General features: G+C 36.9%; 52 protein-coding genes and 3 pseudogenes (1 of these 55 running past the window's edge). 12 read left to right on the forward strand and 43 right to left on the reverse strand.

The features are described from left to right. Positions 1 to 227: 227 nt before the first annotated feature. On the reverse strand, positions 228 to 461 hold the full coding sequence (locus I593_RS17945; RefSeq protein WP_016165290.1) for a helix-turn-helix domain-containing protein: 234 nt from the start codon (positions 459 to 461) through the stop codon (positions 228 to 230). A gap of 80 nt (positions 462 to 541) precedes the next feature. Here I593_RS17945 and I593_RS17950 point away from each other — a divergent pair, with 80 nt between their 5' ends. Next, a complete protein-coding gene (locus I593_RS17950) occupies positions 542 to 1024 on the forward strand; it encodes a hypothetical protein (RefSeq protein WP_016165291.1) in 483 nt (160 codons plus the stop codon). 22 nt (positions 1025 to 1046) lie between these two features. Here the strand turns inward: I593_RS17950 and I593_RS17955 are convergent, their stop codons facing one another. The 20 genes and pseudogenes from I593_RS17955 to I593_RS18050 form a co-directional block, all read right to left on the reverse strand. Then, positions 1047 to 2636, reverse strand: coding sequence for an SIR2 family protein (locus tag I593_RS17955; protein ID WP_016165292.1), 1590 nt, complete (start codon positions 2634 to 2636; stop codon positions 1047 to 1049). Positions 2637 to 2661: 25 nt separating this feature from the next. After that, positions 2662 to 5811 (reverse strand): type I restriction endonuclease subunit R, encoded by a 3150-nt coding sequence (locus tag I593_RS17960; protein ID WP_016165293.1) that lies wholly within the window; start codon positions 5809 to 5811, stop codon positions 2662 to 2664. 8 nt (positions 5812 to 5819) lie between these two features. Next, positions 5820 to 6980 carry a restriction endonuclease subunit S gene (locus I593_RS17965; protein ID WP_016165294.1) on the reverse strand — a complete coding sequence of 387 codons (1161 nt, stop codon included), beginning with the start codon at positions 6978 to 6980 and terminating at the stop codon, positions 5820 to 5822. Further along, entirely contained in the window at positions 6964 to 8547 is a 1584-nt protein-coding gene (locus I593_RS17970; RefSeq protein ID WP_016165295.1) for a type I restriction-modification system subunit M, read from the reverse strand. The genes I593_RS17965 and I593_RS17970 overlap by 17 nt, the downstream gene beginning before the upstream one ends. A 284-nt stretch (positions 8548 to 8831) precedes the next feature. Further along, on the reverse strand, positions 8832 to 9224 hold the full coding sequence (locus tag I593_RS17975) for a hypothetical protein (RefSeq protein WP_016165296.1): 393 nt from the start codon (positions 9222 to 9224) through the stop codon (positions 8832 to 8834). Next, on the reverse strand, positions 9202 to 11160 hold the full coding sequence (locus I593_RS17980; RefSeq protein ID WP_154661473.1) for a site-specific integrase: 1959 nt from the start codon (positions 11158 to 11160) through the stop codon (positions 9202 to 9204). The genes I593_RS17975 and I593_RS17980 overlap by 23 nt, the downstream gene beginning before the upstream one ends. Further along, a complete protein-coding gene (locus I593_RS17985; protein ID WP_016165298.1) occupies positions 11121 to 12800 on the reverse strand; it encodes a hypothetical protein in 1680 nt (559 codons plus the stop codon). The genes I593_RS17980 and I593_RS17985 overlap by 40 nt, the downstream gene beginning before the upstream one ends. A 2-nt stretch (positions 12801 to 12802) precedes the next feature. Continuing rightward, positions 12803 to 14044, reverse strand: coding sequence for a tyrosine-type recombinase/integrase (locus I593_RS17990; protein ID WP_016165299.1), 1242 nt, complete (start codon positions 14042 to 14044; stop codon positions 12803 to 12805). 72 nt (positions 14045 to 14116) lie between these two features. Continuing rightward, positions 14117 to 15331, reverse strand: a pseudogene (locus I593_RS17995) (DUF4145 domain-containing protein); the annotation flags it as partial. A 100-nt stretch (positions 15332 to 15431) separates the two neighbouring features. Further along, positions 15432 to 15977, reverse strand: a complete 546-nt coding sequence (locus I593_RS18000) for a DUF4411 family protein (RefSeq protein ID WP_016165301.1) — start codon at positions 15975 to 15977, stop codon at positions 15432 to 15434. Beyond that, on the reverse strand, positions 15978 to 17123 hold the full coding sequence (locus I593_RS18005) for an ImmA/IrrE family metallo-endopeptidase (RefSeq protein WP_016165302.1): 1146 nt from the start codon (positions 17121 to 17123) through the stop codon (positions 15978 to 15980). An 84-nt stretch (positions 17124 to 17207) separates the two neighbouring features. Next, positions 17208 to 18359, reverse strand: coding sequence for a restriction endonuclease subunit S (locus tag I593_RS18010; RefSeq protein ID WP_016165303.1), 1152 nt, complete (start codon positions 18357 to 18359; stop codon positions 17208 to 17210). Beyond that, positions 18356 to 19837, reverse strand: a complete 1482-nt coding sequence (locus tag I593_RS18015; RefSeq protein WP_016165304.1) for a type I restriction-modification system subunit M — start codon at positions 19835 to 19837, stop codon at positions 18356 to 18358. The genes I593_RS18010 and I593_RS18015 overlap by 4 nt, the downstream gene beginning before the upstream one ends. A gap of 115 nt (positions 19838 to 19952) precedes the next feature. Further along, positions 19953 to 20843, reverse strand: a complete 891-nt coding sequence (locus I593_RS18020) for a hypothetical protein (protein WP_016165305.1) — start codon at positions 20841 to 20843, stop codon at positions 19953 to 19955. A 472-nt stretch (positions 20844 to 21315) separates the two neighbouring features. After that, positions 21316 to 23253, reverse strand: coding sequence for a BRCT domain-containing protein (locus tag I593_RS18025; RefSeq protein ID WP_016165306.1), 1938 nt, complete (start codon positions 23251 to 23253; stop codon positions 21316 to 21318). 74 nt (positions 23254 to 23327) lie between these two features. Further along, a pseudogene (ligA, locus tag I593_RS18030) lies at positions 23328 to 24350 on the reverse strand (NAD-dependent DNA ligase LigA); the annotation flags it as partial. 89 nt (positions 24351 to 24439) lie between these two features. Further along, a complete protein-coding gene (locus I593_RS18035) occupies positions 24440 to 25396 on the reverse strand; it encodes a cell division protein ZipA C-terminal FtsZ-binding domain-containing protein (protein ID WP_016165308.1) in 957 nt (318 codons plus the stop codon). A gap of 1 nt (position 25397) precedes the next feature. Beyond that, positions 25398 to 28850: a chromosome segregation protein SMC gene (smc, locus tag I593_RS18040; RefSeq protein WP_016165309.1), complete on the reverse strand. Its 3453-nt coding sequence runs from the start codon at positions 28848 to 28850 to the stop codon at positions 25398 to 25400. Between the two features lie 9 nt (positions 28851 to 28859). Next, the gene (locus I593_RS18045; protein ID WP_016165310.1) at positions 28860 to 29555 is read right to left on the reverse strand and encodes a GntR family transcriptional regulator; all 696 of its coding nucleotides are present in this window, start codon (positions 29553 to 29555) and stop codon (positions 28860 to 28862) included. Positions 29556 to 29710: 155 nt separating this feature from the next. Next, positions 29711 to 30520 carry a sulfite exporter TauE/SafE family protein gene (locus I593_RS18050; protein WP_016165311.1) on the reverse strand — a complete coding sequence of 270 codons (810 nt, stop codon included), beginning with the start codon at positions 30518 to 30520 and terminating at the stop codon, positions 29711 to 29713. A gap of 28 nt (positions 30521 to 30548) precedes the next feature. Here I593_RS18050 and I593_RS18055 point away from each other — a divergent pair, with 28 nt between their 5' ends. Both I593_RS18055 and I593_RS18060 read left to right on the forward strand, forming a co-directional pair. Further along, positions 30549 to 31307, forward strand: a complete 759-nt coding sequence (locus tag I593_RS18055; protein ID WP_016165312.1) for a biotin--[acetyl-CoA-carboxylase] ligase — start codon at positions 30549 to 30551, stop codon at positions 31305 to 31307. Positions 31308 to 31316: 9 nt separating this feature from the next. Further along, on the forward strand, positions 31317 to 32063 hold the full coding sequence (locus tag I593_RS18060) for a pantothenate kinase (RefSeq protein WP_016165313.1): 747 nt from the start codon (positions 31317 to 31319) through the stop codon (positions 32061 to 32063). Here the strand turns inward: I593_RS18060 and I593_RS18065 are convergent. Then, positions 32039 to 32617, reverse strand: coding sequence for an RBBP9/YdeN family alpha/beta hydrolase (locus tag I593_RS18065; RefSeq protein WP_016165314.1), 579 nt, complete (start codon positions 32615 to 32617; stop codon positions 32039 to 32041). The genes I593_RS18060 and I593_RS18065 overlap by 25 nt on opposite strands. A gap of 143 nt (positions 32618 to 32760) precedes the next feature. Next, positions 32761 to 34170 carry a signal recognition particle protein gene (gene ffh, locus I593_RS18070; RefSeq protein WP_016165315.1) on the reverse strand — a complete coding sequence of 470 codons (1410 nt, stop codon included), beginning with the start codon at positions 34168 to 34170 and terminating at the stop codon, positions 32761 to 32763. Positions 34171 to 34308: 138 nt separating this feature from the next. Between ffh and I593_RS18075 the strand changes: the two genes are divergently transcribed. Together I593_RS18075 and I593_RS18080 are read left to right on the forward strand one after the other, a co-directional pair. Further along, positions 34309 to 35118 (forward strand): cytochrome C assembly family protein, encoded by an 810-nt coding sequence (locus tag I593_RS18075; protein ID WP_016165316.1) that lies wholly within the window; start codon positions 34309 to 34311, stop codon positions 35116 to 35118. 204 nt (positions 35119 to 35322) lie between these two features. Further along, positions 35323 to 35763, forward strand: a pseudogene (locus tag I593_RS18080) (GNAT family N-acetyltransferase). A 491-nt stretch (positions 35764 to 36254) separates the two neighbouring features. Here I593_RS18080 and I593_RS18085 read toward each other — a convergent pair. Continuing rightward, entirely contained in the window at positions 36255 to 36485 is a 231-nt protein-coding gene (locus I593_RS18085; RefSeq protein ID WP_016165318.1) for a tautomerase family protein, read from the reverse strand. A 62-nt stretch (positions 36486 to 36547) separates the two neighbouring features. On the opposite strand from I593_RS18085, the gene I593_RS18090 reads away from it, so the two are divergent. Further along, positions 36548 to 37018: a winged helix-turn-helix transcriptional regulator gene (locus I593_RS18090; protein ID WP_016165319.1), complete on the forward strand. Its 471-nt coding sequence runs from the start codon at positions 36548 to 36550 to the stop codon at positions 37016 to 37018. 659 nt (positions 37019 to 37677) lie between these two features. On the opposite strand, the gene I593_RS18095 is transcribed toward I593_RS18090, so the two are convergent. Next, complete coding sequence (locus I593_RS18095) at positions 37678 to 38100, reverse strand: MerR family transcriptional regulator (protein WP_016165320.1); 423 nt, start codon at positions 38098 to 38100, stop codon at positions 37678 to 37680. Between the two features lie 22 nt (positions 38101 to 38122). After that, on the reverse strand, positions 38123 to 38644 hold the full coding sequence (locus I593_RS20935) for an SRPBCC domain-containing protein (RefSeq protein WP_016165321.1): 522 nt from the start codon (positions 38642 to 38644) through the stop codon (positions 38123 to 38125). A gap of 235 nt (positions 38645 to 38879) precedes the next feature. Between I593_RS20935 and I593_RS18105 the strand changes: the two genes are divergently transcribed. After that, a complete protein-coding gene (locus I593_RS18105; protein ID WP_026441070.1) occupies positions 38880 to 39815 on the forward strand; it encodes a tRNA dihydrouridine synthase in 936 nt (311 codons plus the stop codon). Between the two features lie 60 nt (positions 39816 to 39875). On the opposite strand, the gene I593_RS18110 is transcribed toward I593_RS18105, so the two are convergent. The 14 genes from I593_RS18110 to I593_RS18175 form a co-directional block, all read right to left on the reverse strand. After that, positions 39876 to 40322 carry a YybH family protein gene (locus I593_RS18110; RefSeq protein WP_016165323.1) on the reverse strand — a complete coding sequence of 149 codons (447 nt, stop codon included), beginning with the start codon at positions 40320 to 40322 and terminating at the stop codon, positions 39876 to 39878. Between the two features lie 331 nt (positions 40323 to 40653). Beyond that, positions 40654 to 40989: a YegP family protein gene (locus tag I593_RS18115; RefSeq protein WP_016165324.1), complete on the reverse strand. Its 336-nt coding sequence runs from the start codon at positions 40987 to 40989 to the stop codon at positions 40654 to 40656. Between the two features lie 220 nt (positions 40990 to 41209). Continuing rightward, a complete protein-coding gene (locus I593_RS18120; protein WP_016165325.1) occupies positions 41210 to 41587 on the reverse strand; it encodes a 5-carboxymethyl-2-hydroxymuconate Delta-isomerase in 378 nt (125 codons plus the stop codon). Between the two features lie 115 nt (positions 41588 to 41702). Then, on the reverse strand, positions 41703 to 42047 hold the full coding sequence (locus I593_RS18125; protein ID WP_016165326.1) for a zinc ribbon domain-containing protein YjdM: 345 nt from the start codon (positions 42045 to 42047) through the stop codon (positions 41703 to 41705). 84 nt (positions 42048 to 42131) lie between these two features. Then, on the reverse strand, positions 42132 to 42749 hold the full coding sequence (locus I593_RS18130) for a class I SAM-dependent methyltransferase (RefSeq protein WP_016165327.1): 618 nt from the start codon (positions 42747 to 42749) through the stop codon (positions 42132 to 42134). A 61-nt stretch (positions 42750 to 42810) separates the two neighbouring features. Beyond that, positions 42811 to 43173: a DUF488 domain-containing protein gene (locus I593_RS18135; RefSeq protein WP_016165328.1), complete on the reverse strand. Its 363-nt coding sequence runs from the start codon at positions 43171 to 43173 to the stop codon at positions 42811 to 42813. A 35-nt stretch (positions 43174 to 43208) separates the two neighbouring features. After that, positions 43209 to 43553, reverse strand: a complete 345-nt coding sequence (locus I593_RS18140; RefSeq protein ID WP_016165329.1) for a DUF2004 domain-containing protein — start codon at positions 43551 to 43553, stop codon at positions 43209 to 43211. 14 nt (positions 43554 to 43567) lie between these two features. Next, positions 43568 to 44014, reverse strand: a complete 447-nt coding sequence (locus tag I593_RS18145; RefSeq protein WP_016165330.1) for an SRPBCC family protein — start codon at positions 44012 to 44014, stop codon at positions 43568 to 43570. A gap of 110 nt (positions 44015 to 44124) precedes the next feature. Continuing rightward, positions 44125 to 44493 (reverse strand): ribonuclease E inhibitor RraB, encoded by a 369-nt coding sequence (locus tag I593_RS18150; protein WP_016165331.1) that lies wholly within the window; start codon positions 44491 to 44493, stop codon positions 44125 to 44127. An 83-nt stretch (positions 44494 to 44576) separates the two neighbouring features. Beyond that, on the reverse strand, positions 44577 to 45242 hold the full coding sequence (locus I593_RS18155) for an RluA family pseudouridine synthase (RefSeq protein ID WP_016165332.1): 666 nt from the start codon (positions 45240 to 45242) through the stop codon (positions 44577 to 44579). Between the two features lie 126 nt (positions 45243 to 45368). Beyond that, positions 45369 to 46067, reverse strand: a complete 699-nt coding sequence (locus I593_RS18160; protein WP_016165333.1) for a DUF1003 domain-containing protein — start codon at positions 46065 to 46067, stop codon at positions 45369 to 45371. A 92-nt stretch (positions 46068 to 46159) separates the two neighbouring features. Beyond that, a complete protein-coding gene (locus tag I593_RS18165) occupies positions 46160 to 46402 on the reverse strand; it encodes a DUF6868 family protein (RefSeq protein ID WP_016165334.1) in 243 nt (80 codons plus the stop codon). Between the two features lie 42 nt (positions 46403 to 46444). Continuing rightward, entirely contained in the window at positions 46445 to 47008 is a 564-nt protein-coding gene (locus I593_RS18170) for a DUF4256 domain-containing protein (RefSeq protein WP_016165335.1), read from the reverse strand. Between the two features lie 557 nt (positions 47009 to 47565). Further along, positions 47566 to 48453 (reverse strand): DMT family transporter, encoded by an 888-nt coding sequence (locus I593_RS18175; RefSeq protein WP_016165336.1) that lies wholly within the window; start codon positions 48451 to 48453, stop codon positions 47566 to 47568. Between the two features lie 581 nt (positions 48454 to 49034). Here I593_RS18175 and ygfZ point away from each other — a divergent pair. The 3 genes from ygfZ to I593_RS18190 all read left to right on the forward strand — a co-directional run bounded on the left by ygfZ (position 49035) and on the right by I593_RS18190 (position 53050). Beyond that, positions 49035 to 49760: a CAF17-like 4Fe-4S cluster assembly/insertion protein YgfZ gene (ygfZ, locus tag I593_RS18180; RefSeq protein WP_016165337.1), complete on the forward strand. Its 726-nt coding sequence runs from the start codon at positions 49035 to 49037 to the stop codon at positions 49758 to 49760. 450 nt (positions 49761 to 50210) lie between these two features. Further along, positions 50211 to 51494, forward strand: a complete 1284-nt coding sequence (locus I593_RS18185) for an OmpP1/FadL family transporter (RefSeq protein ID WP_016165338.1) — start codon at positions 50211 to 50213, stop codon at positions 51492 to 51494. Positions 51495 to 51829: 335 nt separating this feature from the next. Next, positions 51830 to 53050: an OmpP1/FadL family transporter gene (locus tag I593_RS18190; protein ID WP_016165339.1), complete on the forward strand. Its 1221-nt coding sequence runs from the start codon at positions 51830 to 51832 to the stop codon at positions 53048 to 53050. Positions 53051 to 53107: 57 nt separating this feature from the next. On the opposite strand, the gene thrH is transcribed toward I593_RS18190, so the two are convergent. Further along, complete coding sequence (thrH, locus tag I593_RS18195; protein WP_016165340.1) at positions 53108 to 53725, reverse strand: bifunctional phosphoserine phosphatase/homoserine phosphotransferase ThrH; 618 nt, start codon at positions 53723 to 53725, stop codon at positions 53108 to 53110. A gap of 201 nt (positions 53726 to 53926) precedes the next feature. On the opposite strand from thrH, the gene I593_RS18200 reads away from it, so the two are divergent. Next, positions 53927 to 54661 carry a phosphoadenylyl-sulfate reductase gene (locus tag I593_RS18200; protein WP_016165341.1) on the forward strand — a complete coding sequence of 245 codons (735 nt, stop codon included), beginning with the start codon at positions 53927 to 53929 and terminating at the stop codon, positions 54659 to 54661. Positions 54662 to 54834: 173 nt separating this feature from the next. Beyond that, positions 54835 to 56214, forward strand: coding sequence for a WS/DGAT/MGAT family O-acyltransferase (locus tag I593_RS18205; protein ID WP_016165342.1), 1380 nt, complete (start codon positions 54835 to 54837; stop codon positions 56212 to 56214). Between the two features lie 59 nt (positions 56215 to 56273). On the opposite strand, the gene I593_RS20690 is transcribed toward I593_RS18205, so the two are convergent. After that, the gene (locus tag I593_RS20690) at positions 56274 to 56447 is read right to left on the reverse strand and encodes a PA1571 family protein (RefSeq protein WP_016165343.1); all 174 of its coding nucleotides are present in this window, start codon (positions 56445 to 56447) and stop codon (positions 56274 to 56276) included. Positions 56448 to 56587: 140 nt separating this feature from the next. Continuing rightward, on the reverse strand, positions 56588 to 57671 hold the 3' portion of the coding sequence (gene rng / locus I593_RS18210; RefSeq protein ID WP_016165344.1) for a ribonuclease G. It continues 371 nt past the right edge of the window; the window shows 1084 of its 1455 coding nt (coding positions 372-1455); its start codon lies beyond the right edge, outside the window — the gene reads right to left on this strand; the stop codon is at positions 56588 to 56590.

Raw genomic sequence — 57671 nt, forward strand, 5'->3', positions numbered from 1 at the left:
TAAGGATTACATAGAATGTATGGACATTTTTTAATAGTTTGTTTTTTCAAAAAATTTATTAAATAAGCAATGTCCATATCACGTTAAATAATTCATGGACATCTTTGCCGATAATGTCCATGAATTATTCTGAAATTTTCTTCAGAATAGATTAGGTTGATATATACCAGTTACCTTTATCAGCTACCTAATAATTATGGGTAGTCCACTAATTACACTTAAAAATTTCAAATCTCAAAATAAGATGCTAAAAATTCACTAATCGGTTTATCTAACGCCGATAACCAATCATGTAGTTCTAATACATCAATTCGTCTGTCCAAGTTTTCAACTTTAGCTATGTATGACTGTGGCTTTTTTAAAGATGTAGCAAGTTCTACCTGAGTTATATTTTTCAACTCACGTATTTTGATTAATTCTTTGATCAAATTTTTGTATCGAGGGTCATGTATTGAGCTCATAGCTCAAGATGTTGTACTATTAATGAAAATATCCCAAAATAGGATATTTCCTTGTTCAATTGTTTAATCGGTATATCTATATGTCTACAAATCATCAGCTAAAAAACTGTTTGTTTGATTTTTTGTCAGATAGAACATTTTCAGGTTATGAGTTCAAAGACTTAAGAGGACTCTTTATCTTTTTTTACCCTGAATTTAGCTCAAAAAGATATTATGCAAAAATTTATCAATTTATTAGGGAGCTTGTTTCCGTAGATTTAATATTAGCTGATACATCTACTTGTACATATAAATATTCCTCTAACTACACCCGCTCCGAATTACTAAATTTTAGAGAATCAAATGACTCAGATCACGTTAAAAGCAAGTTGCTAGTCGAATATGATAAAGTTTTGAAAAGTATTGATCACCTTCGTAACGAATTACATATTTACGAGTTGTATCTTGATAAGTTCCCAATACTCTCAGAGATTATTATGAAATTTATCATTAAAAAACAAAAACAAATGTCACTTTTGGAATGTGAAATTAAAGCAATTAAAACTCTATTAGAAGCCTGTTAAAGGTTCTAATAGAGTATCAAAATCATAAAATTTTGTTCTCAATTTGATCTAAAATACATATCAATCGTCTAAAAGTAGAAGCATCTCCTTTAGACTTTAAATTATCGAATTCAGTAGAAAGGTAGCTTTGTTTTAATAAATAACAATTCTGTTGAGTTGGATTATTGATTAGCCATAGTGCCAAAAAGTCGATTCTCTTATTTAAGGAGCATTCAGATTCACCGACTTTTTCCAAGGCTATTATTTCTTCAAATGTCCATGCTTTATCAAACTGTCTTGTTACAGATGTTGGTATTTTCTTTTTATAGTGCTCAATGTCAAAGCCTAAAAGTTCTTTCAGCGTTGATTGAATATTCGTCTGTGTTTTGTATATTGGATTTGCCTTGCTGTATTTTTGGACAGGCAAATAAGTTCTATTCTGCTTAGAAAGTTCTGGAAGCACTTGAGTTAAAATATCAGAATCGCTAAAAGGTAAATGATCTAAGATAATATCTTTTAGGATATCCCAACTATTCACACCATTTAATCCAATGCGTTCACCTGATTCATTTTGAGCAACCCCAACACCGACTACGAATTCTAGTTCTGAATTTTCAGCAGTTGCTTCATCGAAATCTTTTACGGCAATACGTCTGTCCGCATCTTCAGTAGTCTTTACAATATTGTAAATTTGCTCTTTTAAAGCACGTAATAAGTGAACTGGAATTTTCCTTTCTGAATGTTGTAGAGCTTTATAAATTTTAGAATAGTCATGAGTCCGAATATGGGTGAAATATAATTTTTTTGAACCAACCGTCATTAGTACAGATTCTAATTGGTCTTTTTCATCATCAGGTCTAGTAACAAAAATCAGATTCTTTGCCAATCTTTCTAATTGCTCCTGAGATTCCATCATGTCTGCAATTAAACCTAACAAGTCAGTAATATTGGTATCAGTAATAGAATAACCTATAAATATGACAGGATTTTCTAAGAATATAGATAGTAGCTTTGCTGCTAAATATGCATTTTTACTATTAAAATTTTCATAATCATTTTTTGTCAGTACTAAGCTTGAAAAATTACTACAACACCCATGTATTTTAAAAATTTCACCAATAGATTGAGGATTTCTGAAAAATAAGTCTGATTGACCCACATATACATTTAATTTTGGAAAAATAGTTTCAAGCAACCTATCCCAATTTGTTGTGATAATTCCATCAATGACTACTTCTGAGCTTAACAATTCTTTTAACTCAGGATTATCGCTAATTTTTGATTCAATTTCGACATTGTTCAAATATTGACTAATTTCATATTTGAGAGGTGTTTCGATAGCATGAATCCAATTTTTAGATTGGTAGATTTCAGGTTTATCTTTATTTGATTTCCACCATTCAGCAGCAAAATCTCCTGCTAATGCTAAAGCTGCACTTGGATAGTCATTACCTGATGTCCCCAAATAGCTATCAAATGGCATTGAAGTGGAAAATTTAGTTAATAAGCCCTTCCAATCTGGAAGATCTAGATATCGCCTAGAAAAGCCTGAACCAATAAACAAAAATGGGGCAGAAATTGATTCACTCAGTATTTCAGCCAGTTCTTTTTCTATATCTAATTCTTGTGTCATATCCTTACCCTATATTGTTTATTAATTAAAGACTGGCATACTTTTTAAAATTTTCCGCTTGTTCGAAGATTTCTTTATACACTTCATCATGATCAATCGGTGGATAGCCATATTCAGCAAGCAATACAATCAGATCGACTTTTAGTTCAGCTCGAATATCTTCTCGATCACTCCAGTCAGGGTAGCTAGATTTATCATCTACTACTGCTTTAACCGCTTTAGCTAAATCTAATAGCTGATTTTCAGGGTAAGTGAAGTCATATTTCACCGCCAAAGATTGAAGAATGTCATAGAATGCTTTCTCTTCAATGCCAATCCCAAGATCGGCAAATGAACCCATTTCTTGCTTTAAATCTTGAAGTAGATTCATGATTTCATTTGAAAAGTCTTCAAGAACGCCACTGACCAAAATACTGTCTTCTTTACGTTCGTTATAGCTATCAACCAAAGCTTTGAAGCGTTTAGAGAAATCAATAGATTTAGTTCTGTTTACCTGTTTGAATTTACCAATAGCTTTAGCTAATAATTTTTGCAGCAGTTTAATCTTGGTGTTTGGGAGCTTAATTTTTTCTAGCTTAGCTAAGTAATCATCTCCAAAAATATCGACCTCAGTAGATTCATCTTCACCAATCTTGAGAATATCGTCCACTCCGTTAGCCTCTAATGCATCAGCAATCATTTTCTGTACTTGAAGATTCATTTGAGCAGTATCAGGAGCATCACCCCTCGTTAACTTAAAGACGATAGAACGTACAGCTAAATAGAAGTGAATGAGATCTCGTTCATCCTGACTAATCTTTTCTGAGCCATTGCAAACGTCATACGCTGCCTTTAAACGCTTCACAAGCTGCATAAAACGATGTTCTAGCTCTTTGGTAAGCTGAACATGCTCTGATGCCTTATTTAAGCACTGAAGCTGTTTTAAAGGCTCTCCTGAGAAATAAGGGGAGGTATCAAATTTATTAAATAGATCCTTCAATAATTCTAGATGATCTTTGACAACAATGATGGATTGCTCAACATCTTCAAAGTTTTTTGCATCAGATTTATTGTAATGAGCTAAAGCCAATTTCATTTGGTTTTTAATACCAATGTAATCGACTACCAAGCCTTTCTCTTTACTTTCAAATTTTCGATTCACACGAGAAATCGTTTGAATTAAGTTATGTTGTTGAATCGGTTTATCAATATAAATGGTGTCTAGGAAAGGAACGTCAAAGCCTGTCAGCCACATATCGACAACAATCGCAATTTTGAAGTTTGACTTCGGATTTTTAAATTGTCGGTCATGTTCTTTGCGATCATCTTTAGTACCACACAGATCATAAAGTGCTTTCTCATCATCTTTATGTCTTGTAGCAATTAGCTTGATTTTCGCATTTGGCTTGATTTCTTTTCTTTCTTGTTCAGTTAAAGCGATACCATCGGCAGCTTCTTTGACTTCAGCCCATTCAGGTCGAAGCGCAATGATTTCTTGATACAGATTAAAAGCAATTTGTCGTGATGCACAAACAAACATTGCTTTACCCATGATTGTAGAGCCTTCACTCACGCGGGTTTCATAATGGTTTACAAAGTCTTCAGCAATAGCTTTAATTCGATCTGGATTACCCAAAATTAACCGCATATTTGCCATAGCTTTCTTACTTTCTTCAACGGCATAAGTTGAAGCACCATCATTTTCTTGACACTTTTTATAATAGCCTTCAATTTCTTGAAGTTTTTTATTGTCTAGCAATACTTTCGCAGCCCGACCTTCATATACAAGTCTTACTGTAATCTCATCTTGTACTGATTCACTCATCGTATAAGAATCAATTACATCACCAAATACGTCTAAAGTCGCATCAATAGGCGTACCTGTAAAACCAACATAGGTTGCGTTAGGCAAAGAATCATGCAAGTACTTGGCAAATCCGTATGTCTTCTTAACACCATCTTCAGTTACACGGATTTTTTGATCTAGATTGACTTGACTGCGGTGAGCTTCATCTGAGATACAGATGACATTTGTGCGTTCAGTCAATAGCTCAATATCTTCGGTAAATTTATGAATAGTTGTTAAGAACACACCACCACTTTTGCGACCTTGAAGTAACTCTCTGAGATGCTGTCTGCTTTCAACGCTTAGAATTGTTTCATCACCAATAAAGCCTTTTGCATTGGTGAATTGAGCTGAAAGCTGATCATCTAAATCTGTACGATCTGTAATAACCACAATAGTTGGGCTTTCAAACTCTACACTTTTCATAATCAAGCGTGATAGAAAAAGCATTGTGAAGCTTTTACCGCATCCAGTTGCGCCAAAATAAGTACCACCTTTACCATCACCTAACGGCTTTCGATGTGTCTTAATATTTTCAAATAACTTATTCGCAGCATAATACTGAGGATAACGACAAACGATCTTATCGTCTCGCTTAGTTGTATCAGGGAAATAAATAAAGTTACGAATGACATCTATTAATCGTTTAGGTTCAAATAAGCCTTCGATCATGGTATGCAAGGAGTCAATACCATTCTTTTCAAGGGTTTCATCACCTATAACTTTGCGCCATGTATAGAAAAACTCATAAGACGCAAATAAAGATCCCATCTTTGTATTTACCCCATCACTGATTACACATAAGGCGTTGTATTTCATGAGCTCTGGGATATCACGTGCATAACGTACAGTTAACTGTTGATAAGCATCATAAATTGTTGCATCTTCACGAATAGCACTTTTAAACTCAAAGACAATTAAAGGTATACCATTGATATAAAGAATACCGTCAGGAATTCTTAGTTCGTTACCTTGAACTTCCATTTGAGTAATAAACTTAAAACTATTATTTTCGATGTTTTCATAGTCTATCAATCGAATATATAAATCTTTTTTAGAACGATCTTCTCTTTTTAATAAAAAACCATTACTTACTAAATCTAATATTATTTTATTTGTTTCATAAATATCAGAAGCAGGCAGTTTAGTTAATCTTATAGTTATATTTTTTACTTCTTGAGGGGTTAAAGAATCATTTTTATAAACATTTCTAATAAACTGTTCGAAATCATCATAAAAAAACACATCTTCACGAGATTTAGAAGAGTTAACAAAATTTAAATGATCTATATTTCTTAACTTTAAAAGATTCGTAATAACTAGCTCTAGTTTATTTTCTGTAAAACTCATGTCCCCCCCTATATTTTACTAAGATTTAGTAAAATTAAATCTTTAATCTTATTCAAAGAATTAATTTGATTATTTAAAATATTTATGTGCCTATAGATACGGTCAAAATAAAAAGATGCCTTGCTTTCAATATTTTTAGGAGGTAAAACTGTTTTTATCTCATAAAGCATGTCATAGCTTAAAAAAGGCTGAGTACTACCTCGAGTCTGCGATTTAAGATCTTTACTCTTCAGTGTCAGATATCCAAAAATTTTTCCATAATTTTCATTTATATTACACATGACACCATTATACGTCACATAATGTTTTCCAAAAGCATATACAAGAGAACCACAAGAGCCAATGTGACCGATCACTGGGGCATCCTGATTATTAAATTGATCATAGTAGCCAATAATTCCATTACTACCATAAACTGGATAAATTCCTCCATTACTTGGATTATTATTACCTTTACCATATTGAAAACTATAAATATCTTCTAAAGTACCACTACTCCAATCAAAAGGAATTTCACTTTCTAAATCATCATCCCAAATAAATTGTCCTTTTGAATGCTTATAACCTTTAGAATCTAGATTAGAGTCAATGAAATTCATTGGAAAATTAAAATTAACAAACCATTCTCTGTATAAATGATAAGAAGTTTGTTCAACTGTGCTTAAAATTCTTTCTAATAATGAAATCCTATTGCTCACAACAAAATATTCATGATAAATTTCTTTTTGTTTTTCAAGAGGAATATATGGGAAATTTAAATCACAAAAACTATCCCAACTGAATCCACCTCGAACACTACTATCTGTAGTGAACCAACAGTTTCTATCAAATTCCTCTCTGCTACACCACATCATCAAATAGTTAAGATCTAAATGATTATGATCTATTATTTCAAAAACTATGTAAGCAGGAGAAACTATAATAGGTTCTTCTTCTTTCCATAATCCAATTGGAAGCATTTTATCACGCCCCACATGCATTGGATTAAATGCAAATTGTCCTTTTTTGACAACTTTATATTTCGATAAATCAGTGCCGTTAATATTAGCTACCGAAGGCATAAATTCTTTCTCAATATTAATGCCTTTTAGATTCATAACTTTTAAGTCTGTATTGCGATTACTAACCTGACGAACATAATCACCAATTTTTTTATAATTTGATTTCATAGCCCAGCTCTTTAAATACGTTCAACAAATCTTGTTTTGACTTTTCTTCAGCTTTTAAAAGCTCAGCAAAATCTGATCTAAGAGCTAACATTTTTTCATCAAAATCAATATTTTCATCACGGTTAACGAATTCGATATATTTACTTGGTACAAGTGAATAATCTTTAGATGCAATCTCTTGAAGTGATGCTGAATAGCAATATTCGGGAATATCTTGGTATTCAACCTCAAATAATTTTTGTTGCCACGTATGGAAAGTTTCTGAAATTTGTTCAATATGCTCATCTGAGAATTGAATAAATTTCTTCTCGAACGATTCACCAATTTTTCGTAAATCCATAAAGAGTACTTCATCTTCACGATCACGGTATTCACGAGTTAGGTCACCATGAGGCACAGAGCGTTCTTTTTTATTACGATTCAATATCCATAAAGAAACACTAATATCTGTTGTGTAGAACATTCGCATTGGTAATACAGCAATCGCTTCTACCAATTTATTTTCAATCAGCTTTTTACGAATCTCTTTCTCTGTGCCATCACCAGATAATGCACCATTGGCAAGAATGAAGCCTGCAACACCATTTTGAGAAAGTTTAGATACCATGTGGAGAATCCAACCATAGTTGGCATTCCCTGTAGGAGGAACTTCATAGCCATCCCAACGAGGGTCTTTAGTTAACTCATCTGCTCCACGCCAATCCTTTTGGTTAAAAGGAGGGTTTGCCATAATGAAGTCAAATTTTTGATCAGGATGTTGATCCTTTGCAAATGTATCGCGAGCCGCTGCACCAAGATCAGCACTAATGCCACGAATCGCCAAGTTCATCTTAGCAAGCTTATAAGTAGCAGTAGTTTGTTCTTGACCAAAGATAGAAATATCTTTTCTATTACCTTTATGGTTTTCTACGAATTTAAGAGATTGAACAAACATACCACCTGAACCACAAGCAGGGTCATAAACACGACCTTTGTATGGTTCAATCATAGATGCAATCAGCTTAACGATACTTTTAGGTGTATAGAACTCTCCTTTACCTTTACCTTCTGCTAAAGCAAAGTTTCCTAAGAAATATTCATATACACGACCAACGACATCTTCATGTTGGTTGGAGATTGTTTGAATGTTATTGATCTCATCAAGTAATGCAGCAAGCTTACTCACCTCTAGATCAATACGAGAGAAGTAGTTATCAGGCAGTGCGCCTTGAAGTGCTTTATTTTTCTTCTCAATGTTATGCAGGGCTGTATCAATCTTCAGAGCAATATCTTCTTGCTTAGCATTTGCAATGAGATAGCTCCAACGAGACTCTTCCGTTAGATAAAAGACATTATCTTGATGATAAAAAGCTTCAATCTCTAGGAATTTCTCAGCATTTGCACCATGCTTTTCGGCAATCTTTGTACGTTGAGCTTCAAAAGTATCACTCACAAATTTCAAGAAAATTAGAGATAAAACAATATGCTTATACTCAGAGGGCTCAACACTACCACGTAGTTTATTGGCACTATCCCATAACGATTCTTCAAAACTTTTTACTTTGGATTTGGTAGGTTTCTTAGCCACAGAATATATTCCTGAAATTTGTGTTTCAATTAAAGCAAATTACTAATAAAAATAAAATTAACCACAGTGTATTTGTTGCCAATTCAACAGTTTCTAATCAATCTTTCCATTTGGATTCAAAATGATCTTTAAGCTTTAAAGCCTCACTTTCATCCTATATTACTTCTCATAAAGGATTAGCTTGATATGACTTCAAAATAGCAAGAGGATGTTTCTCTAGATTCAGCATTTTTTCAAGTCACTCATTAATACTAAGCACATGAAATTACTAGATATATTAGAAATCAATTATCTACAATTTTCTCTAATTGTAGTGATAACTCAATAATCGTTAATTGTGCTTCTAGTAGCTTAGATACAGCCTCATCTCTTTCTTGAGTTAAAATTTCAATTCGGTTTTTTAATACAGGAACTTGATCATTAGTAGCTGAATTTTCCTTTTTTTTAGCAGAAAAATTAGTGTTTTGTGGATTTTGATCTATCCATTCTTGAATTTCATTAACAAGACTAGGATATCTCGATTTTCTAAGAGCTGAAGGGTCAACACCTGCTTCCTTAGCAACATTGTTTTGTGAAACTTTTGATCCTTTTGGCAATATATTAGGTTTATTAGTTTTAAGCCTAATAAATGCTTCATAAAACTGAAGTTCTGCTTTACTCATTTGATTGAATGACATAAATTGCTTTCCGAATTGATGCTAATTGTTCAGTCTGAAAGACTGTCGAGATTGATTCTTTTTCCAGTTTCTTAATCTTCTCAAGATACGACTGTTCAAGTTTAAGCATAGTATTAACTTTTTTCTTATCAAGAAGAACGGCATCACAAGCCAAGGAATTAGAACCACCCATACATTGCACAATATTCGATATCCCACCATAAGGGCATGGTGCACCTGTTTTTGTACATCCACCTAAAAAAGTTTCTCGATAATTTAGATTGCCTTGTTCAGACATTCTTAGAAGTTGAGTGTGATCTTTTTCGCTAATAGCAGAAATTATCTGAGCCTTTCTCTTATGTCCATGTGGAGAGATGAATTTTGGACTATCCAATTCCATATTTTTTCGGACATTATTTTGATGCCATTCTTCCAAGTATATCTGACCAACTGCATCGTCCAACTTGAACTTTAATTTATAGTAGTTGTTGGCATAATATAAGCTCATAATCGTATTAGCATGCTTAAGTTGATACTGCAAACTCTGCTCAGTGATAAGACCTGATGCTAGCATATTTACAGCACCTGTTCTTCTTAACTGATGCCATGCAAAGTGCCATACTTTACCAACTTGATATATTTCTATATCTAAGTTAGGGGTCATTTTACATGCTATATTGAAATCAGCCTGCGTTATTTGGAATTCCTCTTGCTCAAAAATTTTATCAAATGTACCGATTTGATTAGCATAACCAATGGTTGATCTAATTTGCTCTAATCGCTCATTTTTCCCTCTACCGCTACCCCAAGGTTCAAATACTGGACTATGTAGATAAGGTTTATAGTCATTGATATCTTGCAGGATTCCAAATAACTCTTTAGCACAAGAAAATCTTAGCTCACAAATAATTTCTAAGGCTCTTACAGCTTTTTCAACTGATGGTGATACCACCCAACTAGCCTCACCTTTTTCAGTTTTGGATGTAATTCCGTGAATGAGACAAATTTCTTGTCCATCTATGATTGTTTTGGAAAAGCAACCATACCTCAATAAGTAAGCTTCCGAAATTCTCATTAGTGAAAAATTAACGATATATGCGATACTTACAAAACTTACCATACTAAGATATTTTGAAAGATTGGGGGCTTTAGCCGTATTAGAATCGAAGTCAGTCCATTTTTGAAGCATTCCTGTGACATTATATTTATTAAATTTCTCATTAATAAAATTTCTAGTTTTATTATGGTTATCTACAAAGCAATTAAATACAGAAACCACACCATCACTAATAGAGAGAAAATCATCAATACAATTTTCCAATCTTTCTAATTGATACGCCCATATACGAGGTGGAATATAAGGAGTCTGATTTGAATCATTCACAACAAGATATTTTGAAAACTTTCTAAGTGAGTCTTCATCTAGTATGGTAAAACCAATATCCTTACTAAGAGAAACGAGTTCCTGTAGCCCTATAGCTCGTCTTTTTCCTTTGTATTGTGCAGCAATTTCCTCATAAATTTCCTCATGGTTTCTCAATTCAGAAATTAGAATATTATGTTTTGAACAGACATAGAACAGAGGTTTTAAGATGGTGCAACGGTTTACTATTGTAATAGCACTGACCTTTGGGCTTGCACCCCACAGCCAATATGCAACTATGATTTTAAACAACTGAATATTATCTTTATCAATAATATATCCCTTAGTCTGGTTGCTACCAAAGTTAAATTTCATTGGTTTTATACAGTAAGGTGTAAAATCCCAAATATCATCAGAAAAAACAGAAATTACATTACCTTCTTTATCGCAAGTTATAGGAGTATTATCAAGAGGTAACCAATTATCCAAAGTATAATTTGGCATAGCAGGTGTAATAATGTCAGAAATAATATTTATTGATTTTAAAAACATCTCTACACCATCTCTTGTAAAAGTAAGATGTAATCCATCCAATCAGGATGATATTCTCCCGATTGAACTTCCATTTGAGCTTTTACTATCCATTTTTCTTGTGTTTTACTTAAAGATTTCAATCTATCAATTTTTTCGTTGATACGTTCAATAAGAAGTTTTGCTGGATGGTTTTCAAGAGATGGATTTAATGTCATTTCAAGACGTTTTAAATGAATATGAGATATTAATTTAAAACAATAATCATAACTAATGACATCTTTGTGATAGACACAGAATAAACAACCTTCAGGATTCACACAGTCAGGTTGAGCAATGTTACTTTCAGTCTCAATACTTTGTGGATTTTCACAATTATTTGAGCACAATCCGATAGCTAATTGTTTGAGATTTTGGCTATTGAAACTACTTAATTCTTTTAGAGCATTTACTTTTTTTACTTTCTGATAATTTTTCCTAAAAGTACCTTCTTGATGAGACATCAATTGAATAACATTTGAAGCGTCATCTCCATTTTCAAATAGCCAATTTGCTTTAAACTTACGCAATTGTGTGGAAGATACATATTTAAAATCTATATCTTTGCAAAAATTTCTAACTACATGTAATTTACGCTTAGTTTCTTTTGCTATAAGTTTTTCCCTAGCCATAAAAGGAAAGAGGCTGCTATCATCACAAAAGCCAACGTCTTTCACCCACTGTAAATATCTTAGAAAAATATCTCTATAGGCTTTGTGACACCTGAATGTTGCCTCGCCTTGTTTGCGATTTTTATAGACTGTAAAAACATGATATTCGTCATCCTTAATCATCCATCTAAAATTAGTTATCTTTAAATCAAGAGCTTGTGATAAATTCATATTGGTTTGACTGATAAAAATTATCAACTCTGCTTCAATACGAATATTTATTAGATTGCTTCTTCTATATTTATCTAGTAACGATTCATTTTCAGATAACGCACGTCTACGCTCTAAAGCTAATCTTTTATCTTTAATTTTTTCATAATTAATATTAACCTCCATTAAATTACCTTTTAAATAAGCATTTTTATCATTTGGTAGTTTTATTAATAATGGTAATTCACCTCTGACCGCTTCGATAGTTAATTGATCAACTAAAGCCTTTAACAATTTACCAAAGGCAAAAGCATCATGCTCACTAACTAGTTCAACTTCTTTTTTTTGAGGTCTTTCGGTTAAATTTGTTCTCAAAAGTAAAGTTTTTGTTTTAGGATATTTCTCTAAATTCTGTGAGCTTACAAGAATATTTGCAACTACTGTATATTTCTTATAAGCACTGTACTCATCTTGATTATTTTGTTGAACTGCTAATATCCCATGATTAACCCAATCAATAAAACATTCAGCAATATGCTCTTTTGAAATATACTTGTTTTTATACTCGCACCACCTTACGAATAATGACAGTTTCTCTAATTCAGAAATAATCGTTCTTTGAGATATACCAATTGTTATTCTATAGTCAAAATATTCAAATAAGTTGGATACAAACTCAATCCTTTCACTTAATATTTCACCGTACTTATTGGCTTTTATAGAATTCAAGACAGTTCTTCTATTTTCTAATGCTGCACCTTTATAAAGAAATACAGATAAGTTCCACTCATTTGAGTGTGAGCCATAAGAAAGCTTGTTCAGACAAAATGAAAGAGATTCCATTTTCACAACCCCAAAAATGCCTTTGTATATTCATTAGATATTTTTGCAAGTTGTTTGTTTTGCTCTATGAACTTTACATATTTCAAAGTCGTTTTTTCATCTTTGTGTAGACAGCAATCCCTTACTAACTGAACTGCACTAGTCACATCCATTTTCTCTAAGCAATATTGCATTAAGACTGTTGCAAAAGTTGCTCGAGTTCGATGAAAATAAAAATCCTTAAATTCATAAACTCCATTTTCTAAAGCAGATTTTCTTAGTCTATGAATTGCGACATTGATTGACTTTCCTTCGTTACCTAAATACTTATTCCCCCTTGAGGTTAAAAATAAATTCACAGAATTTTCCACTTTTTTTATTCTTTTTAAACGTCTTACATCATAAGCATATTCAAGAAGCTCATTAACCAACTCAGTTGGAATAATTATGTTGCCACTTTTTGAAAACTTGGTTTGTACTGGTGGAATAGCATCTAAACCAATTCTTATAGTTGCCATGGACATATCATCAAGATAAGAATAATTCTCAATAGTAGCCAACTTGAGGTCTGTAATACTTCCAATACGCATACCCGTGAAAAAACCAAGTTTAAGCATTAAGTAAATTTCGATTGGTGCATGTGTTTTAGCGTATTCTAAAATTTTTGGAACATGTTTGGGATTAATTGGTGATACACCATCCTCTAAATCTATATTTGAACTATTTGCTCTTAGTGGAATAGCTAAATCTGTTGTAAGAACATCGAATGAGTGCTCAAATCCAAACTTGTTAATTACAGTGATTTTCTTAAACTTATTTTTCCAAAGTTCAATATCTTTATTTATTAAGTTATTACGCTGAATCCAACGGTAGAATTTAATTACGGCACGCATTCTATGGGTGGCTGTGGATGGTGCTAGCTGTTGGTTATTTCTTTGTTTAATTAAATATCCTTTAAACACAAATACACATCTTTCACTTTTTTTGTTTGGGAAATGCCACCATGTCAAATTGTCTTCGGTCTCCAACCAAGAAGCATAAGCATTGAGATGTTGCATATCTGTTTGGATTGTTTTTAGCTGGACTCGTTCATTAACCATTAAGTCATAGGCATATAAATTGGCAACATCCCAAGCTTTATTATTAGACCAATAGATTTGTGGAAGATTTTGGGATTCAAGATTAGTAGATTCTTTGAAGATAACTTGATTATCTTTGACAATTATATTTTGAGGTTTGATTTTAACATTTTCGATCCTAGACATAATAATTTATCTATTCAATCATCATGTCCATACTTTATTAAAGTAATACTTAAATGTCAATGAAGAAATGTAACCCTTACCTGTTGCCATGATGAGTAGGCCTGCACGTTCTTTACGTTGGTAGGCTGCGAGCATGGCTTTAATGGCACGAGTTTGGTAATAACGCTCGACAATTTCAGCATTAATTGGGAAACCACCCAAGTCAGGGTTGTTCTTACGTCTTTCAATCAGGCGTTTCAGTTCTGCTTGCGTGTAGAAACCATGAACCAAACGTGGTGGACCACCTTGGACATCGTTCCAGATTCGGGTTTTGTAGCCATTGGTATAGAAAATAACAGGGCGTTGTCCTGTTTGTTTCTCTAAGCAATCTGCATAGAGTTTGGCTTGTTGTTGTCCAACATCTGGATCTGTAGAAGTACGTTTTGCTTCCACCACTGCCAAAGGCAAGCCATTACTGTCGTAAAGAACATAATCAACAGCGCCTTTACCTGATGCACTTGGCATTCCTGCCACAGGGACTTCTTCGCGTACTGATGTGCCAATTTCCCAGCCTGCTTCTTCAAGTAGGAGGTCAATCTTAAGCTTACGGGTTTCGTCTTCTTTATAATCAGTATGGTCTTGAACTTTGCTGTTGGCAAGCTTGGCTTGTTCAACATCCGCACGCTTTTGAGCAAGTTCAGCATCAATATCAGCAAGCAGCTTTTCCCGCTCTTCTAAACTTGCAGAAAGTTCGAAAAGTTTCTGTTCTCGCTCACGTAGAGCTTTATGCTGTTCTGCAAATTCTTTCTCTTTGGCTTCAGTTTCTTTTTGCAGTTGTTCTTTGTTGGCAGTGATTTGCTGAATGTTGTTCGTATTTGGAATGAGTTTGGGATTGAATAAAATCGACTGAGAACGATCTTTTGAGGGTGAACCGTAGTTACGCTCAAACCAGACATACATCAAAAAAAGATGCTGAATGTGTTTTACAGTTTCTTCAGTGGTAAGCTGTTTGAACTTTTTCCCATGTACGGCACTGTTGCCGACCATGCGGATATTATCCATTTTGTCCCAAATATAGGGCGGAATTAGGTCTTTAAATTTTAGATCATTAAGTAAGTTATGTAGTGATGCATCATAAGGTTGTGTCAGTTTTTTATCATATTGATAGAGCCATAGCACAAGGTTTTCAAGCGATGTTCTTGCTGCTGCTAGGGCAAATTGTGGGGAGATATACACAAGCTTTTCAGCTTCTTTGGCAGTCGCTGCCAAGCTTTTAAATTCAGGTTCTAAAAACTGAAAGTTGCTCATCTTAACCCCATTGTACTTTTTAATTTCAAAATCTTGTTTTTAATTTTTCAATATATCTTAAAAATTCAAATAATTTCAATAAGATTTTAACCATTAAAATTTAATCTAAGGTAAAATTATACCTTTGAAATAATTGTAACCATGAGCTTGACTGGACACCGATTAATGCACAAATATCTGGAATCTTGATTTGTTCCTTTCTTCTTGCTCTAGCATTAAAAGTATCCCAATCTGCCCCGATAAATCCAATTTCACCAGTAATAACAAAACCACTGGTATTATATTTTTGAGCTGTTGCAATCAAATCCACATCAGGTTCATCTTTAGTTGCATGAGCTGATCCAGCGGCAAATGGATATGCCAATAATTTTGTTCGAATATTGAGGATACGACTTCCGACTTCATCTCGATCAATAATGATCACTCTAAAACGAGTGAGAAAACTATCTAAGATACTTTCATCATACGCAAAGAAAGCACATTTTGATCGAGTTTCTTCTAATATTGAAGAACAAGCACAAAACTTAATTGTTGTTGTCAATGTAAGATCATCTAACATTTCCCAAAGTTTTGGGAAAGTTTGTTCTGGATATACTCGAAAGCAAATGTCTAGTAGAGCGTTTGTGTCTAAGCTTAAATAAATCATCTACATATACACCTGTCTTTGCACATCTTGTAATGTAGTTGGTTTATATGTTGGCTTAATTCCTAAAATATCTTTTGCTGTACTTGCTGAAATTGTATTGTGCGACATTGCAGCAATCACAGTTTGTACAAAATATCGACCAAAATGGCTAATAATTCGAGTTGAAGCAGGGATTTTTGCCTCACCTGATTTATTTTTAGCAATTTTAATTTGGTCAAGTTGTCTTAAATAATCTCTGAGTTGTTGATCAGAAATATATCCCGCTAGTTTTAATTGAATTGCAATAGCTGGTCGGCTCGCTTTTGCTTTAGAACGAACTTTTAACACCAATTCTTCTACAGTCATATCAGACTGATAACAACTTTCTAATAATTCAAATGGTGCAATAACATGACCCGCAACAGTGTCACAATAGCGTTCCATTTGATTATTGGTATTGATTGCATTTATTTTTCCATCGAACACACTTTGTCGTAGTCCCAAGTGAACTAATTCATGCATGATGGTGAACAAACGTCTTTCAGCGGCTTGTCCTGTACTCAAAACAACTATCACAGGAACGACATCAAACCACAAACAAAAACCATCTGAACCGAAAGGTTCTTTGCTTGATTTTTCAATGACTAAAATATCTTTAGCTTCAAAAATACTGCGCCAAGCAGAATAATAGTCATTATGTTTTACTGCACGTTTTTGGTGGTTCAGATCAAAATAGTCAGAAATAATTTTTGCATCTTCAACGGCATCATTACCTGAAAGCATTAAATTAAAATCGAGTGGCTCTTCTCCCATAGTTTCCAAGACATAAAGATAGTCATTTCTTGCTTTAATGGCTTCTCGAAGAACAGCTTGATAAGCATAAGAACTGTTAAACACATCTTCCATATTACGATGATCAACAATTGCTGGAATATCAGGTAAGTATTCCAATTCATCATTGGTCAGATATACACTCGGAACAAAAAGTACTTTAGCGATCTGTTCCAACTCACTGAGCTTGAGAATAGGGGTAGCGTCATTGAGTAATGTATAAACTTTTTCTATCGTAAGTCCTGATTTTTTGACGAGTTCATTCGCAGATAGATTTCCTATCTGTTGCATATAGCGTTGAATTGCTACGGGCGAATGTTGGACAAAATCAGTCATCTTTTTACTCATGTTTTCATAGAGTCATTGTAATCAAAAAAGATGACCGATGCATTTGCTTTGTTGTATCAGCAATAGCTCCATTTATAAATTACCGTTAAATGCTTGGTTTTGTAGTGATTTAAATAAACTTTCAAATACATTTAATTGATTAGCAAGTAATTGCTTCTTTTCTCGGATAGCTAATACTCTTGTTTTGAAATGCATTTGTTCATTTTCAGGAGGAATTGGTAAAATGATTGATTGAAATTCTTTGGCATTAATATTTGCCATTCCAACAATGCTTTTACACATACTTTGCAATTTCTCTTTACCCCAAGGAGAGTTTAAAAAAGCAGAGATGTATTCGGATGCAAAACTTCCCTTCGTTCTACCTCTTACTAAGTAGCCAGCATAAGCCATTGGTTCAGGGCCAACATATACAGCCGTTTTACCAACTAACTCTTTACTGTTGGTTCGATTGAATAAAATATCACCTTCTTTTACAAGGTATTTTTCATCAGCTTGGACTTTAGTTATATATTTGAGGTCAGTTAAATTCATTTCACCTGAATAAGTTAAGTTATTCATTCGAAGAATTGGAATCTCACCTTCTAAAGTTGCTTTGTCAGATGAACCATATTTCACTGACTCCAACATATCGCCAATACATCCAATATCCCACCCTTTAGGATTACTTACAGGATCGCCAAACATATCAATAAACGTTGCTTGCAAAAGTTGATCTAACTTTTCAATCGCTTGCTGACGTTTTTGGCGTAACTCGTCCGCTTTATCTAAAATAGAGGCAATTCGGCGTTGTTCTGTAAGTGGTGGGAGTGGAATTTGAACTTCTTCTAACTTACCTTTAGTAATATGCTTTAAACCAACACCACCATGAGCTTGATCAATAATTTGTACAATTAAAGAGTTAAGCGCATACCTTAAATAATGTTTATCAACAAGCTCTTCTTTTACATCTACACGGAAGATATGTTGATTTAAAAATCCCTTTCCGCGATTCCAAAAGAATGCGCCAAAAGAAGTTCCTGGTGTCCCTGACCATGAAAATAATAAATCACCAGAGTCAATCCAAAAACGCTTGTCTACATCAAAATTACAATAATTGAATGATTTAGTTTGATCATTTAAATTTTGAATACGAACAATGGGCGTACCTTCTTCAGACCATTCTTCAGGTTTGAACGCTCTACCATTCTGTAACTTGCATAAATCACCGAAACGTACTGATTTCACTTAAGCAACTCCTTAAGCTCATTCATTCCTTTCAGAATATCCTGCTCAAGTAATTCTAAATCCGCCAAAATTTTACTTGGAGCTTCATATTGCACTTGTTCATACACCACTTCCTTATAACGGTTAATCGACAAATCATAACCATTGGCAGCAATATCGGCTTTATCCACCATAAAGCTTTGTTCTGTGGCTTTACGAGTGCTTTCCGCTTCCAAGTTTTTAAAACGAGTAATAATGTCAGGAATATTGTTATTTTCATGCTTAGATGCATCGAGTTCATTACGCTTATCATCAAGCGAATATCCATCTGCCTGCATATCATAGAACCAAACTTTGTCCGTACCGCCCGACATAGTTTTGGTGAAAATGATGATAGCAGTGGACACCCCTGCATAAGGCTTAAACACACCTGATGGCATGGAGATAATCGCTTCAAGCTTTTGCTCTTCGACAATCTTTTGACGCAAATCTTTATGCGCTTTAGACGAACCAAATAAAACACCATCAGGCACAATCACCGCAGCGCGACCGCCTGTTTTCAGCAAACGTAAGAACAAAGCTAAAAACAACAATTCAGTCTTTTTAGTTTTAACCACTGCCTGAATATTCTTGGCACAGCTTTCATTGTCCAAACTGCCTGCAAATGGTGGATTGGCAAGAATCAGACTGTACTTACTTTCAATATGTGAATGAGCTTCACTTAATGAGTCACGGTTTTCAATACTTGGGTTTTCTACACCGTGTAGCATCATGTTCATAGAACCAATACGAAGCATGGTGCTGTCAAAGTCATAACCAAAGAAGGTTTCTTCATTAAAACGTTTCGCTGCTTCAGGATTGGCAAAAATCTCGGTGCTGTGGTGTTCATTTAAATATTCACTTGCAGCAACAAGAAAGCCTGCTGTACCACATGCAGGGTCACAAATGGTATCGGTTGGCTTCGGTTGCATCAGTTCCACAATCATCTTGATAATATGGCGTGGGGTACGAAACTGACCATTTTGACCTGCTGACGCAATTTTACCGAGCATATATTCGTAAATATCACCCTTGGTATCTTTGTCATCCATTGGGACTTCAGCTAACAGATCAACCACTTTGGTTAACAGTGCAGGCGTAGGAATGGTAAAACGTGCATCCCTCATGTGATGACTATAGGTTGTGTCATCTTCTGCACCTAAGTTCTTAATGAATGGAAAGACTTCATTAGCAACGGTGCTATATAGCGTTGCAGCATCACCCAGAGTAATGAACTTTGACCAGCGTAAATGATCTTGCTCAGGGGTAAAAATAGGATGCTCAACGTTTTTCTTTAAACGATTGGCTTTCTTCTCTTTAGTGATCTGAATTTCATCGAGTCGGCGAATAAACAGCAAATAGGTCATCTGCTCCATGACCTCTAGAGGGTTTGAGATACCACCACTCCAAAATGCATTCCAAATCTGGTCAATTTTGCTTTTAATTTCGCCTGTAATCACTTAGATGACTCTCAAATTTCTTTGAGAGTATTGTGTTTGAAAACAAAAAGAAAATCCACAAAACAACAGAAATGTGCGACAGTTTCCGTCGTATTCGAGAGATTAATCAATAAGTTTATACGGCATCAATCCAAGCCTCATAAACTGAATATCCATTCTTTTTAAGCTTTTCATGTACGTTATAAAAATACTCATCTACTTCCGCTATTTGATCTTGTTGCTCTTCAGACAAATTATCTATTCTGAATGGAATACTATTTGGAGCACGATCTAAAATTTCTTCAAGACACTGAGCCATAAATGTTTTGTGATCGTAGAATGTTTCTATATTATAATCACTATCAATCACTCGCTGAATATCCCATTCAAATTGACTAATTTGATATCTACACTCATTTATCCATTCAAATAAATTTTTAGAAAAGTTTAGACCCTTTAAAATTTTTTCATATTTTTCTATTTCTAAGATAAAAGTTCTATTCGCTTGAATGTAAGACTTAAAATTAATCGGCAACTCTTCAATTTCAGTTTTAATAAAAAATAATCCTTTCCTATGAGTATTCCAATTCCGTTTCTTGGGCTTTGGAAATTCTTTAGTATCTTTAAGTTTAGTATTAGGTTTATGCTGTTTTTCCCTAGTATCATCTACACTTTCCAAGACACCTTCAAAGTCAAACTTTTGTGCTTTATAAAGAATGGTGCCTTCGATTTCTAGCTCGAAAAACTCTTGATCATATATCACTTTAGTAAAAACGATGTCATTACCATCATCATTACCAATTGAACCTTTAAATTTTTTACCGATAATATTTTCAGCGATATAATTATTGCCATTCTTTTTAGCAGTACCTTCAAATAACCATATATCAGAATTTCCAGCACCATAAGCCCATTTCATTGAAAAAGGTATTTCATCATCTCTAAGAATGAGCTCAATTACTTCAAGCCGATGACTAACATCTTCTAATTCAAAAAAATCAAGATCACCCTTAAATTTATTATTCATGTTTTTCAATCTCGTTAGATCAGTGCTTAAGTATATTCAAATACTATATGCATAGCCGTGAAAGATGTACATTAAAGTGCGTCACTTGATGACGCTTAAGTGCTATTTCTATGAAAAACAGAATAAACTAGACTTAATTCTTTTCATTATAGGATTTTTAAAACTAATAAAATTCCAGGACGAAGAGGAAGCCATAAAATTGCAGTGAAATTAGGCATCAAGTAGCAAAAAATATGGATTAATTCAAATTATTCTTTTTTATAGCAAAAAGTATAAAGACCCATGAGTGAACATGGGTCTTTATATATCAGCTCAATGCCCAGCACTTTCAAAGTCAAGTGAATGACATTCTTGCTCGTGTATTGGTATTAAATAAATTATCTGTATTAGCGCAAACCAAATCTGACGCTAGCACCAGAAAAACTGGATAACTATCAGCATAGGCCAAGCTAGTGCAACTAAATATTTACAGTTACCCAATTAAGTTAAGATATTCCTGTTCAGTTAATACCTTAACTCCTTTATCTCGAGCTGCATTAATCTTAGTTTCACCAACCTTGTCGCCAGTTACCAGATAGGTAGTTTTACCAGTAACTGATTTAGCCACTTTTGCTCCAAGTGCTTTTGCATTCTTTTCCATATCGTCACGGGAACCTTGTTGCATCGAGCCAGTAAATACAACGACCGCTCCAGCTATAGGCGAATCTGAACTTTCTCTATCAGATTCCTTGGGTGTAACACTTAAGTTGAAACCGAGACTATATACTTTAAAAAACTCTTCTCTAACGTTTGCTAAACCTTCGACAATAGCTTCAGCGCTTAGTTGCGCAAATCCATCTATTTTAACCATATCCTCAACTGATATTTCGAAAACCTGAACTAAGGCATGATGCTGAAGTAATTTCTCACAATTTCCACCAGCTAATCGGGTAACTCCAAAAGCTGCAAGAAACCTCCAATCCTCAATTTCAATCTGTCTACTTGCTAGGAGTTGATCGACAAGATTCTGTGACGTTTTATCTCCAAATCCAAACTCTACAAATTGATGCATAGGAATCTGATAGATTTCATGGATGTGCTTAATACCTTGATTAGTTATTTTTTCAATAACCTTTGGCCCAAATCCATCTACGTTACCCAATGTTTTAAAAAAATGAATCAGTGTATTCTCGGTTTGGGCAGGACAGTCTGACTTATTCGGGCATATTAAATGATCGCCTTCCCAAATAAGGTGAGCACCACAACTAGGACAATTTTCAGGTAATTCTGGCTCTGCTCGTTTGATAACTTCTTCAATTTTTGGAATAACTAAGCCACTTCTGACTAGCTTAATGATTGCGCCAGGACCAACCCCATTTGTCTTCACCATATTATAGTGATGAACGGTTGCCCTGCTTAAAGTAGCCCCACTAAGTTTTGTCGGAACCAATTCAGCTACTGGTGAAACTCGACCAGTCCTTGAAGTCTGATGAACAACTTTTAATACTTCAACTTCAGCCGATTCTTCATTCACTTTAAAAGCGATTTGCCACCTATGAAATTTTCTCGTAGAGCCCATATGCTCTTTAATCGACTCATTTGTTGATTCTAAGACTAATCCATCAATATCAAAATCAACTGAGTTCCACATACTTTCAAGAATACTATCAAATTTTGACAATAACTCTTCAATACTTCCCGTCCATTTATCTAATTGTGAAAAAGGGTAGAAGACACAGGCACCTTCATTAATTGCCTTTTGAACATCTTCATCAACTTTCTTTTCAGCAATAATTGCTGCTTGGATATTACGTGAGTTTTCAAACTTTTCACTCAACACTTCATTAAAGTAACTTTTCTTGATTACGATTTCGCCAGGACCTAAACCTCTTTCTGCATTTTCGGCTACCTTGAGTCCTCGTTCAAATGCACGAGTAATATCTTGACCTCTTATCCCATCACCTCGGGTGTAGAGAATTCTGCCATCATCATAAGCAGCATAACCATCAAGTTTGGGTGTAACTTTAATCTCAATTAAATTTTGATCAAATCCAATTTCTGACGCTGCTTTAGTAATTCTTTCTGTCCATTTTTTAATTTCTTCAAAAGAATATGCTTTATCAGTAGAAAGCATTTTCTTTGGAAGTGGGACAGTCTTGCTATCGATGAAAACTTCAGGCTCTATATTTAATAAGAATGGGTTCTCGGGATCATAAATTTTCAAGTAGCTAAGATATTCATCATACTTCTCATCCTCAATAATCGGATAACCGGATCTGTAAAGAGCATTCGCAACTTTAAGCAATGTTTCCAACTCTTCCAAACTGTGCTCATTAGAAGAAAATAACTTTTCTACATCGTCTAAATCTGAATTAAGCCCTAGCTTTTCAATAATGGCGATTTGATTGTCGTTAAATTTATATTTAGACATTACTGCTACCCTTATACTGCCATTTGAAAATCTAATTGAGTTCTACTTGAAACACTTAAGTTCATGGTGACACCTAAAGTTCCAGTTCTTCCCACTTGCCAGTCAATATTTTCAACTGTTGTAAGCGCAGCCACCGCAGGAAATTTATAAGCCGTTGCCCAACGGGGTTCTCGACTTAAAAAGCCCAATTGCTGTTGCTGTCTTAAATCATTGACCTTAACCACCATCCCGTCAATTTCAACGCTTAAATCTGGACGTTCCTGATTAATTTTTTCATAGGCTTGCTGTACTGCTTGAATGCTGTCGCAAATGAAATGACGCTCACCGACGGCAAAGCCAAACTCTGTTAACCAGTCCAGACTTGCAGACATGGTGGCTAAGCCATGATTCGGTTCACACTGTGCAATACCATAGGCATAAAATGCCAGTGGGCGTGCAGCGGCAATTGCTGGGTCAAGCTGTCTTAAACTGCCCGCAGCGGCATTACGTGGATTGGCAAAAGTCTTTTCACCTTTGGCTTCATTTTCGGCATTTAACCTTTCAAAACCAGACTTTGGCATGAGTACTTCGCCACGGACTTCCAGTAAAGTTGGAACTACACCAGAGGCATGCGTTAAAACTTTCGGTAAGTTACGGATGGTTTTAACATTCTGGGTAATATCTTCACCCGTTTCACCATCTCCACGAGTTACGCCACGAACGAGCACCCCATTTTCATACCACAATGAAATTGCCAAACCATCGAACTTCAATTCGACATCGTATTCAATCTTCTGATTCGGTAAACGTTCTTCAATGCGTCGTGCGAAAGCAAACAGTTCTTCTTGATTAAACACGTTGCCTAAGGACAGCATCGGCACAGCATGGGTCACCGATTCAAATTTTGCCAATGGCTTACCACCCACTTTATTGGTCGGGGTATCAGCCTGAACCCATTCTGGATATTGTTGTTCTAATGCCTTCAGTTGGTGAAATAACTGGTCATACTCACTGTCGGCAATGGTGGGCTGATCCATCACATAGTAGGCATGATTGTGCTGTGCCAGAATCTGAATCAGTTGACGCATTTGTGCGACAACAGTGTTTTGCTGAGTCATAGTTTCACCATAAAAAAGGGCGGTTTCTCCGCCCTTTAACAATCTTGTCTGCCTATTATAAAAGTCAGACTCTCATTTTCAATTTGATATTATACCGTTGCCTGTTGACCTGAACGATAGTCAATTGCTTGATGACGCCAGAATTCACGCGATTGAGCCGTCATTTCCTGTTGATTCTGGTCGTAAATTGTGCCATCAATTTCACGTGCAATCAGGTTAGAAATACTCACCATGGTGTCAAATGCATTCTGAACATCGTTGTGTGGTAAAGCCAAGAAAAAGGCTAGACCTTTGACTTGTTCATTGGCCAGAGTTTCTAAGTCAAAGCCAGCAGGCCCTTCTTCGGTAATCTGTAAAACAGAAAATGAAAGCTTTTCATGTTCTTCATCATAACGATGGAAACATGCCATTTCACCATAACGAAGACCGTATTTAAGTAATACTTTTAAAGTCTTGTCACCCGTCAATACACGGCGTTCTGGATAAATGTTGAAAACAATAAATTCTTCTGCCGTTTGTAAAACACTTTCTTCATCGACACGTTGTTGTTCGTGTAAGTGCTCATCTAAAATACTGCTTTCTTCATTGAATTCAACAATTTCTGCTTTTTCAATATGATGTGCATTTAAATGTAAGCTTTCTTCTGCATCCGCTACTGGTGCAGTTTCTTCTACTTTGACTGTTGTCTTTGCCTCAACCTCAGTCTTTGTTTGTGTTGCTTCAGTTGTCGCTTCAGCATCTGTATTGACTGCTATCTCTGTAGCTTGTTGTTTTTCCGTGGCAACGTTAGGGTCATGCTTTTCAGTGCTCTCTGCAACCACATCACCATCATTCAGCGTTGGCTCAACTCGTTCTGCTGTTTCAGTCGAAGTCTGCAATTGGTCGCGTACATGACGCGGAATAATTGGAAGCTGACTATCTGAATTCACCTGCAATTCACTATCGAGTGAAGGCGTTGCACTCGCAGGTTTTTTAAACAGCATGAGTAAACCAACTAAAATAATGATAACGGCAATAACAATACCGACTATTGTTGTGACTTCCATATTATGACTCCGCGACTAAACCGTATTCTTTTGCCTGTTCCAAATTTACGCTAACAAGTTTTGATGTCCCGGGCTCTGGCATCGTTACCCCCAATAAGTCTGTTGCCATCGTCATTGCTAGCTTATTATGTGTAATGTAAATGAATTGCACTTGTTCAGAAAGCTCTTTTACCAAATTACAGAAACGACCAACATTGGCATCATCCAAAGGCGCATCAACTTCATCCAGTACACAAAATGGTGCTGGATTTAAACGGAAGATAGCAAAAACCAATGCCAACGCGGTAAGCGCTTTTTCACCACCCGACAGCAATGCTAGTGAACTGTTTCTTTTGCCTGGTGGGCGTGCCATGAGTTTGACCCCAGATTGCCAGTCATCTTCCAAACTTAAGCTTGCTTCACCACCTTCAAAGACTTTCGGGAATAATTCTTGCAATTCAGCATTGACCTGATCAAACGTAGTCATAAACAATTTACGTGTTTCTTGGTCAATACTTTTCATTGCAGCTTGCAGTTGTGCCACAGTCTTTTCTAGGTCTTCAATTTGATGGCTGAGTTCATCAAAACGCTTGGAAACTTCTTCATATTCTTCCGAAGCAGCCAGATTGACTGCCCCTAATTTGGCAAATTGCTGCTGAGCTTTTTCTAGTTTTGCTTGATGCGCAGGTAAATCAATTTCAAGACCTGTAATTAAGTCACTCCCCATCGCTTTTAACTGCTCAGAATAATGCTGAAAGTCAGATTTGGCTGCTTGCCATGACAACCGCTTTTCTTCCAGTTGCGTGCGTAAACGCTCATCTTGTTGCTGCTGTTGATGGCGTTGTTCGGTGACTTGCTGCTGCTTCTGTTGCACGCTGTTCAGTTCAAGTTGCCACGCATTCCACGTTTTTTGTAATTTTTCTGTTTGTTGAAATTGCTCGGCAAATTGCGATTCCAAACTCGGAAGCTCTAATTGAACTGGATCAACAAACTTCTTCGCCTGTTCCATCTGCTGACCAATTTGCAGATTTTGCGTTTTCAGGAAAGAGCTATCTTTTTTCAACAGTTCAATTTGTTGTTGGGTTTGGGTGTTTTGACGGCGCAATACTTCCAACTCTTGCTGCGACTGTAAACTTTGTTGCTGTGCCAACTCTAATTGTTCAGTCAATTCATCGAGTTGGAATTGCGTGGTTTTATAGTGAGGTAAAACCTGTTCCAGTTTTAAGGTCAATGCATGCAAATCAATTTCAAGATCATCCTTTTGCATTGCATCTTCTTCAAGTTGTTCATCCAACTGTTGCAACTGGTCACGCAATTGTTGTTGCTGAATGGCAAAAGCCTGCGCACTGCTTTGTAACTTGGCAATGCTCACATCGAATTGTTGTAGTGTTTGTTGCTGCTGTTTGAGTAATACTTGCTGTTGTTTAAGCTGCGCCTGATGTTGCTCAATCTGTTGCTGCAAGTTAGGTAATTGCTGATCTGCCAGTTCATATTGTGTTTGTAAATGACTCAGTTCAATTTCAATACTTTCTAAACGAATCCGATGGCTCAATGCCCCCTGACCTGCTTGACTGCTTTCATCATAAAGCAAACCAATCACCCAATCTGCCGCAACATGATAACCATCCAAAGTTAAAATCGACTGACCGTGCTGAAGCTGAGATTGATAAGACAAAGCTTCATTTAGTTTCGTTGCAATAGCAACCTGATTCCACAATGAATGCTGAGCAGAGGCAATCCAGTCTGCCAAACATGGCAACTGAGCCAAGGCCATTTTACCAGCGCTGACGCTCATTTTGAGTTGACGCGCAATACTGTCTTGAAATTCAGCCTCTGCATCCAACACTTCCGCCGAAAGCCACTTGGCCAAAAATTTCTCGATCAACTGCGCATGCGGTTTACCTTGTTCCGTCAGCTTCAAGGTTTGCATCAATTGCACATTAGCATTATGAGACTCAGGACTTTGCTTGACCAAAAGTTGGGTCAAATTTTTCTGTTCAGACTGCAACACCTGTATTTCAGATTTCAATTGCAGCACTTGCGTTTTTTGCTGCGCAGATTGTTCCTGCACCTGTTCTAGCTGCTGACGCTGCTGCTGAATCATGTGCTCGGATTGTTCAATCTGTATCTGAAGCAATTGTTTGTCTTGTTCCAGTTGTTGAATATCTTCTGATTGTGCTTGAGTTTGGATCTGAGTGGCTTGGAGTTGTAAGGTTTGCTGTTGCTGCTCAATACGGACGATATTTTTACTCAATTGCTCAGACTGCGCCAACATTTGCATTTTCTGCTGTTGCTGCTTTTCCACCTGAGCTTTGATTTGTTCAAACTGCTGCTGCACTTGCTGCTGTTGCGCTTTTAAATCTTGATAACGTTGGCTTTGCTGTTGACTCAAAATGTCTTGTTGCTGCAACTGTTCAGTTTGAACTTCCTGTTGTTGTAATAAAGTTTCAAGCTGTAGTTCAATCAGTTGCAAACGCTCTTTGGTTTGTGCCTTTTGCTGTTCGAGTTGCGCCAAAGTTGAGGTATTTTGCTGAAAGAGCGATTGTTTTTGCTCTAAAGTGACTTTTAGTTCAGCCAGCTTTTTCTCAGCTTGTTGCCACTCGTTTTGCAATGGCGTCGATTGTTGAATCAAACGCTGAAATAACTCACTGGTCGAACTTAAATCATGCTCCAACGTAGTTAAATCCGAGCGAACCAATTTAAATTGATCACCCAATTCATTCATTTGTACCGTATATTCTTGCTGTAAACGGCTGCTTTGTTCGCATTGGAAAGACAATACTTCGACTTTAATGCTACGAATGGTTTTTTCTAATTCTTTATATTGAATTGCCGTTTCAGACTGGCGCTTCAAGGTTTTTAATTGTGATTTAAGCTCTTGGGCAATATCTTCCAAACGAGATAAATTTTGGCTGGTATGGTCTAAATGTAATAGCGTTTCACGTCGACGCGCTTGATAGCGAGATACCCCTGCCGCTTCTTCAATAAATATGCGCATTTCTTCGGGCTTGGCATCGACCAAACGGTTAATCATGCCCTGTTCAATAATGGCATAAGACCGTGGACCTAGGCCTGTCCCCAAGAAAATATCGGTAATATCCCGACGGCGGCATTTGGTGCCATTTAAGAAGTATTCAGACTTGCCATCTCGATTGACCTGACGGCGAACCGCTAATTCATTATAAGCGTTATAAGCACCGCCTAATTTACCATAAGTATTTTCAAAGCGAAGTTCGACACTGGCCATCCCTACAGGCTTGCGCTTGGCTGTCCCTGTAAAAATGACATCCTGCATACTACCACCACGCAGTTGGCGTGCATTGGATTCGCCCATGACCCAACGGATGGCGTCAATCACATTGGATTTACCGCAGCCATTCGGTCCCACCACCGCACTACGGTTGGCTTTGAATTGTAATGTCGTGCTGTCGGCAAAAGATTTGAAGCCTGAAAGTTTTAAACTGCTTAAACGCATAATGTCCTGTTAACGTCGTGAACGACGCGCCCATGCTAATTCGATTTGTTTCATCCGTGTTAGAGATTCCAACACCAAGTTACGCAAGTGTCGACAAAAATCGTCCATAAATAAAGTGGCTTGTTGTGATTTTCGGATTAAAATTGCATCACTCACCAGTTTAAACAACTCAAACGACTCTTGTAACTCTCTACGCGAAGTATTTAAGGTTAAGAAATAGCTGCGACGTACCGAAGGCAACAACTCCTGATAGAAATTCATCAAGTAAGGATTTGCTACCATCTCTTGCTGTCGTGCCAAATACTGAAAAATTAAATCATAAAACTTTTCAGTATGCCCATGACGGCATTCTTCTTGAATTTGCTCCATCAGCTTTTGAAATTGCTCTGCTTCATGCTGACGCCAAGTTTCCGCAATGCGTTGCACAATTTGCCCAGACAGCATGGCACAACTGTCAAATAATGCCCGCACCTGTTGTGCCGACATTTCAGAAACAATCGCCCCCCGTCGCGGAAAAATCTGAATCAAATGCGTACGCTCTAACAGTAGCAAAGCTTCACGCACAGAACCCCGACTGACATCCAGCTCTTTGGCAATTCTTAATTCCTGTATTCGCTCACCTTCGACCAGTTCGCCACTAATGATCTGCTCACTAATATGCTTGGCAATTTGCTCTGAGAGGCTCTCTATTTCTTCTTGTTGCATACTTTTCCTATCTTGTTTTTATAAGATGCAATCCACAATACATCACATGACTCATGGAACAGTTTTAACTGATTTCAACCCTTCCACGCCATGTCATTGTCAGACAATATTATGTCTAAAAAGCCAATTTAAACAGCAAAAGTCATCATAAATCTTTAGAATAATTTTGAAAATCCTTGGTAAATAAAATAAAGACCTACGGTGGTGAGCAAGCCTGCGAAGCATCGCTTTAACATTGCAGGTGACAATTGATGAGCAACTTTCGCACCAAGTTTAGCTGTGACAAAACTCATTAAACTGATGCCTAAAAATGCATAAACATGAATATAACCAATGGTATTCGGTACATCGACCTGTGCTTTGGCACCAAACCACATAAAGCCTAAAGCACCAGCCACAGCAATCGGTAAACCACAAGCTGCCGATGTGGCAACCGCCTTTTGCATGACCACTCCATGACGGTTTAAATAAGGTACCGTTAGGCTGCCACCTCCAATCCCAAAAATCGCTGAGGCAATTCCAATACCACTACCTGCCAGCATCTGCTTTGCTGTCGAAGGAAGCTGCTTCGAGGTATCCACTTGAGCTTTTGCCCCTTTGAACATGCGATAAGCCACCCAAAGTGCAAAAAAGCCAATGATCAGTTGCAAGCCCTGACTTGGCAGTAAATCTGCAATCCCTGCACCTAAAAATGACCCTAAAATTAAGCCAGGTGCCAAGTGACGGAACACCGACCACAACACTGCACCTTTCTTATGATGTGCGGACACCGAGCTAAATGAGGTCACAATAATAGTCGCCAAGGAAGTTCCCAATGCCATATGCATAATGACCGATGGATCATAATGAAGTTGGGTAAATACAATATAAAGGATCGGCACAATAATTAAACCGCCACCAACACCAAATAATCCTGCGGTAAATCCTGCGATTGCACCAATCAGTAAATATATGATTAACTCCATAAATATTTTTCACTATACTCAGATTCAAATGGATGTAGAAACTCGCCAACTACAACAACGACTTCAAGCGGCTCAACAACTTCCTGAAGTCCTGATGCTCAAACCGACCACCGCATCAACCAATGATGATGTGCGTGAAATTGCACAAAAAGGTATACAAAGTGCATTGGTGTGTAGCGCCCAACAAACTCAAGGCCGAGGTCAACGACAACGCCAATGGGTGTCACCCGAAGGAAACGTGTATTTAAGCACATTGCTAAATACTCGAACAGCAATAGATGGGCGTTTGGCCTTAGAAGTTGCCTTGAATATTCTACATATGCCTAGCCTAGAGCAATTGAATTTACAAATTAAATGGCCAAATGATTTGTACAGCGTACAAGGCAAATGGGGCGGTATCCTGATTGAGCCGATTACCCCAAACCAAGTCATTGTCGGTGTTGGACTCAACCTTGCACCTGTTACGGATGTGAGTATTGATCAACAAGTTACTTCACTCACAGAGCTAGGACTACAAGGCACTTCACGCATTGATTTGATTGCTGAACTTTATCTGGCGATTCACCGTGCTGGAGAATGGTTTGATCACCAGAGCTATAATTTGGCTGCTCGCTTTAATCGTTATGCCGCTTTTCAGCAACAAGCCGTCGAGTTTGAACATAGTACAGGGAACTGCGCTGGAACTTTTATCGGTATTCAAGATGATGGTGCGGTACTACTTGAAACCGAAGCAGGTATTCAAAGCTTTTACCAAGGTCGTTTACGACTCAGTACAGTAACCGAATAGGATGATGTAATGAAAAGTTTATGGCTTGATATTGGTAATACCCGACTCAAATATTGGATTACGCAACATGACCAAGTTGTGGAACATGCTGCTGAGTTACATCTACAATCCCCTGCCGATTTACTGCTCGGGCTAATTCAACATTTTCAAGGCTTGAACATTCAACACGTCGGGGTTTCCTCCGTTCTAGACCCAGATAATAATCAGCGTATTCAGAGCATTCTGAAACGTTTAAGAGTACCTGTAATCTTTGCCAAAGTGCATACCGAATATGCAGGCTTAAAATGTGGCTACGATGATCCTACACAGTTAGGGATTGACCGTTGGTTACAAGTCTTAGCGGTTGCCAATGACGCGAATCAAAATTATTGTGTGATTAGTTGTGGTACTGCCCTAACCATTGATTTAGCGGATGGATTACAACACCTAGGCGGCTATATTCTGCCGAATTTGTATTTGCAACGTGATTCCCTGATTCAAAACACCAAAGGCATAAAAATTCCAGATGCGGCCTTTGACGAACTCAGTCCAGGGCGAAATACGATTGATGCGGTGCATCATGGCATTTTATTGGGCTTGCTCAGTACCATTGAGCGCGTCATGCAACATTCACCGCGACAGCTTGTATTGACTGGTGGTGATGCCGAGTTGTTTGCCCAACATTTACAGCACTATCACCCGATCATTGAAGCGGATTTACTTTTAAAGGGTTTACAACATTATATTCATCATCAAACTGAAAGCATCAAAGGCTGAAGAATCTGCTGCAAGAATGCAAATTCACTAAAACCATCCTGCTGGGTAAAGTGTCCTGCCTGTTTCACTTCCAGCAATTGCGCATTCATGAAATGTCCAAATTGCAGCGCAAGCGGAGGTGGAACCACAGGATCATTATTAGAAAACAATACGATTCGATGTGCAATTTGACGGTGTAACACACGACTCTGCAAGGTTACTTGTTGGATAAATGAATTAAGCTCAGGCTTATGTGGCGTCACAGATTTAAACCCTGCCACACAAATAAGCGCCTCCATTTTTTGATGGTTTAAATGCTGACTCAAATAATGGGCGACAGCTAAGCAACCCAAACTATGTGCTATCACAATACTGTGCTCATTCAAGTTTGATATCTGCATATCCAATGCTTGTTGCCAAAGATCGAACTCAGGGATATCTGCATCAGGTAAAAAAACCAATTTCGCTATACCGTGCATAGCTTTGACCTGTTGTGCCAACCAAGAAAACCAATGATCTTCGGGCGAAGAATTTTCACCGTGCACAATAAAAACAGTTTTGGGATGAATCGACATAACTACATTTCTTTTTATTCATTTTCGCTCAAATACTAATCACAACTTTTATGGTTTTATATTGATGTTTTGTAGTTCCTTAAAAATCCAAGACATAAAAAAATAGGTGCATCACGCACCTATTTTTATTGAAGATTCTTCAATTATTTCTTTTGATCATTGTTACCAAAGAGTGGTCCCATACCACCACCGCCACCGAATTGCTTTTGCAAGCCACCCAATGAACGCATCATTTTTGCCATGCCCGATGGGTTAGCAAACTTCTTCATCATTTTCGCCATTTGTGCATGTTGTTTGATGAGTTTATTTACTTCAACCACATCCATACCACAACCTGCTGCAATACGCTTTTTACGGCTTGGGTTCATCAGGTCTGGGTTACGGCGTTCTTTAATGGTCATCGATTGAATAATCGCTTCCATTTTCTTCACTTGCTTTTCAGGGTTTGCTTGTGCAATTGCATCTTGAATCCCTGAATTGCTCATGCCAGGCAACTTGTCCAAGAAGCCCATCATGCCGCCCATTTTGTTCATTTGCTCAAATTGCATCAGCATGTCTTCAAAGTTGAAGCTGCCACCTTTTTGCAATTTTTTTGCCATTTTTTCGGCTTTTTCTTTGTCGATTTTGCGTTCAACTTCTTCGACTAAAGAAAGGACGTCACCCATACCCAAAATACGTTGTGCAACACGTTCTGGATGGAATGGCTCTAAGGCATCAAGCTTTTCGCCCATACCCAAGAATTTGATTGGCTTACCCGTAATCGCACGAACAGAAAGTGCTGCACCACCGCGTGCATCACCATCGGTCTTGGTCAGGATCACACCCGTTAATGGTAACGCATCGTTAAACGCTTTCGCTGTATTTGCCGCATCCTGACCAGTCATGGCATCAACCACGAATAAGGTTTCAGTTGGCTTAATCGCAGCGTGTAGCTCTTTGATTTCATCCATCATGTCATCATCGACATGTAAACGACCCGCAGTATCGACAATCAAAACATCCGCAAACTGGATCTTGGCTTGTTCGATAGCACGATTGGCAATATCAATTGGCTTTTCATTGGCATTCGATTCAAAGAAAATCGCACCAACTTCACCAGCAACCGTTTGTAACTGCTTAATTGCCGCAGGACGGTAAACATCGGCAGAGACCATTGCCACTTTTTTCTTTTGGCGTTCTTGTAAGAAACGCGCTAATTTTGCCGCAGTGGTGGTTTTACCCGCACCTTGCAAACCTGCAAGAAGCACAACCACTGGAGGTTTTGCCGCGAGGTCGAGGCTTTCATTGGCCTCGCCCATCATTTTGGTTAATTCGTTATAAACAATTTTAACGAAGGCTTGCCCAGGGGATAACTGTGTCATCACTTCCTGGCCTAATGCTTCTTCCTTAACTTTCGCGATGAATTCACGAGTTACAGGTAACGCAACATCGGCTTCAAGAAGTGCCATACGTACTTCACGTAACGTATCTTTAATATTATCTTCGGTTAGCTGCCCTGAGCCAGTAACATTTCTTAAACTCTGCGTGAGTCGTTCTGTTAAGGTATCAAACATTGCAAAATCCGCTTAAAATAGCCAGTAGCAAAAAAATCTTTCTTAAAATAGAAAATTTATGCATAAGATGCTATAGGATACTGTAGTTCGAGTCGAATTTATATAAATGAATATTCATCATCCTGAAAAAGGTTTGACATGATTAGTCTCCCCTTGGTTTATACCATTTTGGCTTTAATTGCCTATACCACCTCTTTTTGGTATTTATTCCTGCATTTAATGTCGAAACGTGAACCAAACCATTGGTTTATTGGCGTAATTTTGGGCTTGGGTCTACTGCTGCATGCAGGAGTGCTTTACCACGATATGATTACGCCGCTTGGGGTCAATTATGATGTTTTTGTGCTCATGTCCTTTACATCAGGTTTAATGCTCCTGCTGAGTTTAATTTTTAGTACTTATCGCCCCATTCTGGCATTAAATTTAATTGGTATTCCTGTCGCTGCGACAGGGCTGATTTTAGGTTTCGCCTTTAGTAAGCCTAATCAATTTATTGAACAGCATTCGGTTAGCCTAGATATTCATATTATTCTGTCTTTATCAGCTTATGCCGTTTTGCTGATGGCAACCATTCAAGCGGTAATTTTATGGTTTCAAAACCGTGAGCTAAAAAACAAACAAAAGAAGCGTATTTGGGTTAATTTGCTTCCCTCTTTTCAAGCGATGGAATCGTTATTGTTTGATTTAATTCAAACAGGCTTTATTTTACTGACCACAGCATTAGTGTTTGGCTTCTTCACCATTGAGGATTTCTTTGCTCAGCATTTAGCTCATAAAACTGCGTTCAGTATTATTTCATGGTTTGTCTATGGTTCTCTGTTGATTGGTCACTACAAATTTGGTTGGCGTGGGCAAAAAGCCATTCGCTTTACCCTGATTGGCTTTTTCCTTTTAGCTGTTGGTTTTATTGGTTCTAAGTTTGTACTTGAAATGATTTTAGGAAGATAAAGGCATTTTTTCAGTTTAGCTGAATAAAAATGTAAAACATTCTTTATTAAGCGAACGAAGAACATCAAAATTCAGTAGAAAAGCCCAGTTTGTCTAAATTGGGCTTTCATTCAATCAATAACATATTGATTATAAATAATTTATGCAATATCTTTCGTATAAGGTGTATTATGTTGATTTTAGGAAAATTAAAGAGAGAGGGTCATGCAAGTAAGAAAACTTCTAAAACAAGATTATGAAAACTGGTTAAGCCTTTGAAAGGGATATCAGGACTTCTATAAAGTGAATTTAACATCAGAACTTTCTAAATTAACTTTTGATCGTCTAATTGATGAAAGTGAAGAAATGGGGTGTTTTGTACTTGAAGTGGATAAGAAACTAATTGGTCTAGTGCACTATATTTTTCATCGTAGTACATGGACAGAAGGCAATTCTTGCTACCTTCAAGACCTATTTGTACAAACAGATAATCGTGCTAAAGGCTGTGGTAAAAGTTTGATAGAAGCTATATATGCTGAAGCTCATAAGAAAAATTGTTCTCGAGTCTATTGGTTAACTCAAGAAACAAACTATCAAGCAAGAATTTTATATGATCAAGTAGCGATAAATACTGGCTTTATTCAATATCGAAAAAATCTAGTTTAAAAAATAAAAAAATGCCCTTAAACGTCCGTATTTTGCCCCCCCCATATTATGTTAATTTTAGAAGGAATTAAAAATAATAATGTTTATAGAGTCTTTAACTAATTTTATTAAAAAAATAAACTCGGGCTTTGAACTTGATGAATGGTATTTATCTAATTTCATTGATGAATCTGTTTGTACACTATCTCAATCCGCTTCTAGTTAATGAATTAACTAGAAATTATAGAATAAAAAACTTCTTTCCATTTAACATAATGGCGATTATTCAAAATACACTTACATAAATATCAATTATTTTAAAATTTCATCATAGTTAAAAATGCACAAAACCGATTTTGAAACAAGTCGGCGTTTTATTCATCGAATTTGTCACTTTCACCCAATAAAAGTAATCGAAACAAGTTCATCTTAATTACTAAAAATTGTGATGATTAAAATCATCACAATTTGTCAGTTGGGACTATTCTAAGTTTTGGGTAAGTACTTAATTTTTATTTATCCATTTCATTAAGAACCTGAATCATTTCTTTTGTAGGTTTTAAATGACCTAGTTGCCATTGTTCAGGTGGATGTTCATCAATGCGAATCCAAATATGCTCTCTAAAAGCAGCTCTTCCCTTACCTTCAATTTCCACAAATAAATCTGTTAAACGCTTAAAAAGCTCAGCTTTACTGTCTTTATCAAGTAAACCTTCTATTGTTTGTACATGAATGAATGGCATATTATTATCTCAATTAAGTCTAGGTCTATATTTAAGACTCAGATTAAGCGGAGTTCTCCTGAATGTCAAATCAAATATCTTTGAGTCACAAGTTTTCTTCCGAAGCCTGTGGAATTGTTAAAATTGCTGAAATTCTAAATGACAGATGGACCATTCTCTTATTAAGAGAAGCCTTTTATGGGGTGACTAAATTCAATGATTTCATGAAAAATACAGGTATATCCAAGCAAATCCTATCCAATCGATTAAAGCATCTTGTTGAATTAAATATATTAAAGTTGTCTTTATACAAAGAAATGGGAACAAGAGAACGTCAAGAATACTTACTCACATCAAAGGGAAGAAGTTTGAATGTGGTATTACTGGCGATGTTAGAATCTGGTGGTCATTTTTTATCAGAAGAAGAGCCTGTCGTTAAAATTTTCCAAAAAGATCAAGATGCAGCGCTTAGATTGAAACTTGTTAATGAAAATAATCAAGTGGTTAGTATTAATGATGTGGAATTAAGAACTGTTTGTAATTCTAAAGATTAGTTTAGAAAAGCTAATCAGACTTCTTTCATCAATTACTTTCTGCTTAGCTCTAAATTTTGGGCGCCACTGCATAAAGCTCAAGAACGTTCTGTAATGAAAAAGAGTTATACAGAAATACTTCTACCTTAAAAGGGTAATAAAACTATTAATATCCTATCAGAAAATTCTTTTTTTACTCTTTTGCAAAGCACTGATTTCTTATTCCTCTTTAACATAATCGTGCTTATACAAAATAGATTTTTAAGATTACCTTAAGATCAGTATCTTATTCTTATACATACCCTCTGGAACGATCTCGTTCAACCGACTTAGAAATAGGTCGGTTTTTTTATGTGCAATTTTTATACTTCTGTCCAATAAATCTAATTACTTCTCAACCCAATTAAAGCTTTTCCAGCAGGTTCAACACAAAAAATATCTCCAATTTCAGAGGATAAAAAGAAGACAAATTTTATCCTGACTTGTACGTATATGCTTACAACAATTCCCGCTCTTTGCGGCTGTACGACTTCAGGTGGATTTCTTATCATGGGGACATAGAGAACAGGAAGTTCCAAAGAACAAAAATAAGAAAGATCGCACAAGGACTGCAAGGTACGACAGGAGTTATACCAAGCGAACCAATACCAAAAAGCCCGACAGGATGTCGGGCTTTTTTATTAATACGTGCTTTTTGTAATGTTATATAAGTTTTCAATCATATCTGAAATTATGTCCCTATTTTTAACGAAAGAATTATCTTCAATATATTTTTTCACATCATGAAGCGTATTTTTTCCATATTCCAACAACGCGATTTGTTGATCAATAATCTCTATTTTGTTGTCAATCAGTTGATTAGAAATATCATTACAGGTTTCAGAAGGAGGTTTAGTCTCAAGTTCGATTAACTGTTTAATCTCTTCCAAACTAAAGCCAATGGTTTTTAAACAAATAATTAACTTAACTTTTTGCTCATGTAGATCACCATAACTCCTATATCCATTTGATAGTCGGTCAGGAATTAATATTTTACGCCTTTCATAAAAACGTAAAGTGTCTAATGAAAGACCATACTTTAGAGAAAATTGACGAATATTCACTCAACCACCACGATTCCTTTATCTAGGATATTTTAAAAGTGTTTTTGTTAAATGGATGATCTTCAAGATATTGTTTGAAAGACTCATTCATTCTCTTAAAATTTAATTGCGTAGGTTGAATAATAAAATAATTTAAAATTGGCACAAGTAACCCATTAAAATCTTCTGTCTGAATGAATTGAGTTGTATTTGCATCAATTTTAGTAAAAACAAACTGATGCCGACCATTAAACAATCCATTGATATAGAGTTTACCCTCCCATTCTAGATGATATTGATCAATTTTTTTTACCTCTGGCTGCATTTGAAATTTCACATTTTTGTTTTCATCATATAAATCGACAATAATTTGTTGACCGATATATGTGGGAAATTGATCGAGACCAAATAAAGTATTCCACTCTGAGTAAGATGAAGTACATGTGAAGAGTTGCCAAACCTGGTCTATTGGTTGATTTATAACGATCTTTGTTTCAATTCTTTTATGTCTAAAGATAAATAGAAAAAACAAAAATAATGCAATGATAGTGAAAACTGTTTCCATAAAATAATGTCTTTATTACTCAAGCAGACAATAATTCTAAGATTGGAGTCTAGTCCAACATCAAGGAAAACTTTAAGCTCATGCTTATAAGCTTTGGCTCTTAACATAAAATCACTGTGACAAAACCTTCATCATCCGCCATCACTAGCGACAACATTTCAAAGCCCCTCGCCTAGACAATTTGCACAAAAAAACGTATAACACCGTTCTTCAAATTTAACTGGTGACTCAAACCGTGAAACTCATCCTTGCACCCATGGAAGGCTTAACTGACCCGATTATGCGTGATGTCTTAACATCCGTCGGCAGCTTCGACTGGTGTGTAACCGAGTTTATTCGTGTCACCAACTCTGTGTTGCCTGATCATATTTTTCATCAGTTTTGCCCTGAGTTACTGAACGATGGGAAAACAGCTTCGGGCACCCCCGTACACGTGCAGTTTTTAGGTAATGATCCTGAAATGTTAGCAGCCAATGCCATTCGTGCTGTTGCACTTGGTGCTCCCGCTATCGATATGAACTTTGGTTGCCCTGCCAAAACTGTTAATCGTCATCGTGGCGGTTCGGTATTGTTAGATGAACCTGAAGTAGTACACGAGTTAGTCAAAGCTGTGCGTAATGCAGTGCCTCCGCATATTCCTGTATCAGCTAAAATGCGCTTGGGCTATATGGACCGCAACTTTATGCTGGAAAATGCCCATGCAATTGAAGATGCGGGCGCAGCTTGGGTAACGGTACATGCCCGTACCAAAGCAGATGGCTATACCCCACCCGCGTTTTGGGATCAGTTACAACCGATTCGTGAAGCATTGAAAATTAATGTGATTGCCAATGGTGAAATCTGGACCAATGCTGATGCTAAACAATGTCGCTTAGAATCAGGTTGTGAAGACCTAATGATAGGTCGTGGTGCTGTAACGACTCCCGATTTAACTCAATGCATTCGCCAAAACTCAGATACCGCTTTATTAAGTTGGAATGATTTATTGGCTTTGCAAATTCGCTTTATTAACGGTCCAGCCAAAACTGAAATTGGTATGCTTGGACGTTATAAACAATGGCTAGGCATGATGTCTAAGCATTATCCTGAAGCAAAATTACTTTGGGATGAAGTAAAACGTATTAAACAATTGCATGAAATTGTAGAAAAATTAGAAGCAACTTTGCTTTAAGTTTCAAATAAAGACCATGAGATACTTTTCGTATCTCATGGCTGTTTCAAGCTAAAATGATTAACTCACTTCGCTAAGTAAAATAGGCAGTCCTGTTTCAAGTTGTATTGGCATAGAAATATGCTGATGCGCCACTTTCCAGACTTGCTCTACTTTCTGAAAACATATGGTGGTGCGACACCAAAACACTTCTAAATTGGGAATTGCATCAATTTGATCGACCTTTGAAAAACAGTGTAATACGGCGAGTTCTGGCTGGGCAATAAGTTTAATGCCTTCACGATATACACGAATGTTTCCAGCTTTCACTGGAAGATAACGCCTCCACAATTGTTTATACGCATCTATACCCGTTAAATGGGTACTTACATCAATTAAACTTACATCTTCGACACAAAGATCAGCTAAAGCTTGTATATCCATGCTTGCTACAGCTTCATCCCATTGTTTCAGCATTAATAAGATGGCATGGGCACTTTGCTCATCACCCGAAATTTCTATGCTCATCGTGTCATTCCTTTACAGTGTATTCACTTATCATCAACATAAGCTCTGATTTTGACTGCATCGCGACTTAAACGTATCTGCAGACAAATTAAAGACATTCAAAGCCATTTTGTCTTTTATACACAGTCTTAGAAGGTGCACTCCCTACAGCCTTCATAAACTTTAAACATGTGATTTTCATCACACTATAAAAACTATAGCGAAAATAATTCAGAGAATAAAGCGGTAATTTTAAAGGACTTCCAACCCCTTATTTCCTCATCGCTTTTAGCAAATTAAATCCAATAAAAAAGCATGCCAATGGGCATGCTTAATCAAAATAAATTTGGCATTACACCGTTAAATCTTTAATGGTGATAGATGAGCCATTATTTTTGACTGACTCAATTCCCTTATCGCGTGATTGTTCTGAAGAGTAAAATTGACTGGTACCAATCACCTGATGATTGGCAGCTTTTAAATTAAAATACGGCTTACCATTACTGGCGGTTAAACGCTCATAACGGCTGTCATCCGCACTATTTTTATGAACAGATTCTATTCCCACATGCGCCGAGGCTTTTGCTTTGTAAAGCTCACTCGTTAAAATTACTTCCCCATTACCCGCTTTAAGCACAAAGCGATATTGCCCATCTTTTGCTTGACTCAGCTCAAACCATCCAGACATATTTTTATTCCTCTTGTTGTTTTCACTTTACTTATTGTTGCTTAAAACTATTTAAGTTCTAAGAAATATAAATGACTTTTAGACAACAAAAAAGAGCATTTTTAATCAAACATTCACTCAACAGGAACCATTGTGATTCCTGCCGCCCTAAAACCATGCAATTTTTAGGTTATAGTCATCAATTTTTGCTTAAGTAACCATATAAAAATACAAGATGGCATCACGTCGCTGATGTAGGTACAACCACCGTTTTACCGTAAAAAGCGCTTTCCATTTCAAGAACTTCCACACATAGTTGTACCGTCAAATGCGTTTGCTTAGGTAGCGACTGCTGTAATGCTAAAAGTAATTGATTGGAAATTTCTGTTTTTGTAGCTATATCTCGCCCTGAAAGCAAAGAAACTTTGACATGTACATAGGCCTGATTCGACTCACCTAAACCAATCAAATAATCACTTTGACAAATTGCTCGGCTTTTAATGTCTGTAGCAACTTGTACATGGCCTGTCGCAAACAGTGCTTGGTTTAGACCTAATAAAATCGGCTGGGAATGAAAGTCTTTTAAATTGTCTGAATATTCCAAATGAATATGCGGCATCTGTGTGCAACCCAAACTGTGAAAACTGGGTTATACCATGTTTTCATACCTCACTGATGCAAGAAAAAGGATGAGATCATCCTCAATCTATGCATAGTGAGATAAAACACTTCAATTAAACTTTTTTCACATATTCCGATTTCAGTTTGATTGCTCCAATCCCATCAACTTTGCAATCAATATCATGTCCATCGCTGGCTTCAGGTAATAAACGAATGTTCTTGACCTTGGTTCCAACTTTAACCACCGAAGATGAGCCTTTAATTTTTAAATCTTTAATTACAGTTACAGTATCGCCATTAACCAATAAGTTACCGTTAGCGTCCTTAATTTGAGCAACCTCTTCTGCTTGGTTCAACTCACCTTCTTTCCATTCGTGCGAGCATTCTGGGCAAATCAATAAGTCGCCATCTTGATAGGTATATTCTGATTGGCATTTTGGGCAGTTTGGTAAAGACATAAAAAACTCAAAAAATAAAAAATAAAACTTAGTGTACTGTAAAATTGCGAATAACCCTAAATTTCATATGGGTATTTCTGCAAATTATTGCTTTTGAAACATAACGTAATTAAATTTCTGAACTTGTCCATTTGGTGTGATATGCATATTTTGTACACTCGTAACTAAACGGAAATCGGGCTCAGCAAATTGTTGCTGTAATTGTGCAATGCTATAACGTTGAACCTCTAATCCACTGCATTGTACAGGACCATCTTCAGCAAAAGTAGCCATAATCACGTACCCTAAGGGCTGTACGGCTGTTTTCACTTGCTGTATATAACGCTTTTGCTCTTGAGGTTGGGTCAAAAAATGAAATACCGCACGATCATGCCAAACTTGATAGGTTTCTGGTTCAAATTCCACACTTAAAAGGTCGGCGACCTTCCAGTGAATCAAATGAGCACGATCACCTAAACGCTGTTGGCTCTGCCGCAATGCCATATTCGATATATCTAGTACCGTTAAATGACGATAGCCTAAATCGAGTAATTCATCCGCAAGTATCGATGCGCCAGCGCCAATATCAATTATTGCTGCATCAGGTTCCAATTTCAAAGATTGAATCAGTTGTATCGATTGACTTGCATGTAACTGAAACCAACTGACTTGCGTCACGGCTTTATCTGTATAAACCCGGTTCCAATGAGTTTCTGTTGACATGTCTTATTTCCCAACAACAATTCACATAGATAAATTATATTATATTAAAATATATTTTATTTTAAGTGTTTTCATCTTCAGGGAATTCTAAATAGTGCTTCAAGACCAGAGCATGATTTTGGGTTGCATTCTTTGCCGCAGTAATCAAGCTAATATTATGGTGTTGGACTAAACGTCGTAATTCTGCGAGTGTTTCAGGATGTTGCCTCAATTCAAGCAAATATTTTGCTCGAAACTCTTCCCAACCAATTAAATCTTGATGATAAGACTGCCTTAAAACAGTGGACGGCGTAATCTCTTTTGGCCATAAATCAATCTTGGCATCTTGTTTTTTAATACCTCTTGGCCATAGACGATCCACTAAAATTCTTAATCCATCATCTATAGTTACAGGGCTATAGGCACGCTTTATTTGAATCTGCATTAATTTCCTTAACGATGAGAAAACAAACAACTCATTTAACTTTCCATACTAATATCTTCGACATTTCCATCTTCATCAAATGACACACATAGCACATAGTCAGTCACATTCTCTGGCAGACTAAAGTCAATCGAATCATCATTTTCTTCAACCGAATGAAAGTCTAAAAAGCGCTGTGTCGATAATAACTCAATCACCTGCTTTGCTTCAGGGCGCGTGAGTCCAGTATGATGCTGCCAATACTGCGGAGAGATTTCTTGCAGATGATGCTCCACATACAAGCGTACTTGATTATCTAACCCAACATCTTGCAGATAGCTTTGCCAAATCGCATTCCGAGCTTTCTGTTCTCTTTCCTTAAAATTATTAAATGTTTGCATAACATCCTTACCATTTATCCATCAGGTATTTCAGGTGTAATCAGGAGTGCCAGCAATTGTAAAGACTCTTGCCAGCCCAAATAACATGCTTCTACAGGAATTACATCAGGTATGCCTGATTGGGTGATTTGAATTTCAGTACCGACAGAGACTGCTTTAAATTGAACTTTGACTTCAATTAAATCAGGCATGTTTGGATCTTCGAATTGATCAACATAGCGTAACAGCTCATTCGGAACTACTTCATGATATGTTCCACCAAAACCAATGCGTGTACCTGTAAAAAAGTTAGTGAAATACATGCGATATCTGCCCTCAGGTTTAACCTCAAGCAAATCTACATGTGCCGTAAAACCGTGGGGTGCCATCCATTTGACTAAGGCATCTGCTGTGGTAAATGCCCGATACACACGCTCTGGTGGTGCATTAAACACACGATGTAATTGAACAGTATTCGACATGAGACACCTATATTTTTATTCTTTAGTTTTAAATAGTGTACGGCAGGCAGAGGCAGCTTATGTATAACTTGAGTATAAATTATACAGCTACCACCTACTTTGGCCTCTCGCTACTCGTCATCATAATCATAGAGATAGCTAAGACAGCCCCAACCGTCGTATTCACCTTGGAACATTTCGGCAATTTTAACAAACCACTCTTCTAAATCTTGAACATCCTGATATTCAGGAATCATATTCACATGAACATTCAACACCCATAAATCACTGCCATCATTTTTGACTTCTTCTTGAAACAGCGAAATCTTTTGTTCTTCATGCAATAAATGCAAAGCGCATTTTTCTGCCTGATCTTGGGTGGTAAAAACTATAGAGAATTCAATCTCATGTAGATCTGTTAGATCATTGCCATCTTCATACATCTGCCACAGCACATTACCGTTATCATCATCTGGAAATAATTCATAGTTACGGCTCATGGTTATATCCCTGCTTTTTTGTTTATTAATTAAACGTAATTTAGCATGATTTTATGACAGTTTAAGCCCCGAAAGAGATATTTTTAAAATGCAGGTAAACTCTGAATATCAACAGGCTCACCACTGAATGGCTGTACAAACTTCAAGTGACTAGCATGTAATGCCATGCGCTTTAAAGGACTTTGAAAAGGTTCAGGATGATAGAGTTTATCCCCTGTAATTGGATGTCCAATATATTGCATATGCACACGTAATTGATGTGAGCGCCCTGTAATCGGGGTCAACAATACACGGCTAATATCCTGTGTTGAATCATAATGCATCAGCTCAAATAAGGTTTTGGCCACCTTACCCAATTCAAAATGCACAATCTGACGTGGACGATTTTCCCAATCCGTAATTAAAGGAACGTCTACACTTCCCGATTGCTGAATATGACCCTGTACCAATGCTTGATAATGTTTGGTCACCGTTCGTGCTTGGAACATTTTGCTGACCGCGACTTCGGCATCACGATGCTTGGCAAACATCAAAATTCCCGAGGTCGCCATATCCAAACGATGGGTAATTTTCGCACCAGGAAATTGTGCTAAAACGCGATAATAAGCACTATCATGATGTTCAGGTAAACGTCCAGGCACCGATAGCAAACCCGCAGGTTTATTAATAATCACCAAGTCTGCATCTTCATACACAATATGCAAAGGCTCTTGTGGTGGTGTATAAACAAAGTGGTCATTTAAAGGCATGATTGGACTGGTGTACGAATAAAGCGGGCAAAATATCAAGCCAACAGGATGCTGTCAATTTTTCTGCTTTTTGTCATTTCATTTATCCAAAAGTGATACTTTCTCCATTAAAAAATCGACAAATATTTAGCGATGCTTATTCATTTCTGTCAGCAAATCTAACTGAATTTCTTGAATTTGTGTCAGCCTTTCCCATTGATGCAACAGCAAATGATCCATTTTTTCATGCAGGTGTCGAATTTCTAATTCCGCTTTGAGATTAATCTGGTAATCATGCTGCGAACGTAACCGGTCTTTGGCTTCCTGTCTATTTTGACTCATCATAATAATCGGGGCCTGTATGGCCGCCAAACATGACAAAACCAAATTTAGTAAAATAAAAGGATACGGGTCAACTGGATGTACCCATAACACCACTGTATTTAAAAGAATCCAAAGCACTAAAAACATGCCAAAACAAATCAGGAACGTCCAACTGCCACCAAAACTGGCAATTTTATCTGCTAATTTCTCGCCCAATGTCCAGTTTTGATCAAACTCAGTTTCAATGTTTTTAGTGATGAGTTCATGCCGTTGCATGCTGCTAATCACTTCACGCTCTAAATCGGTCAGCTCGCCTTTTTCAGATTTCAACAACGAATGTACATATTGGATGCGATAATGGGTCAAATCGGGTCGACAAATAAAACTGTCTGAGGACCAATCTGGTTCATCTTTTTTAATCTCATCACTGATCACATCACGAATAATATGGCCAGAGACCAATGCTTTATAAGGAAATGACTTTTTGCACACTGCACACGTTTGATTTTGTCTATCTGTCATCTTTTTAATTCGTTTTCTATTTTGACTCCATCATAACAATTTTCTATGCAAATGAAGCGACTACAACTCCTGTAATAACAAGAATGTTCAATTTAATCTAGAAAAGATAAAATAATAAATGGAACCAAATTAAACACCATAATTAGAATTTTATAGACTGCCATCGCAGCATAATGAATTGCATCAAAAGTCTGTTCATTAAGATTAAACCAACGACCATGTAAACTTTTCATCCATGTTCGGGCATTGATAAAAACCAAAAACCAAATCAATAAAATGAGATAATTGAGGACTAAAGACCAACCCAACACTTGCCGTAATAATTCCATATCCATGTTTATCACTCCTATACTCAGCTTCAATCACAATGTAATAAGCTAAAGCTTTAGCCCAACACGAAAACCTCTCGCAGCATAATAAGATTCAGCCCCGTTATGATAAGTAAACACCTGACCATAGCGACGGTCACAAAACAATGCTCCGCCCAAAGACCGAATAGCATCAGGTGTATTCACCCAACTTGATGTTTTTTGGTCAAAATTCCCCAATTTTTGTAGTTCACGATATTGCTGTTCTGTCAGGAGTAATGTGCCCATCACCTCTGCCAAACGCAGCGCACTGTCTTGTGGCGGATTCTGCTTTCGAGCAGCCAAGGCTTCTGCGTCATAACATAAACTACGACGACCTATGGGGCTTTCCTCTGCACAATCAACAAAATAATATTCATCGCTGTTTTGTTCAAATTGAATAAGATCAGGCTCGCCCCCTGTTTGCTCCATCCAGTGCAAACTTTGAATTTTTTTAGGTTGTGCTTGAAGTTTGGATAACACTTCACTCCATTTGAGATGGGGATGCCTTAAAACATGCTGCTCGAAACGTTGTTGTAAACGGGTAAAAAGTTGCTGATCATCCAATGGCAGATCTAAGTTGTGATAGCTCATCTCTGCTCTTCTTTTTATGACATTATTTTTCAGAACCTGCTCTTATCATGTTACTGAACGAGATAAAAAACATCGTCTTAATTTGTAAATGATGTAAACAAGTAAAGGGAATATAAATAAGAGGTTAAAATATTATTAAAATTATATTGTTATTCGATTTTATTCTAAAAAATTTTTAGGGTGTCAAGGGAAAACATCCGTGGTTTACTTCAACAACCATGACTTTGTAAATCATAACCTTGTGCCTATAAACTTTTGGTTTATAGCGTCCTAAGCCGAATCGAGACCTTTTGGGTAAGCACTACACTCACGTTGTACGCAACTGGTAGCAATCTACTCTTTCCGATCCCCATCACACCCTTGAGATATAGTGTAGGCAGATTCAACTGGGATTGTTTTCCTAAAAACTAGATTTTTTTATTTTTTTTAAATATATTTCCCACGATAATAGAAATATAGAGAATTAATTTCCATTTAATAAATTTTAATCAACTTTTAATTTCACTTTTATGTATATTTTGCGTTTTTTTACCAAGCCAACTCCAATAAATCTAAAATTATGCCCAAATCACCATAATGGCTGCCAAAATGACTAAAAAAAGTCCCAAATGATCGGAACGAGCTAATTTTTCTTTAAAGAAATATGCAGAAATCAATAAACTAAATAGAATTTCAATTTGCCCTAAGGTTTTCACTAAAGCCACGGTCTGCATACTCATGGCACTAAACCAACCTAAAGATGCCAAGAAACTACATAAACTAACTTTAAAAGTCAGTCCCATACGCTGCCCCATGTGGTACAAGGTTTTTCTGCTAAATAAACCGAGGTACAACAATAAAATCACACATTGAAAGCTAATTAAAATACATAACACCCACGCCGCACGGTGCAAAAATGGCAGCATTACAAGTTCTAAACTGGCTTCACGTACCAATAAAGAGGTAATTGCAAAACATAATCCACTGCCTAATCCAATCACTAAAGTTTTGAAAGAGAGTGTGCTCTGATTATTTCCTTTACTTAGAAAGAATACGGCGATTGCACCTACTAGTACCCCGAACCATCCCCAAACCGTTAAGTGTTCTTGTAAAAACAACACGCCAATTAAAGCTGCCAAAATGGCTTCGCTTTTTGCCAAACCAATCCCAATCGCATAATTTTTTTGTTGAAATAATTTCACCATTAATGCAGTTGCATAGATCTGACTCACACCTGCAATCACAATATATAGCCAAAAATGTGTCGAAAAACTCACAACCGCTGTGGTAGGTTGTTGGTGATATAAAATTGCAAGGTAACTTAAGGCAAAGATTGGAGAAAAGAGAAAACGCGCTAAGGTAGTTCCATACACATCAACTGTGCTACTGAGTTGCTTTTGAAAAGCATTACGCCACGCCTGCATAAATGCAGCCATAATTGTGAATAATACCCAAGCAATTGCCATAGCTCTAACTTCATCTTTAACTCGGTGGTTAATTTACTCGCTTCAAATTCACTTTTCGAGCTTTAGTTTCGATTGATTTAACTGATGTATGTTGCTTCTGCGGCAAGGCGAAAATCTAACGAATAAAAACCATATTGGTTTTCAAGATAGAGGAGTGTAAATCAACTAGACAACCTAAGGTTCGCGTGTAATGTGCTTGATCTGAAAAGCTAGCTTCAAAAGCAAGAGCAATTAAACTCTAGCTTTGAATACATAATTGAATGACATAGCCCACTTTTAACAAAGATACCTGTGACTTTTAAATGTATAAAGACCTTTCATTTGGTCACGGTGATTAGTAAAAATTGAATTGAAGCTAACTTATTTAAGAGCTTAATAACTAAGCTCAACTCGTACTGCTTCTTTTTTAAATAGCCGATCCCTACGGTTATTCAAGCATTGCCCTATATCCAAAAAAATACCAAGAATTTTTTAATCTCTTGCTTTTCAATTTTTACTGTAAAGCAGATGTGCAATTTCAAGCAAAATAGTGGAAAATCAAATGAATTAATTCTTCTATAAATTGTCGAAGTGAGCATTTCATGAGTACTCTTGCATTTACGGCTTTCACCCTTAATGGCGTAGACGCGCAAAAATTTCTACAAGGTCAAGTCACCGTTCACGTAGAACGTCTAATTGAAAACCAAACTCGCTATACCGCAATTTGTGATCTTAAAGGTCGAATTCATTTTGGCTTATGGCTGAAAAAAATAAATAATGAAAGTTTTGAAATTGTGACCACACTCGATCAAAGTGAGGAGTTTGCCAAACATATTCGAAAATTTGGCGCGTTCTCGAAAATGAAACTCGAACCTGTTGGCATCGTATTTCCAACAGTTGTCGATATTCATACGGAATTTTCAACCTCAGAAACCGATATTCAAACTTGGCAATTACAAGCGATTCAAACTGGACAAGCTTGGATTTGCCAAGCTTCTGAACATATATTCCAACCCCAAGAATTACGCTTACATCAACGTGAAGGTGTTCACTACGATAAAGGATGCTACCTTGGTCAAGAAATTGTGGCGCGCCTATGGTTTAAAGCAAAACCAAAACATTGGTTACATTTGGTTCAAGGACACGGTGAAGCACCAGCCCCTGCGAGTCAACTTAACAAAGATGTGGAAGTAGTCAATAGCATCTCGACACCTGAGGGCTATAAAGCACTAGTCGTTGCAAAACCAACTGCAATTACTGAGTTAGACGCACAAATTTTAGACCTGCCTGAAAAATTGAATGGTGATGTTGCAAGACCAGTTCAATAATTACGTTTAAATATATTTCTAGATCGTATATGAATCACATATACGATCTTTTTAAAACTCATAAAAATAATATAAAAAATAAATATTTATAAATATTTTAAGTTCTGAGTCGTTCTCAAGTTATTCCAGCCAATATGATTACACAATCCCTATTTTTGGTTATTTTTTATTCAATTACATTTATTCAAAAATCAAATAATGCCTAAATTAAATTTATATATTTCAGCCATTTAAAATAAAACCATTTTAAAAATATAGAATTTTTACTCTATTTAGCCGTTTTTTTGAACTAATCAGTTCTACTAGAGCATTTACTCTTATTTTAATTGTGTTATTTTTGTCACATGGAGTAACAATATGATTTTGGTCGGACTTACCAAAAATTCCAGAATTAACAAAAGCATGATTCAACATGCATAAAAATCGTGTACCTCAAGGGAAGATGAAAGAATGAAATTAAAAGCTCTAACTACCGCAATGATTCTCGCAGCATTACCAACCGCTGGAGCATTTGCTGCAGCACTCGACCGTTCAGGACAATCAATTTCTGCCTTCTTACAACCTGGCAACTATTTTGAAGCAGGCCTTTCTGCACTTGATCCAAACGTTTCAGGGAAGGTTCGTTCTGGATATACACCAAGTCCAGCAGTACCAGCGAATGTTGTTGGATTACAAAATACAAGCCTTGGAGACATGGGGGATGATTATTATTTCCCAAGTGCTGCACTAAAATTACAAGTAACTGATCATTTTTCTTTTGGTTTAATTTATGACCAACCATTTGGAGCTGATGCAACTTATTCTCTATCAGATACTGGTTCTGCTGCCTTAGGAGGTGTGGGCTTATTTCATAATGGCAAAGAATCAACCAATGTTGAAGTTAAAACCCAAAACATTGCCATGATCGTGGGCTTCCAACCGAATGAAAACTTTAATATTTATGGTGGTGGTGTTTACCAGACAATAAAAGGACATGTAAAACTTCGTGGTTTAGCATATGGCGGAGCTGCAGGATTCGGAGGATATAATGCTGATATTAGTGAAGACAGTGCGACAGGATGGTTAGCTGGTTTTGCCTACCAAATTCCTGAAATTGCCTTGAAAGCATCTGTTACCTACCGTTCTGAAGTTGAACATAGTGTCGGAATAGAAGAATCTTCTATTGGTACAGGAACTCTTTCCGCTATTATGAACAATCCTGCATTAGCGGGTGTAAGTGCTACAGGTGATACAGATGTGACTACACCGCAATCTGTTAACCTTGATTTCCAAACTGGAGTTATGGCAAATACTGTAGCTTTTGCGAATGTGCGTTGGGTAAATTGGAAAGACTTCGCAATTCGCCCTTATGCATTTGGTGTAGCAGCAGGAAAAACTCCAGGTTATCCAAATGGATTTGACTTAGTTGCTTACAGTGATGATCAATGGTCTGCGAATGTCGGTGTAGGTCGTAAACTGAATGAACAATGGGCAGGTAATGTATCTGTAGGTTGGGATTCTGGTGCTGGTAATCCTGTAACAACACTAGGTCCAACAGAAGGTTATTGGAACCTTGGCCTAGGTGTTCAATACAGCCCTACTCCTGCAACATTCATTGCTGGTGGTGTGAAATACTTCTGGTTAGGTGATGCTAAAGCACAAACTGGCGCACAATTTGGTACATCAAATTATGTAGCAGACTTTTCTGACAATGATGCACTTACATATGGTTTAAAAATCGGCTACCGCTTCTAATTCATACATGCCTCAAAAGACCATCCTTCTGGATGGTCTTTTTTTGGCAAAAAGTATCATTTCTTAAATCACAATATCTACTAAACTTAGCCAAGTGTTTCTAAATTAAACATTTAATTTTTCACTTAAATGATTCTACAATTAAACTAATTACTCTATTTTTTTATATATAAATCATTAATATACACACGTATCATTAGTATTTTTACTCTATTCAAGTACTTTTTGTGTATGAGCTAGTTCAATTAATAAACGGCATAGTGCATTTACTCTTTTTTTATTTGTGTTACCTTCCCTTAACTTTTAGTTACAAAGCGATATCAGGGAAAATATCCATGAAGCTTACAGCTCTTAAAAAAGCAATTTTACTCTGTCTTATTCCTACTACTTCTACATTTGCAGCGGGCCTTGATCGCTCTGGTCAATCTATTGCAGCTTTCCTACAACCAGGAAACTACTTTGAAGCAGGTATTTCTATACTTGATCCAGATGTTTCAGGCAAAGACAAAGACAATAAAAATACGGGTGACATGGCTGGTGACTATTACTTCCCTCATGCAGCTTTGAAAATCCAAGCAACTGATCATTTCTCTGTTGGTTTGATCTACGACCAACCCTATGGCGCAGATGCCGAATATTCTGGGAATAGTGGTTTTGTAGAAAATCGTCCTGTTCCCTTTAAAGGTGGTACATCTGTTGTTGTTGATACTCAAAACTTAAATTTATTAGTAGGTTATCAACCGAATGAAAACTGGAACCTGTATGCTGGGGCAGTGTATCAAACGGTAGATGGAACGGTCTTGCTTCGTGGTACAACCTATAGTGTTCTTAATGGTTATGATTTTAGAACGGGTGAAGATGAATCTGTAGGCTGGTTAGCAGGTGTTGCATATCAAATTCCTGAAATTGCATTGAAAGCATCAGTAACCTATCGCGCTGAAATTAAACATAAAATGAATGCTTATGAGCATTTTGGGCTTGCGGGTTTAACTGGTAATGCAAAACTTGATGGTGTCATGACCGCATTAAATGCCTCAAGTGGTGAAACAGAATTAACCACCCCTCAATCTGTCAATGTCGATTTCCAAACAGGCATCATGACCAATACTGTGGCATTTGCCAATGTACGTTGGGTAGACTGGTCAAACTTCAAAGTTCAACCATATAACTTTGGAAAACTGTCTCAAGTCTTAGGGCAAGCTGGACTTGTAGCTAATAAACCAAATGGCTTTAATTTGATTGACTATAAAGATGATCAAATTTCGGCAACTGTTGGTTTGGGACGTAAATTTAGTGATCGTTGGGGTGCCAATGTATCCGTAGGCTGGGACTCTGGTGCAGGAAACCCTGTGACTACACTTGGCCCAACTGAAGGCTTTTGGAGTGTTGGAACAGGTGTACGTTTCTCTCCAGCAGAAAACTACTTCATTGGTGCGGGCGTAAAATATTACTGGTTAGGTGATGCAGATGCCGTAACAGGTGCTCATTCTGCAGCAGGAACATTCACTGACAACAATGCCATCGCATATGGTTTGAATTTAGGCTACAAATTCTAATCTTTGCAATAAAAAAGACGGACTTTAAGTCCGTCTTTTTTGTTTAATTTTATAGGATTAAGCAGGAATATCACGTACAGATGCCTTACGAATGGCTTCTTTTAACGCATCATAACCGTTGATTGCTGGGAATTGTGGAAACTCAGCAATCACATTTTCTGGCGCATCAAACAAGAAACCATGATCTGCTTCGCCTAGCATTGTGGTGTCATTATATGAATCACCTGCCGCAATCACACGGAAGTTCAAACCATGAAGTGCTTTAACTGCCTGACGCTTCTGGTCAGGTTGACGTAATTTATAAGCAGAAATCATCCCCTGCTCATCTGTTTCTAACTTATGACAGAAAATAGTTGGCCAACCCAATTGTTTCATCAACGGATGTGCAAACTCATAGAAAGTGTCTGAAAGAATAATAAGCTGGAAATGCGTACTCACCCATTCTACAAATTCTTTTGCACCTGGAAATGGTCCCATTTCCGCAATGACTTCTTGAATATCATCCAAGCCTAAATTATGTTGCTTTAAAAGATCTAAACGTTGTGTCATTAACACATCGTAATCAGGAATATCACGTGTTGTCGCTTCTAGCGCTTTAATTCCAGTTTTTTTCGCAAAGTTAATCCAAATTTCTGGAACTAACACACCCTCTAAATCTAGACATACAACTTCCATGAATACTCCCAACTGTCTATGAAAAAAATTTGGACTATAATAGCATCAACTTATGATTCAGTAATTGCTGTTTTTTAAATCTATTTTTTTCATAAGCATTTATTTTTTAATGCTAAGTAGAAATATTCAATTCAATTAGAATATTTTCAAAATCTTTTAATATAGGTTTTGAAGTCTCCAAGCCTATAGCCAGGAACTCTAATGACTACTATCCCTACTATCGATCATATTGATGCGCTTGCATCTGAATATGCTGATAAATCTCCAAGTGAAATTTTAGAACTCGCACTGAATCAAGAAGGTGAAATTGCCATTTCTTTTTCTGGCGCTGAAGATGTTGTACTGATTGATATGGCAGCCAATCTGGGTAAACCATTCCGTGTTTTTAGTTTAGACACGGGCCGTTTGCACCCAGAAACCTATCAATTTATTGAAACTGTGCGGAAACATTATAATATTAAGATCGAAATCTGTTTCCCAGAATCTGAAGCAGTTCAAGCGCTCGTCAATGAAAAAGGGTTATTCAGTTTTTACCAAGATGACCATAAAGAATGCTGTGGTATTCGTAAGGTACAACCTTTACGCAAAAAACTGGCGACTTTGGATGGTTGGATTACAGGTCAGCGTAAAGACCAAAGCCCAGGGACACGTACTGAAATTCCAGTCATTCAATCTGATGTTGGTTTTTCTGGCCCTGGCAAACAGTTAATTAAATACAATCCTTTAGCAAACTGGTCAAGTGCCGAAGTATGGAGCTATATCCGTATGATGGAAGTTCCATATAATCCGCTACATGAGCGTGGTTTTATTTCAATTGGCTGTGAACCGTGTACGCGACCTGTATTACCTAATCAGCATGAGCGTGAAGGCCGTTGGTGGTGGGAAGAAGCCACACACAAAGAATGCGGATTACATGCTGGCAATTTAGCAAAATAATTTTGTCAAGCCAAAGCCACTGAACTATTCAGTGGCTTTTTTTCAGATTGATGGACACATAAAGCCGTAACTTTTCTAGGTAAAAGGCGCTATACTCAAATCAAGTTTTATAATTCTAACAATGTGACTCAGAAAGGAGTCACCATAGAAATTGCAGTGAGGCAATCGACACTATGCGCCCATTACACCCTATTGATTTTATCTTTTTAACATTAGAAAAACGGCAGCAACCTATGCACGTTGGGGGATTATTTCTTTTTCAAATTCCTGAACATGCACCTGAAACTTTTCTACAAGATTTGGTTGCAGATATTCGCAGCTCGAAATCCATTCCTGTTCCACCATTTAATAATAAATTGAATGGCCTATTATGGGATGAAGATGAAGAATTCGATCTTGATCATCATTTTCGTCACATTGCCTTACCTCATCCCGGACGTATTCGAGAATTACTGACTTATATCTCTCAAGAGCATAGTGCACTGATTGATCGAGCCAAGCCTTTATGGACGTGTTGCATCATTGAAGGTATCGAAGGCAATCGTTTTGCCATGTATTTTAAAATTCATCATGCTATGGTGGATGGTATTGCGGGCATGCGTCTGGTCGAAAAATCACTTTCGCATGACCCACACGCTAAAAGCATTGTGCCACCATGGTGTGTCGAAGGTCCTCGTGCCAAACGTTTAAAAGAAGCAAAAGTCAGCCGTATGAAAAAAATCATTACGGGGTTGAAACAACAAGTAGAAGCAACGCCTATCGTGATGCGTGAACTTTCCCAAACAGTCATGAAAGATATGGGACGTAATCCAGACTATGTCTCTAGCTTCCAAGCGCCAAGCAGCATTTTAAATCAACGTGTTAGCTCATCACGTCGCTTTGCTGCCCAATCTTTTGAGTTTGATCGTCTACGTCATATTGCATCAGCTTTAAACGTCACGATTAATGATGTGGTGTTGGCGATTTGCTCTGGTGCATTACGTGAATATTTACTGAGTCAAAATGCTCTACCAAAGAAACCTTTAGTTGCCATGGTTCCTGCTTCCATTCGTGATGATGATTCAGAAGTATCAAATCGAATTACCATGATTTTGGCGAATTTAGGTACGCATAAAGAAGATCCTTTAGAACGTTTGCAGATTATTCGTCGTAGTGTTCTGAATGCAAAAGAACGTTTTAAACGCATGAACTCTAACCAGATCATGAACTACAGTGCATTTGTTTATGGTGCAGCAGGCTTGAATATTGCCTCTGGTTTAATGCCGAAACGTCAGGCATTCAATTTGGTTATTTCTAATGTGCCTGGTCCACGTGAACCTTTATATTGGAATGGCGCGAAACTCGATGCACTTTATCCAGCATCAATTGTTTTAGATGGTCAAGCTCTCAATATTACCATGACCAGCTATTTAGATAAGCTTGAGGTTGGACTCACGGCGTGCCGTGTCGCATTACCGAAAATGCAAAACTTATTAACGCACTTGGAAGAAGAAATTCAACGATTTGAAAGTATTGTTGGGGTTAAAAGCCCAAAGTTGAAGGCGGTGAGTTAACCGCAGAAACTGATGACAAAAATTAAGTAGAATAAATTAAGGGGCTTCACATGAGCCCCTTAAGCTTTAATACTGCGACACTGTTTCAGTAGCTGATGACAAACCGAACGAACCATGGCCGTTGTAATTTGAGTTTCTTTGCCTTGTTCGTCTACGATATAACCCGTATGTACGTTTTTATTATCTAGCACGTGCTTGATACCTTGTTTGATAATTTTTTCACTCATGCCCATTTCACACCTCTTCTTGCTAAGACCAAATTCCCCAAAAATGAAAATTTAGTTTGGCTACTTGGTATGAGTAGTATTGAAAAAACTAGCTCGAAAGTAAAATTTCAGTTGTAACAAGTGTTTAACGACATCCTGTTACAATTTCAGCTTAGAATGATATCGTATTGCTCTTGCGTATATAAATTTTCCACCTGAAATTTAATCACGCGATTAATGAAATGCTCTAAATCCGCCACAGCTGGCGCTTCTGCCGTAAGTAAGCGATCAATCACAGAAGGATGTGCGACAACAGTAAAGCCACTCTGAGATTCAAAAGCTCGGGTATATCGTAAGATTTCTCGAAAGATTTCGTAACATACCGTCTCTGCTGTTTTAACATAACCACGTCCCTGACACGTCGGACAAGATTCACATAACAAATGTTCTAATGACTCTCGGGTACGCTTACGCGTCATTTCAACCAGACCTAACTCCGAAACCTGAGTAATTTTAGTCTTGGCATGGTCTCGCTCCAACATACGCTCGAACTGATTCATCACTTCTTCACGATGTTGAGCCTCCTGCATGTCAATAAAGTCAATAATGATAATGCCACCCAAGTTACGTAAGCGTAATTGGCGTGCGATGACCTGTGTTGCCTCCATATTGGTTTTAAACACAGTATCTTCTAGTGTTCTACCGCCCACATAAGAGCCGGTATTGACATCAATTGTGGTCATAGCCTCGGTTTGGTCAATCATTAAATAACCACCCGACTTTAAGGCAACACGAGTTTGTAATGCTTTCTGAATATCTTCTTCAACATTATATAAGTCAAAAATCGGACGCTCACCAGGATAGTGAATCAAACGACTCTGCATATTTGGCACAAACTCAGCCACAAATTCCTGCAATTTGGCATGAATTTCACGTGAGTCAACCGAAATTTTTACAGTATTTTCATTCGCTAAATCACGAATAATACGTTGTGGTAAGGGTAATTCTTCAAAAATAAGAGAAGGTACCGCAATAATTTTTTGTTTACGTTGGATGTATTCCCACAACTTTGCTAAATACGCCATATCCTGCGCAATTGAAGCTTCATCAATCCCTTCGGCAGCAGTACGTACAATGACTGAACCTGGTAATTCGTGTTGGGCCTGAATTTTCTCAATAATAGAACGTAAACGCTCGCGTTCTTCTTCTGATTCAATTCTTTGTGATACACCAATATGATTGCCAAAAGGC

This window comes from Acinetobacter tandoii DSM 14970 = CIP 107469, assembly GCF_000400735.1.
In the GTDB taxonomy this organism is placed as follows: Bacteria; Pseudomonadota; Gammaproteobacteria; order Pseudomonadales; family Moraxellaceae; genus Acinetobacter; species Acinetobacter tandoii.

What these genes read in the sequence shown, in the direction of transcription:
- I593_RS18125 (WP_016165326.1), bottom strand. Translation starts at nt 42,047, where the DNA reads ATGTCTTTACCAAACTGCCCAAAATGCCAATCAGAATATACCTATCAA.
- I593_RS18000 (WP_016165301.1), bottom strand. Translation starts at nt 15,977, where the DNA reads ATGATTTATTTAAGCTTAGACACAAACGCTCTACTAGACATTTGCTTT.
- I593_RS17950 (WP_016165291.1), top strand. Translation starts at nt 542, where the DNA reads ATGTCTACAAATCATCAGCTAAAAAACTGTTTGTTTGATTTTTTGTCA.
- I593_RS18160 (WP_016165333.1), bottom strand. Translation starts at nt 46,067, where the DNA reads ATGACAGATAGACAAAATCAAACGTGTGCAGTGTGCAAAAAGTCATTT.
- I593_RS18050 (WP_016165311.1), bottom strand. Translation starts at nt 30,520, where the DNA reads ATGGAGTTAATCATATATTTACTGATTGGTGCAATCGCAGGATTTACC.
- I593_RS20935 (WP_016165321.1), bottom strand. Translation starts at nt 38,644, where the DNA reads ATGGAAACAGTTTTCACTATCATTGCATTATTTTTGTTTTTTCTATTT.
- I593_RS17975 (WP_016165296.1), bottom strand. Translation starts at nt 9,224, where the DNA reads ATGTCATTCAATCAAATGAGTAAAGCAGAACTTCAGTTTTATGAAGCA.
- I593_RS18075 (WP_016165316.1), top strand. Translation starts at nt 34,309, where the DNA reads ATGATTAGTCTCCCCTTGGTTTATACCATTTTGGCTTTAATTGCCTAT.
- I593_RS17945 (WP_016165290.1), bottom strand. Translation starts at nt 461, where the DNA reads ATGAGCTCAATACATGACCCTCGATACAAAAATTTGATCAAAGAATTA.
- I593_RS18130 (WP_016165327.1), bottom strand. Translation starts at nt 42,749, where the DNA reads ATGTCAACAGAAACTCATTGGAACCGGGTTTATACAGATAAAGCCGTG.
- I593_RS18165 (WP_016165334.1), bottom strand. Translation starts at nt 46,402, where the DNA reads ATGGATATGGAATTATTACGGCAAGTGTTGGGTTGGTCTTTAGTCCTC.
- I593_RS18170 (WP_016165335.1), bottom strand. Translation starts at nt 47,008, where the DNA reads ATGAGCTATCACAACTTAGATCTGCCATTGGATGATCAGCAACTTTTT.
- I593_RS18045 (WP_016165310.1), bottom strand. Translation starts at nt 29,555, where the DNA reads ATGCAACAAGAAGAAATAGAGAGCCTCTCAGAGCAAATTGCCAAGCAT.
- I593_RS18190 (WP_016165339.1), top strand. Translation starts at nt 51,830, where the DNA reads ATGAAGCTTACAGCTCTTAAAAAAGCAATTTTACTCTGTCTTATTCCT.
- smc (WP_016165309.1), bottom strand. Translation starts at nt 28,850, where the DNA reads ATGCGTTTAAGCAGTTTAAAACTTTCAGGCTTCAAATCTTTTGCCGAC.
- ygfZ (WP_016165337.1), top strand. Translation starts at nt 49,035, where the DNA reads ATGAGTACTCTTGCATTTACGGCTTTCACCCTTAATGGCGTAGACGCG.
- I593_RS18135 (WP_016165328.1), bottom strand. Translation starts at nt 43,173, where the DNA reads ATGCAGATTCAAATAAAGCGTGCCTATAGCCCTGTAACTATAGATGAT.
- I593_RS18060 (WP_016165313.1), top strand. Translation starts at nt 31,317, where the DNA reads ATGAAAAGTTTATGGCTTGATATTGGTAATACCCGACTCAAATATTGG.
- I593_RS20690 (WP_016165343.1), bottom strand. Translation starts at nt 56,447, where the DNA reads ATGGGCATGAGTGAAAAAATTATCAAACAAGGTATCAAGCACGTGCTA.
- I593_RS18035 (WP_016165308.1), bottom strand. Translation starts at nt 25,396, where the DNA reads ATGGAAGTCACAACAATAGTCGGTATTGTTATTGCCGTTATCATTATT.
- I593_RS18055 (WP_016165312.1), top strand. Translation starts at nt 30,549, where the DNA reads ATGGATGTAGAAACTCGCCAACTACAACAACGACTTCAAGCGGCTCAA.
- I593_RS18005 (WP_016165302.1), bottom strand. Translation starts at nt 17,123, where the DNA reads ATGACTGATTTTGTCCAACATTCGCCCGTAGCAATTCAACGCTATATG.
- I593_RS18110 (WP_016165323.1), bottom strand. Translation starts at nt 40,322, where the DNA reads ATGAGCATAGAAATTTCGGGTGATGAGCAAAGTGCCCATGCCATCTTA.
- I593_RS18175 (WP_016165336.1), bottom strand. Translation starts at nt 48,453, where the DNA reads ATGGCAATTGCTTGGGTATTATTCACAATTATGGCTGCATTTATGCAG.
- I593_RS18200 (WP_016165341.1), top strand. Translation starts at nt 53,927, where the DNA reads ATGACTACTATCCCTACTATCGATCATATTGATGCGCTTGCATCTGAA.
- I593_RS18085 (WP_016165318.1), bottom strand. Translation starts at nt 36,485, where the DNA reads ATGCCATTCATTCATGTACAAACAATAGAAGGTTTACTTGATAAAGAC.
- I593_RS18185 (WP_016165338.1), top strand. Translation starts at nt 50,211, where the DNA reads ATGAAATTAAAAGCTCTAACTACCGCAATGATTCTCGCAGCATTACCA.
- I593_RS17990 (WP_016165299.1), bottom strand. Translation starts at nt 14,044, where the DNA reads ATGTCTAGGATCGAAAATGTTAAAATCAAACCTCAAAATATAATTGTC.
- I593_RS18155 (WP_016165332.1), bottom strand. Translation starts at nt 45,242, where the DNA reads ATGCCTTTAAATGACCACTTTGTTTATACACCACCACAAGAGCCTTTG.
- I593_RS18150 (WP_016165331.1), bottom strand. Translation starts at nt 44,493, where the DNA reads ATGAGCCGTAACTATGAATTATTTCCAGATGATGATAACGGTAATGTG.
- ffh (WP_016165315.1), bottom strand. Translation starts at nt 34,170, where the DNA reads ATGTTTGATACCTTAACAGAACGACTCACGCAGAGTTTAAGAAATGTT.
- I593_RS18020 (WP_016165305.1), bottom strand. Translation starts at nt 20,843, where the DNA reads ATGAATAATAAATTTAAGGGTGATCTTGATTTTTTTGAATTAGAAGAT.
- I593_RS18205 (WP_016165342.1), top strand. Translation starts at nt 54,835, where the DNA reads ATGCGCCCATTACACCCTATTGATTTTATCTTTTTAACATTAGAAAAA.
- I593_RS18120 (WP_016165325.1), bottom strand. Translation starts at nt 41,587, where the DNA reads ATGCCGCATATTCATTTGGAATATTCAGACAATTTAAAAGACTTTCAT.
- I593_RS17960 (WP_016165293.1), bottom strand. Translation starts at nt 5,811, where the DNA reads ATGAGTTTTACAGAAAATAAACTAGAGCTAGTTATTACGAATCTTTTA.
- I593_RS17985 (WP_016165298.1), bottom strand. Translation starts at nt 12,800, where the DNA reads ATGGAATCTCTTTCATTTTGTCTGAACAAGCTTTCTTATGGCTCACAC.
- I593_RS17955 (WP_016165292.1), bottom strand. Translation starts at nt 2,636, where the DNA reads ATGACACAAGAATTAGATATAGAAAAAGAACTGGCTGAAATACTGAGT.
- I593_RS18090 (WP_016165319.1), top strand. Translation starts at nt 36,548, where the DNA reads ATGTCAAATCAAATATCTTTGAGTCACAAGTTTTCTTCCGAAGCCTGT.
- I593_RS18115 (WP_016165324.1), bottom strand. Translation starts at nt 40,989, where the DNA reads ATGTCTGGATGGTTTGAGCTGAGTCAAGCAAAAGATGGGCAATATCGC.
- I593_RS18145 (WP_016165330.1), bottom strand. Translation starts at nt 44,014, where the DNA reads ATGTCGAATACTGTTCAATTACATCGTGTGTTTAATGCACCACCAGAG.
- I593_RS18065 (WP_016165314.1), bottom strand. Translation starts at nt 32,617, where the DNA reads ATGTCGATTCATCCCAAAACTGTTTTTATTGTGCACGGTGAAAATTCT.
- thrH (WP_016165340.1), bottom strand. Translation starts at nt 53,725, where the DNA reads ATGGAAGTTGTATGTCTAGATTTAGAGGGTGTGTTAGTTCCAGAAATT.
- I593_RS18140 (WP_016165329.1), bottom strand. Translation starts at nt 43,553, where the DNA reads ATGCAAACATTTAATAATTTTAAGGAAAGAGAACAGAAAGCTCGGAAT.
- I593_RS17965 (WP_016165294.1), bottom strand. Translation starts at nt 6,980, where the DNA reads ATGAAATCAAATTATAAAAAAATTGGTGATTATGTTCGTCAGGTTAGT.
- I593_RS18025 (WP_016165306.1), bottom strand. Translation starts at nt 23,253, where the DNA reads ATGTCTAAATATAAATTTAACGACAATCAAATCGCCATTATTGAAAAG.